A 56,369-nucleotide genomic window follows, 5' to 3' on the forward strand; every position below is an offset into this window, starting at 1 on the left:
CACCACGTAGGCGAGGTGCTTGAAAAACTGGGTCCACCGCGAATGTGCCGACAGGATCCCGCGGTGGAGCATGTCGGGGTTCGTGAACACCCAGTTCGCGTGCGCGCGCACCCAGTCGCGCTCCGTCATCGGCGTGTCACCGTCGAACGACGCCGCTCGCACCCCCGGCAAGTCCAAAGAGGACACCGAACGCAGCTGGTCGGCGCCCAGCGCCTTCGTCGGCGACAGGTACAGCGCGGTGGCGCTCGAACCCGTGGCCAGTTCGGACAGCACGGGCAGCTGGTAGGCCAGCGACTTCCCCGATGCCGTGCCCGTCGACACCACCACGTGCATGCCCCCGTGCGCGTGCGAGGCCGCCGTGACCTGGTGCTGCCACGGCTTCTCCACCCCCGACGCCGCGAACGCCGACACCACCGCCGGCGCCGCCCACTCCGGCCACGGCGCGAACCCCGCCGGACGCGCGGGCAATTGTGCCACGTGCGTCACCGGGTTCTCGTTCACCGGCACCCCCGCCGTGACCCGGCTGAGCAGCCTCCGTCCTCGCTCGACCACGTGCCGAAGCTTCGCACAGAGCACCGACAGAACCGACCCGAGATCGATCAAGTGAGCAATCACACAAGGTCACGGAACGTGCTGTCACCGGGACGCGTTGCAGGGCCGCTGAGCACTACCAATACACTCCCGCAATCCACACCCTCTGTGGCGAGCGTCATGTGAGACGTGCATTGCCCGCACGGCTAGCGTGTCGATCGGTACAGATCCCATGCCAGCGCAGGCACGGCGGGTACGACGAGTCCGCGCTGGCCAACGGCGTTCCCAGGAGGACGAATGTCCCGGCAGTTCCTCGCGGAGGGCGGTCTCACGCTCTCCGGGGGTGGCTACACCATCGTCGGTGTGGTCGCCGTGGTCGCCCTTGCCGCACTCGCCATCGGTTACGTGCTGCTCAGGGAGGTGCTGGCCGCGGGCCAAGGCACCGCCAAGATGCAGGACATCGCCAAGGCGGTGCAGGAAGGTGCGGCCGCATACCTGAAGCGGCAGCGCAACACCCTCGCCATCTTCGGCGTTATCGTGTTCCTGCTGCTCTTCGCACTCCCCGCCGACGACTGGAACGAGCGCATCGGCCGCTCGATCTTCTTCCTCGTCGGCGCGGTGTTCTCGTTCACCATCGGCTACCTCGGCATGTGGCTCGCGACGCAGGCGAACCTGCGCGTGGCGGCCGCCGCGCGCGAGGAAGGCGGGCGTGAGATCGCGATGCGCGTGGCGTTCCGCACCGGTGGCGTGGTCGGCATGATCACCGTCGGCCTCGGCCTGTTCGGTGCCGCGATCGTCGTGCTCGTGTACACGGGCCAGGCCCCGAAGGTGTTGGAGGGCTTCGGGTTCGGCGCCGCGCTGATCGCCATGTTCATGCGTGTCGGCGGCGGCATCTTCACGAAGGCGGCCGATGTCGGCGCGGACCTCGTCGGCAAGGTGGAGCAGGGCATCCCGGAGGACGACCCGCGCAACGCCGCGACGATCGCCGACAACGTCGGTGACAACGTGGGTGACTGCGCCGGCATGGCGGCCGACCTCTTCGAGTCCTACGCGGTCATGCTCGTCGCCGCGCTGATCCTGGGCAGCTCCGCGTTCGGTTCCAGCGGCCTGATCTTCCCGCTCATCGTGCCCGCCATCGGTGTCATCACCGCCGTCATCGGCGTGTACATCACGAAGGCGCGCGCGGGCGAGGGCGGTCTCGTCACGATCAACCGCTCGTTCTACATCTCCGCGGTGATCTCCGCCGTCCTCTCGGCCGTCGCGGCGTTCGTGTACTTGCCGAGCAGCTTCTCCGACTTCGGCGCGCAGTTCGCGGGCACCAGCGGCAACCCGGCGGTCATCGCGACCGTCGCCGTGATCATCGGCATCGTGCTCGCCGCGATCATCCTGAAGCTAACGGGTTACTACACCGGTACCGAGTACAAGCCGGTCCAGGACGTCGGCAGGACGTCGGAGACCGGTGCGGCGACCGTCATCCTGTCCGGCATCTCGGTGGGCTTCGAGTCCGCTGTGTACACCGCGCTCGTGATCGGTGCCGCCGTGTTCGGCGCGTACCTGCTGGGCGGCGCCGTCGCGCTGTTCGCGGTCGCGCTCGCGGGCACCGGTCTGCTGACCACCGTCGGCGTCATCGTCGCCATGGACACCTTCGGCCCGGTTTCCGACAACGCGCAGGGCATCGCCGAGATGTCGGGCGACGTCGACGAGAAGGCCGCGCAGATCCTCACCGAGCTCGACGCGGTCGGCAACACCACCAAGGCCATCACCAAGGGCATCGCCATCGCCACGGCGGTCCTCGCGGCCACGGCGCTGTTCGGGTCCTATTCGGACGCGATCACGAAGGCCGTCGGCGGAGCGGGCACGTTCCTCGCGAACATCGTCAGCCCGCCCACGCTGGTCGGTGTGATCGTCGGTGCGGCGGTCGTGTTCCTGTTCTCCGGCCTCGCGGTCAACGCGGTGTCGCGCGCCGCGGGCGCCGTGGTGTACGAGGTGCGCCGCCAGTTCCGCGAGATCGCCGGGATCATGGAAGGCACCACCCGTCCCGAGTACGGCAAGGTCGTGGACATCGTCACGCGCGACTCGCTGCGTGAGCTCGCCACGCCGGGTCTGCTGGCGGTGTTCGCCCCGATCGCCGTCGGCTTCGGCCTCGGCACGGGTGCGCTGGCCGGTTACCTGGCGGGTGCGATCGCGACCGGCACCCTGATGGCGATCTTCCTCGCCAACTCCGGTGGTGCCTGGGACAACGCGAAGAAGCTCGTCGAAGACGGCAACCACGGTGGCAAGGGCTCCGAGGCCCACGAGGCGACCGTCATCGGTGACACCGTCGGCGACCCGTTCAAGGACACCGCCGGCCCGGCCATCAACCCGCTGATCAAGGTCATGAACCTGGTCTCGGTGCTGATCGCGCCCGCGGTCGTGACGCTCTCGGCCGGCGGCGGCGTGGACACCACCTGGCGCATCGTGATCGCGATCGTCGCGGTCGCGGTCGTCGTCGCGGCGATCGTCGTGTCCAAGCGGCGCGGCACGGTCATCGCGGACACCCCGGCGGAGGCGAAAGCCTGATCCGCCGAAGCGCGAACACCGTCGGGGCCCGGCACGCCGCGTGCGCGCCGGGCCCCGACGCGTGCGGTGACTCTTCCCGCGCCCCGAAGAGTGACTTGCGAATGAATCTCGGATCGGTACGGTCGGGGGCACCTGGACGTCGACGAGCAGGAGGTGTGGGGGTGCGGCCGCGGTTGACCGTTCTAGCCGCGCTGGTGACAGGACTCGGGATCGGCCTCGCCGGCTGCGGGCAGCAGCCACCGGTGTCGCACATCCAGCCGGGTGGACAGGCGGACGCCGCGAGCCAGGCCGATCCGGCCGCGAGATGGGCGGACGGCTACTGCGCGGCCGTGACGCACCTCGTGCGCACGCTCTCGGCCCTGCCCACGATCGACCCCAGCTCTCCTGCGCAGGCGTCCAGGACGTCGAGCCGGCTCCTGTCCTCGGTGGTCGACGGCATCGACCAGACCGTCGCCGGGCTCGACGATGTGGGACCGCCGCCGGTGCCGGGCGCCGACAAGGCGCGCACGGACCTGCTCAACCGGTTCTCAGCCGTGCGTCAGCGTGCCGATTCGACCCGTGAACGCCTCGACACGGCCACCGACGCGGCTGCCACGAAGGCCGCGCTGGGCGACGCGAAGGCGAGCCTCGACGACGTCGCGAAGCTCGACGTCCTCGAGGTCCTCAACGCGACGCCGGAGCTCTCGGCGGCGGGCAAGCGCGCGCCGGGCTGCCAGCAGCTCGTGGTGCCGCCGGCGCCGCGTTAGAGCTCTTCGGCCAGCCGCACGAGGTAGCCGGCGAAGCGCCGGCGATCGGCCGCCGCCCAGGTGGCGGTGAGCTCGTCGAACGTCCGCCGCTGCCACTGGTGCGACGCGGCGAGCAGCTCGCGCCCGCTGTCCGTCAGCTGCAGCGACGCCCGGCGCCGGTCTTGCCCCGACGTACCGCGGGTGAGGTAGCCGGCGGCGGTCGCGTCGCGGACCAGGCGGCTGGCACCCGAGTGGTCGAGGCCCAGGTGGTGCGCGACGGTCGCGACCGTCACCTCACCGGGGTGTGCGCCGACTGTGTCGACGGCTTCCACCGCCAGGATGTGCTGAACGTGGCGCTGTTCGCCCATCAGCTCGGCCGCCGTGCGGGTGGTCCACCGCCGTGACCAGTGCCTGACCAGGCGGAAGAGTGCGGGCCCGGCTTCTTCGAGAGGAGCTGTCACGGTACTCAGAGTACCTCGACTGTATGCGTTTCGCATACATAACGTGTGCGATATGCAGATAAATCTGCGAGGTCGGGGCACTGCGTTCGCCGCGCTCGCGCTGGGGATGCTGATGGCATCGCTGGACACCAACGTGGTCGTCGCGGCGCTGCCCGTGATCGCCGCGGATCTCGGGGGCGCCACGCGGTGGGCGGGGTGACGGCGGCCTACCTGCTGGCCGTGGCCGTGTCGACGCCCGTGCACGGCAGCCTCGGTGACCGCTGGGGCCGCCGACGGACGTTCGCCGGCTCGGCGCTCGTGTTCGCCGCCGGGTCGCTCGCGTGCGCGTTGGCGCCGGACGTGCCCGCGCTGGTCGCTTTTCGCGCCGTGCAGGGGCTCGGCGGCAGTGGGCTGATCGTGGCCGCGGTGGCGGGCCTGGCGGAGCTGTTCGACTGCGCGGAGCTGGTGCGCCGTCAGGGCTGGCTCACGGCGGTGTTCGCCGTGTCGGCGATCGGGGGCGCTCCGCTGGGCGGCGTGCTGGCCGCCACGGCGGGTTGGCGCTCGTCTTCCTGCTGAATCTCCCGCTCTGCGCCGTGGCGCTGCTGGGTGCGCGAGCGGTCCCCGGCGCCCGCCGGGTGAGCCGAACCGCGTTCGACTGGGCGGGCGCGCTGCTGGTCGCCGTGGCCGGCGGCGGGATCGTCGTGCTCGGCAGTGCCGGTGCGATTGACCGCGATCCGCTGCGGGCGACCGTGGTGGTTCTCCTCGCTCTCGTCGCGACCCTCGCGTTCGTCCGCGTCGAACGGCGCGCCGCCGCACCACTGCTCCCACCGCGCCTCTTCGCCGACTCCGGGCTCGCCCGAGCCATCGGCGTCACCTTTCTCAGCGGAGTCGCGCTCTTCGGCAGCTTCACCTACGTCCCGCTCGTCCTCGGCGGCTCGCCGGCCACGACGGGTCTGCTGCTCCTGCCGATGACCGCCGGGCAACTGTTGGTGACCAGCGGATTCGCCGCGTTCACGCGCCGGTTTCCCCGGCTCACGGCCTGGGGTCGGCTGGGCCCTGGCCCTCGGCGTGGCGGGACTCCTCGCGACGGCCGCGATCCCGATAGTGCCGCCGGGTGGCGCCCGGTTCGGGGTGAGCATCGCCGGACTGGCGTGCAACGGGGCCGCTCTCGGCCTGTCCATGCAGGTCTACGCGCTGCTCGCGCAGTACTGGGCGCCTGCGGACGTCCTCGGCTCGGCGATGGCCACGCTCACCTTCGCGCGGCAGATCGGCGGCTCGCTCGGCATCGCCCTCTTCGGCCTCCGGTCCGGGCCTGCGGTGTTCGTCGCGGCCGCCGCGGTTCTGCTGGTTGCGTGGATTTTCGCGCCGCGGGCCGCGCACGACCGGCTCGTGCGGTGATCGCTCGATCGGCGAAAATCCGGGCGCAAGTCTCGCGGGCGATCGAACTTGTGTTCTATCATGCTCCGCGTGGATCGGACGATCTCGCTGTTCTCGGCGGAGGCGAGCGGCCCCGGGCTCCCGGACCTGGCCGGCCTGCTGTGCTGCCAGGGACAGATCACCGGCTTCGGGCGCACGGCGGCGCGGCTGTCCGTGATCGTCGACGAGCAGTGGCGCGCGGGGGTGCTGGCGCGCGAGTGCCGCCGGCGTGGGGCCGACGCGCAGGTGACCGTGGCCGACTGTGGCCGCCCGCAGGTGCGCACGTCGTTCCGTGTCGATCTGCTGCCGCTGGCGGCGCGGTGGCTGCGCACAGGGTGCTCCGGTCCGACCGAAGACGATTCGGGCAAGGCGGTGCCCGACGGGTTCCGCCTGAGCGGCGCGATGTTGCGCATGTGGGCGCTCGCGGCGGGGCGTCCGGGCCCGTCGGGTTACCTGCTCGGCATGGACCCGCTCGCGCCCGGGATGCACGAGGAACTGCTGGCCGCGCTGGAGCCGCTCGGCGTGCAGGCGCGGCTGCTGGGGCCGAAGGCGGAGGAGCCGGGCGTACGGGTGTCCGGCCGGCGCCGGCTCGACGGGTTGCTCGAGCTCATCGGCGAACCACCCGCGGGCGCGGAAGCCGCGTGGCCCGAGCTGCCGGAGCCGAAGGACGCGGCGGCCTGGCCCGGTCGGGCCCGGCCCGCCCCCGAACGCACCGAAGGGGACCCTCGCCGAGGCGAGAGTCCCCTTCAGTACTTGCTGGAGGCCGTTGGTTAGAAAACTCGTCCGGTCGCGGGTTTCGGCAGCGCGCAGCCGGGGCGGGCGAGGTCGATCTCGCTGGCCGGCGTGAGGCAGGCGGGAATACTGAACGTCTCCTCGCCGTACTTGCTACCCGGGTGCACGGTGACGGTCCCGGACCCGTCGACCTCACAGGGGTTGTCGAGGGTGCAGCGCTCGCCGTTCTCGTTCGACGTGTTGTTGATGCCGATGACCTTGCCGGTCGTGGTGTCGACGATCGGCGAGCCGGAGGTGCCGCCGACGGTCTCGCACTCGGGCGTGTAGCGGATCGAGTCCTTCCACACCCAGCCGTTCTCGTGCAACTCGTTCACGAACCCGTCGATCGAGCAGGAGTAGATGGTCTTCCAGAAGCCCGAGACCACGTCGATTTCCGTGCCCGCCGCCGGGTGCGCCCCGGCGAGCTCGAGCGGCGAGATCCGGTACTTCTGCTTGATCTTCGCGTAGCTGGTGTCGAGCTGGTAGAGCGAGACGTCGGTGTCGGTCATGGTCGCGTACACGACTTTTTTGGCCTTCAGCGTGCCGAGGCTCTGCTTGCCGTCCGGCGACAGCAGGCTGAACGTCCGCGTGGACTTCTCCCCGACGACGACCTGGCCCGGTTTCGGGAACCCCGACTCCAGGCAGTGACCGTTGGACATCACGAGCGCGGGCGCCGTGTCGGGCGTGCCGGCCGGTTTGACCACCGAACCGGAGCAGTTGGACAGGGCCACCGCCCCGGCGAACGTGGCGGTCACCGCACCCGCCTCGGGTGCTGTGACCAGGGCAAACGCGGCCACGGCGGCGACCACGCCACCGAGCAGGCGTCGGGTCATGGTGGTTCCTTTCGGCTCGACGAGGTAGTAAGTGAAGCGGTGTCGACGCCAGGCCCACCACCGTCGAACGGAGGGTATCGACGTGATCACGAGATACCCTGCACGGCACGTGTCCGGAATCACGTGCTAGGTCTGGATAGGAAACATCGTCGAGGTCAGCGGCGATCCGACGGGCAGGGGCCGGACGGCGTGTCAGGCCACCTAGCCGCTGTCGGGCCGGTGCGAGCGTGCACACTGGCTGGTCGAAGACGCGGGCGCAGAACCCCTCGTCGAGGGGTAAAGCAGTGCCGCCGCCATCGTGGGCGATGGCGCGGAGATGAGTGGAGAGCAGGGCAGCGTGGCAGGAGCACGGACCAAGAAGAACGGCACCGGGACGGACGGCGCCGGGCGCCGGCGGCTGGTGATCGTCGAGTCGCCCACGAAGGCCCGCAAGATCGCCCCGTACCTCGGCGGCAACTACGTCGTGGAGTCCTCCGTCGGGCACATCCGCGACCTCCCGCGGGGTGCGGCCGACGTCCCCGCCCAGTACAAGGGCGAGTCGTGGGCGCGCCTCGGCGTCGACATCGACAACGACTTCAAGCCCCTCTACATCGTCACGCCGGACAAGAAGTCCAAGGTCACGGAGCTGAAGGGCCTGCTGAAGGACGTCGACGAGCTCTACCTCGCCACGGACCCCGACCGCGAGGGTGAAGCCATCGCCTGGCACCTGCTCGAGACGCTCAAGCCGAAGGTGCCCGTGCGCCGCATGGTGTTCCACGAGGTCACCGAGCAGGCGATCCGCGCGGCCGCCGACGCCACCCGCGAGCTCGACGCCGACCTGGTCGACGCGCAGGAGACCCGCCGCATCCTCGACCGGCTCTACGGCTACGAGGTCTCGCCCGTGCTGTGGAAGAAGGTCATGCCGAAGCTCTCGGCGGGCCGCGTGCAGTCCGTGGCCACGCGCATCGTGGTCGAGCGCGAGCGGGAGCGCATGCGCTTCACATCGGCGTCGTACTGGGACATCTCCGCGACGATGGACGCGGGCGAGGACGCCTCGCCGCAGACGTTCCAGGCACGCCTGGTCTCCGTCGACGGCGCGCGCCTGGCCACCGGTCGCGACTTCGATTCCAACGGCCGGCTGAAGGGCTCGGCCAACGAGATCCGCGTGCTGGGCGAAGCCGACGCGCAGGCCCTGGCGCAGGCCCTGGCCAACCGCGACTTCCGCGTCGCGAGCGTCGAGGAGAAGCCGTACACGCGCAAGCCGTACGCACCGTTCATGACCTCGACGCTGCAGCAGGAAGCGGGCCGCAAGCTGCGGTTCACGTCCGAGCGCACGATGCGAATCGCGCAGAAGCTGTACGAGAACGGCTACATCACCTACATGCGTACCGACTCGACCACGCTGTCGGAGTCGGCGATCTCGGCCGCGCGCAGCCAGGCGACGCAGCTGTACGGCAAGGAGTACGTGTCGCCGTCGCCGCGGCAATACACGCGCAAGGTCAAGAACGCGCAGGAGGCCCACGAGGCGATCCGCCCGTCCGGTGAGGTGTTCCGCACGCCGGGCCAGGTCGCGGGTGAGCTGGACTCCGACGAGTTCCGCCTGTACGAGATGATCTGGCAGCGCACGATCGCGTCGCAGATGGCCGACGCGAAGGGCACCACGATGTCGGTGCGCATCGTCGGCACCGCGACCTCGGGCGAGGAGTGCACGTTCGCCGCGTCCGGTCGCACCATCACCTTCGCGGGCTTCCTGAAGGCCTACGTCGAGGCGGTCGACACCGAGGCCGGCGGCGAGGCCGACGACAAGCAGAGCCGTCTGCCGGTGCTGGTCAAGGACCAGGGCCTGACCGCGAACGACCTGTCCGCCGACGGCCACACCACGTCGCCGCCCGCGCGGTACTCGGAGCCGAGCCTGGTGAGCAAGCTCGAGGAGCTGGGCATCGGCCGGCCGTCGACCTACGCGTCGATCATCAAGACCATCCAGGACCGCGGGTACGTGTGGAAGAAGGGTTCCGCGCTGGTGCCCTCCTGGGTCGCGTTCGCCGTGATCGGCCTGATGGAGCGGCACTTCGAGCGGCTGGTGGACTACGACTTCACCGCCGGGCTCGAGGACGAGCTCGACCGCATCGCCAACGGCGACGAGCACCGCGCGCAGTGGCTCTCGAAGTTCTACTTCGGCGGCGATTTCGGCGTGGAGGGCTCGGTCGGCCGGCTCGGCGGGCTGAAGAAGCTGGTCGACGGCAGCGTCGAGGGCATCGACGCCCGCGAGATCAACTCGATCCCGCTGTTCAACGACGCCGACGGGCACAAGGTCGTCGTGCGCGTGGGCCGCTACGGGCCGTACCTCGAGCGCGAGGTCGACGGCCAGTCGCAGCGCGCCAACCTGCCCGAGGACCTGCCGCCCGACGAGCTGACGTCGGAGATCGCGGAGAAGCTCTTCGCGACGCCGCAGGAGGGTCGCCGGCTGGGGACCGACCCGGTGAGCGGGCACGAGATCGTGGCGAAGGAAGGCCGCTTCGGCCCGTACGTCACCGAGGTGCTGCCCGAGCCGGAGCCGCTGCCAGAGGGCGCGACGGCCGCGCAGAAGAAGGCCGCCAAGGCGAAGCAGCCGAAGCCGCGCACGGGTTCACTGTTCAAGTCCATGGCGATCGACACGATGACGCTCGACGACGCGCTGAAGCTGCTGTCGCTGCCGCGCGTGGTGGGCAAGGATCCGGAGTCCGGTGACGAGATCACCGCGCAGAACGGGCGCTACGGGCCGTACCTGAAGAAGGGCACGGACTCGCGTTCGCTGCAGACCGAGGAGCAGCTGTTCTCGATCACGCTGGAAGAGGCGTTGAAGATCTACTCGGAGCCGAAGCAGCGCGGCCGGTCGGCCACCGCGAAGCCGCCGCTCAAGGAGCTCGGCGACGACCCGGTTTCGGGCAAGCCGATGGTGGTCAAGGACGGCCGCTTCGGCCCGTACGTGACCGACGGTGAGTACAACGCGACGCTGCGGAAGACCGACAGCATCGAGGACCTCACGGCCGAGCGGGCGGCGGAGCTGCTGGCGGACAAGCGGGCGAAGGGCCCGGCGCCGAAGAAGCGCACGACGACCCGGAAGACCACGACGGCGTCGAAGTCGACCGCGACCAAGACCGCGGCGGCCAAGAAGGCGCCCGCGAAGAAGACGAGCACCGCGAAGGCCAAGTAGGCGGCGGAAGTTCCGTCGGGGGCCACCCGAACGCTTCGGGTGGCCCCCTTCGTCACGCCTGGGGGACAGTGGGTGGAGCAGGCTCGGCGTGCGCGCGCCGCGGTTTCGGTGGTGTTCGCGGTGTGCGGGGCGGCGTTCGCCACGTGGGCGGCGCGGATCCCGGCGGCGCAGGCCCACGCCGGGCTGAGCGCGGGCCGGCTGGCGGTCGGCTTGTTCGGGCTCGCGGCGGGGTCGGTGGCCGCGCTCGTGGCAGCGGGGCCGGTGCTCACGAAGATCGGCAGCCGCCGCGGAGTGCTCGCCGGTGCGACCGTGTTGTGCGCGGGACTGCCGCTGGCCGCGTTCGCGCCGGATCTCGTGACGTTCGTGGGCGCGCTGGTCGTGCTCGGCGTGGGCAACAGCCTGCTCGACGTGTCGATGAACGCCCACGCCCTGCGCGTCGAGGAGGAGTACGGGCGGCCGATCTTCGCCGGATTCCACGCGTTCTGGAACATCGGCGGGCTGCTGGGGTCCGGTGCCGGCGCGCTGATGGAGACGTGGCGGGTGCCGCTCCAGGTCCACTTCACGGCGACGGGGGCCGTGCTTCTGCTCGTTGCGCTGGGTGCGGCGACGCGGTTCCTGCCGGGTGCCGACCGCGGCCAGGGCGACGCGGCGTTCGCGCTGCCGTCGAAGGCGCTGATCCCACTGGGGGTGATCGCGTTCTGCGGGTTCGTCGCCGAGGGCACGGTGAACGACTGGAGCGCCGTGTACCTGCGGGAAGTCACGTCGGCGACAGCGGCTCTGGCGTCCTTGGGCTACTTCGGGTTCTCGATCACGATGATCGCGGTGCGGGTCGTGGCGGACCGGCTCGTGGAGCGCCACGGCGTCGTGCCGTTCATGCGCACGGCGGCGGCGGTGACGATGCTCGGGTTCCTGCTGGTCGTGGCCGTGCCGCTGCCGTGGTTCGCGGTGGCCGGGTTCGCCGTGGTCGGCCTCGGGGTGTCGGGGATGGTGCCGCTGGCGTGGAGCGCGGCGAGCCGCAAGCAGGCCGACGCGCCGAGCCGGGCGATCGCGGCGGTGGCCGCGTGCGGGTACTTCGGGTTCCTCGTGGGGCCGGTGCTGATCGGCGCGCTGGCCGGCGGGATCGGGCTGCACTGGACGCTGGCGGTAGTCGGGACCATCGTCGTGTCCGTGTACTTCCTGGCGCCGACGATGCGCGTCGCGCAAGCCTCTTCGAGCCGCTGACGGACCGTTCGGCGCACAATCGTGTGGATTCGAACAAAAGTTCGAAAAATTGTCGGTACCAGGGTGTTCAATGGTGGGGTGAGCAGTTCAGCAGCCGTCGTCTTCGACGTCATCGACGAGGTCATCGCGCCGCTCCGGGCGGAGGTTCCGGAGCGGCCGTCCGTGATGGAGTTCTACGACCCGCAGTTCAGCGTGCCCCCGGTGCTGGTCGAGTCCACCGGTGATGAGCCGGATGCCGAGCCGCTGAGTCTCGCCGACGAGGTGCAGCAGTCGTTCGGGCCCTCGCTGGGGCCCGGACTCGTCGAAGAGGTGGAGCAGTACGCGCGGTTCGTGGCCGGGATGTCGGCGCTCGGCCTGGCGCCTGAGGGAGAGGTGACCCCCGAGGCGGTCGGGCTGTACCGCGTGCTGCGCGGTGGCTTCATCCGCGGGGTCGTCACGGGCGTTTTCCCGACCCGTGAGGAGCCCTGGGAGGTCCGCTTCTTCGGCGACGACGACTACACCACGGTGATGAGCAAGCGGGGCCGCCGCGCGCGCCTGCGGTCCGGCCTGCTCAGCGCCCTGCCCGGCTGGGTCTTCGACGGTCTGCCCGACCGTCCGCCCGGACCGGGTCCCGCCGTCCGCATCGAAACCGACCACAGCGGGCTCGTCCCGCCTGTCGCGTGGGGCTCGCTCGACGTCATCCGCTCGGCGGTCGCCCGTCCACGGCTCGGCACCGTTCTCGTCGACCTCGCGGTGCGCGACGCCGTGCTCGCCGAGTACCCGCACGGCGCCTTCGGCCTGGTCGACAACGACCAGGGGCGCTACCAGTTCCGGGCGGCGCCGCGCCCGGACGGTGGCTGGGTAATGACGTGGACACCGGCGACGCGAGGGACGGCCGAGGCGTGGATCGTCGAGGCGGTGAAGCGTCACGCGTGAGGTCGGTGGAGCCGGGGGTCCCGGGGTGGGGTCCGGGGAGTGTGGCGCGATGGGCTGGTGAGAGGCGAGTGACGTTGGCGGAGTGGGTGTTTGTGCGGTGGTAGTGGGAGTTGAGTGCGGGGCGTTGTGGTTCTCGCGTCTGACGAACCGTGGGCGGGCGAACCGTGGGCTGGTGGCCGGCGGGCGAGGCTCGGTGACGGGCGGGTTTCGCGATGGGCGCGGCTTGGCGAGGGGCCACGGTGGGGCCTCAGCCACTGCGGCGATCGGCCGATGCTTGGCGACGGGTGGGGCTTCGCGATGCGCAGGTCTTGGTGACGGGCGCGGCTTGGAGACGGGCCGCGGCGCGCCGTCGGTGAGTGGCCATCGGCATGGCTCGGTGTAGGCGCGGATTCGTGACGGTCGCGGCTTGACGGCGGCGAGGTGCGGGTGCGGTGACCTTCGAACCGGCGGCGACGCGTGAGGCGCGGCTTCGGGGTCGGAGACTCTTGATCCGGCGGCGATGGGTAGGGCGCAGCGACAGGCGGATGCGTCGGACGGCCAGCGGCGGCCGGCCGGGCGCGGCGCTGGCGTCTCGCAGCGGCGCTTGCGGCGTGAGGTGGTGGTTCGCGAAGTGGGTCGCGGCCGGTCGGCGGAACGGGCGCGTGGGACGCGCAGGTGAGGCCCGGCGGGCCGGGTAAAACACCCCAGGTCGGTTACGAAGAGTGCCCGATCTCGTGATCGGGATCACCCGCGGACGACACCAGCGGCGGTCGACCGCGAGGGCCTGTACCTGCAAACTGCTGCGGGGATCGGCTGGTGCGCCGCGGAGTTGTGCGGCCATTGGGCGGATGCGGGAGCCGGTAGTGTCGCCGACACTGGCCGGCGAGGACATTCCGTAGTGAGGTGGTCACCATGAGCACGACCGGTGGGGCTCCTTTCTTCACTGCCCCCGAACCGGAGCGCGACGGGACGCTCCAGGGCAGCGTCACCGGGGAGCGGTTCGCCGATCCGCTGTCCGGGTTGGTCACCGCGGCCGACGCGGCGCCCGCGACGACTCCGGACGAGGCGTTGCCCACGGCGCGGCCCGTGCAACACGACCCGGAGGCCGTGAAGCGGATGGTGGAGGCCGCCCTCAAGGAGGAAGCGGCGCAGACGCCGAAGGAGATCCCGCCGTTGAGCGGCGACCGGCCGGACAACGTGCCGCTGGGGCTGCTGCCCCGGCAGCGCACGTGGCCGACGCGGGCGCCGCAGCTGCTCAAGAAGGTCCCGCGGCCCCGGCCGAAGGCGAAGACGGAGATCGCCGACGACGACATCGAGGCGGAGCTCGCCGAACGGCAGGCGAGGGGGCGCCGACTGCCCACCATCGGCATGCCGAACCTCGGCCGTCCGTCCACGAGCACGGCGGGCGTGTTGCTCGCCGTCGTGCTGCTCATCGTGTTCGCGGTCGTCGCTTTGCTGATGCTGTCGAGCCTGGTCAGCAGCGTGAGCGGGCTGTTCGGCTGACCTCGCGACACCCCCGCCACACCCGGGCCGGTGCCGGGCCCGGGTCGGTGATCGGGCTACCCTGACGACACGGTCGGGGGACCTGGAACAGGGTTTCCCGACGCCGCCGTGACGAGTGGGGTGGGCGTATCAGCGAGGGCGTACGGTCGGTACCCGGCGTCGATCCGGGTGGGTCGGCGGGTGCTGAGGCCTCCACGATCCACCGGGTCAGGCGCGTTCTGGCCATCAAACCGTTCCGTCGGCTGTGGGGCGTCACCTACCTCTGCAGCGTCGCCGATTGGCTCAACCTGCTGGCGCTGACCAGCCTGAGCACGAAGCTGCTGGACAACTACACCGCGCAGAACTTCGCGTTCGTCGGCGTCGTGCTCACGAACCTGCTGCCCGGGCTGCTGTTCGCGCCGGTCGGCGGCCTCCTCGCCGACCGCTTCGACCGCCGCAAGGTGATGGTCGTCTGCGACTTCCTGCGCTGCGGCTTCCTGCTCTCGATCGCGATCGTCGGCGCGCCGTGGTGGCTGTTCGTCGCGAACTTCCTCGTCGGCTGCTGTTCGATCATGTGGATCCCGTCGAAGGACGCGGCGGTCCCCAACCTGCTGCGCCGCCCCGACCAGGTCGAGACCGCAAACCAGCTCGGCATGGTGATGACCTACGGCCTCGCCGTGATCACGGCTGCGGGCGCCAACGCCCTCATCCTGGGCGCGAACACCACGTTCCACTTGTTCCAGGGCGCGACGGCCGACCTCTACATCGCGAAGATCGTCGTCGTCATCAACGGCTTGCTGTACCTGACCAGCGGCATCCTCATCGCGACGCGGATCCCCGAGCTTTCCCTGCGCGATGTCCACAGGCTGCCGGACCAGAAGGTCAAGAAGGCCCACGAAGAGAAGTTCGGCCTTGGCGACATGGTCCGCGACGGCATCCGGTTCGTGAAGAGCACGCCGCTGGTCCGCGGCCTGCTGATCGGCGCGTTCGGCGCGTTCGCGGCGGGCGGCGCCGTCGTGGCGTCGGCCAAGCCGTACTCGTCGTCGCTGCTGGCGGGCGACGCGGCGTTCAACCTGCTGGTCTTGGCCGTGTTCCTCGGCCTCGCCACGGGCATGGCCATCTCGCCCAAGCTCGCGCGCCGCCTGCCGCACGACCGGCTGTTCGGTCTCTCGATCGTCGTCGCCGGGCTCTCGCTGGTGATCATCGCGTTGTCCCCGCACCTGGCGATCTCGGTGGTGGCCGTGGCGCTCACGGGCGTCTGCGCCGGCACGGCGTTCCTCACCGGTGTCACGATCATCGGCTCGCGGGTCGAAGACGCGATCCGCGGCCGGGTCAACGCGCTCTACCAGTCGATGCTGAAGATCGTGCTGTTCGGCTCCACGATCATCACCCCGGCGCTCATCGGCCTCGTCCGGCCGCACCAGATCAACGTGTGGGGCAGCCCCGTCACGATCGACGGCACGCGCCCGGTGATGATCGGCGGCGGCGTGCTCGCCGTGCTGCTCGGTGTGATCGCCTACCGGCAGATGGACGACCGCCGCAGCGAGAAGATCCTCACCGACCTGCGCAACGCCCTGCGCCGTGCGCCGCGGCGCGTCAACGGCTTCCTCATCGCGCTCGAGGGCACCACCGCCATCAACACGGCCAGCCAGGCCGCGCGCCTGTCGCGCTGGCTCGGCACCGGCACCCGGCCCGTCGTGCTGGCGGCGGACCCGGCGCTCGACGAGCGGCGTTTCCGCTCCCTGATCTCCGACGCGTCGCTCATCGGCGCGCGGGCGCAGGCGCTCGTCGCCGCGGCGGTCCGGGCCGAGCTGGTGGAACGCGAGATCCAGCCCGCGCTCGACGCCGGGCACGTCGTCGTCATGGAACGCTTCGTCGACTCGCCGCTCGCGCAGCTGTGCACCGTCGCGGGTCTCGACACCGGCGAGGTCGAGGGCCTGGCCGACTGGGCGACCGGCCGGTTGCGGCCCGACCTCACCGTGCTGCTCGACGCCGATCCGGGCACGCGCGAGGAGAACTCCTCGGTGTCGATGAACGACCAGTGGCGCATGCAGCACCTGCTCGCCGAGATGGCCGCCGCCGACCCCGACCGCTACGTGGTCGTCGACGCCGACGGCACCGACGACGAGGTGGCGGCCCGCGTGCGCACGGCCGTGCGAGCGGTGTTCGTCGGCCGCCTTTCCGGGCTGGCGCCGACGGAACCCGCCGAGCGCGTCGACGCCGGCAGTGACGAGCTGTTCGTGGCGACCGCCGACGTCGTCGAAGGCGAAGCCGCGGAAGCCGAGCTCGCGCCCGCGCGCGAGCCGGAAGTGTCCGAAGTGGAGGCCAAGTGACCGGGCCGATCGGCGTCTGGGCCGAGCTCGTGGGTCAGGAACCGGCGGTGGAGACGCTGTCGTCGGCGGCATCTGCGGCGGCGAAGATCGTGGCGGGGGAACCCGTCGCGCCGGCCGCGATGACACACGCGTGGCTGATCACGGGTCCGCCCGGCTCCGGCCGTTCGGTCGCGGCGCGCACGTTCGCCGCCGCGCTGCAGTGCAGCACCGGCACGGGCTGCGGCGCGTGCCCCGGGTGCCGCACGACGATGGCGGGCACCCACGCCGACGTCCGGCTCGTGGTGCCCGAAGGCCTGTCGATCTCGGTAGCGGAGATGCGCGCCCTGGTCCAGGCCGCCGCGCGGCGCCCGACCACGGGCGAGTGGCAGGTCGTGATCATCGAGGACGCCGACCGGCTCACGGAAGGCGCGTCGAACGCGCTGCTCAAGGCCGTCGAGGAGCCGCCGGAACGCACGGTGTTCCTGCTGTGCGCGCCGTCGGACCACCCGGACGACGTGTCGGTGACCATCCGCTCGCGCTGCCGGCTGGTGACGCTGCGGACGCCGCCGCCCGAGGCCATCGCTCAGGTCCTCGTGGCGCGCGACGGCGTCGATCCCGAACGCGCGCAGTGGGCGGCTGCGGTGTGCAACGGCCATGTCGGCCGCGCGCGCCGGCTGGCCACCGACGAGTCCGCGCGCCAGCGCCGTGCCACCGTGCTGCGGATCCCGACGGGCCTGCGCCGCCCCGCCGATGTCTTCACGTGCGCTGACCAGCTGATCAGCGCCGCGGAGGCTGACGCAGGCGAGGAGAGCAAGGCCCGCGACGAGCTCGAACGCTCCGAACTGCGCACCGCCATGGGCGGCGACGGTGTCGGCAAGGGCGTCGCCGGCGCCAAGCGCGCGGCCGAGGCCGCCGTGAAGCAGCTGGAAAAGCGCCAGAAGTCCCGCGCGACCCGCACCCAGCGCGACACGCTGGACCTCGCGCTCGTCGACCTCGCGGGCTTCTACCGCGACGTCCTCGTCACCACCACCCGCTCCGGCGCGACCCTGACCCACCCGGACCACGCCGACGAGATCCGCTCGGCCGCCGCGGCCTGGACACCGGAATCCACTCTGCGCCGCCTGGAAGCCGTCCTGGGCTGCCGCGAGGCGATCGAGCTGAACGTCAAACCGCGCATCGCCGTGGAGGCGATGGTGACCGCCCTGCGCCAGGGCTGAGCGCGAACCGGCCCGGTCACCGTTCGACGGTGACCGGGCCGCGTCAGCGAACTTCCGGCTTGCTCAGTCGCGCGGGTGCGGCGACGGCTTGAACGGCTTCGGGTCCTGCTTCTGCACCACGGCGGCAACGGTGCGGCGGCGGTTCGGGAACGCCGCGACGAGCACGACGCCGAGCAGCAGCATCGCAGTGCCGGCCCAGAACAGCGGGATCGTGTCGTAGGCCGTGCCCGTGTAGGCGAGGTTCTTGACCGGGCCCTTGGGCGCCTGGCCGCCGGCGGGCGGCGAGGTGGTGGCTGTGCCGCAGACGACGCCGCCGGTCGGGGCGTAGGCGCGGGCGACCTGCTCACCGAGGGACAGCTGCGCGAGCGACGAGGGCAGGTTGTCACCAGCCCCGCCGGGCAGCAGCGACTTCAGGTTCTTCGTCGGCAGCACCTGCAGGTCGAACAGCCGCGCCGACGCGCCCAGCTGGTAGCCCTTGAACGGCGTGGTCGCCGCGGTCGCCTTCTTGTCGAGGCCCGCGATCGACAGCCGCAGGACGCCGAGGTCCAGCACGGTGCCGGCGGTGTCGCCGACCTGCTGGACGCCCTTCGTCACCGTCGACACGAGGCCGCCGACGACGGGGATGGAGTTGAGCCGGCCGAACTGGTCGGACAGGCCGGCGAGCGGCAGGCCGATCGGGATGTCCTTGGTCGGGTGCGCCGCGTCGAGCGTGTACAGCGTCTTGCCGCCGGCCTGGATCGACAGGACGGGCGCGGTGTAGTCGACCTTGGAGGTCTTCTCGTCGCCGGTCGAGGTGACCGTGAGCGTCGGCTGGCTGGTCACCTTGATCGACAGCTCCAGGGGCGTCCCCTTGAGGATGTCGATGTCGGCGGCCTGCAGCGTCGACGTCGACTGCACCGCCTTGTTCTTCGACCCCGGGATGTCCACGAGCTTCACCTGCGACCGCGACGACAGGGTGCTCGGCAGGCTCAGCAGCGAACCGGTGCCGTCGGGCGCGGTCTGGCCACCGCCCGAAAGCAGGCCGCCGAGGCTCTGCAGGCCCTTCGCGGGGTCGAAGCCCTGCGCGAGCTGCGCGCCCTGCGGCAGCTGCAGCGCACCCTGCCCCAGCATCGGGATCTGCGGCAGCGTCGGGATCACGTTCAACAGCGAAAGGCTCGCGACCGACGTGCTCGAGTCGGCGATCGTGTCGACGCACGGGCCCAGCGACTCGCTCCAGCGCGCGTGCGCCGTGCCGTTGAGCACGCCGATGTCGAGCAAGGGGTTCTTCGGCGCGTTCAGCCCGCCCGACAGCTGCTGCGGGTTGTCCGGCAACGCGGTCTGCACCACGCTGCCCGGCGTCTGTGGCGCCTGCCCGCCCACGGCCAGCCCGAACGGCGACGCCTGCGCGATCGACTTCTCGTAGCTCAGGTACGCCTCGGAGTTCGCCGACGCGCTGGACAGGCCCATGCCCGCTTCCAGCGCCGACTGCTTCGGCAGCGTCTGCCCGAAGCCCGGCAGGATCGTGTCCGTCGGCACGGAATTGGGTAGCAGGCGCAGCACGCCGAGCGCCGTGCCCGCGTCACCCACCGCGTGCCCCAACGGCTGCGACCCGCTCGGCGCGGACGCCGGGGGCTGCGTGGGGTTCACCGGCTGCGGGATCGGCGTCGTCGGGATCTCCTGCGCGCCCGCCGGACCCGCGGTGAGCAGCAGCAGCGCCGCTGCCGCGGGCAGGGCAACCGCGCGGGGCAGTCTTCGCCGCATGGGCCGGGTCCTCCAGGTCGTCGGGCGGTCGGGGAGTGAGACCGAGGTCATAGGACCCTAACGACGCGGCCCCCGCAAGGTGACGCGTCGGGGCTCCGCTACACTGATCTCGTCGGACGGCACCAGCCACCCGACGCGCCGCCTTAGCTCAGTCGGCCAGAGCGATTCACTCGTAATGAATAGGTCGGGGGTTCGATTCCCCCAGGCGGCTCCCCAGGTCAGGGCCCATCCGAGACACCTCGGATGGGCCCTGATTCGTGTGGTGTGTGGCTAAGCGGATGACTAGGCAGGCCGGCGCTGCTCGTCAGACTCGGGACTTGCCGAGATCACCCGTCGAAGGGAACACCTGGTCCATCACGGCGGCGGCGGGCTGGACCACCGGGCGGATCTTCCGGCGAAAGTTAAATCTCTGCGCCGGCACCGATGAGTTCGCCGACCCGCGCCGGTAGGTACCGGTGTCGAGCCACCCGGCCGGCGCGGGTTACCGAACGAAGGAGTCCGTCATGGGCGACCTGATCGTGATCGAGTTCGTGACGTTGGACGGCGTGGTCGAAGACCCGGACGGCTCCGGCAGCACCGCGGCCGGCGGCTGGGCGTTCCGGTACGGCCCGGAGGCGGTGGCCGGTGACAAGTTCGAGCTCGGACCGCTGCTCGACACCGGCGTGATGCTCTTCGGGCGGACGACGTGGGAGCTGTTCGGCAAGATCTGGCCGGACCGGACCGACGCGTTCTCGGCGAAGATGAACGCCATCCCGAAGCTCGTCGCGTCGCGGTCGCCGGCCAATACCGATGCGTGGCAGAACTCGTCGCTGGTCGAGGGTGATCTCGCCGAGGCCGTGCGGCAGCGCAAGGCCGCGCAGGACGTGATCGTCACCGGGAGCATTCAGCCTGGTGCACGCCCTCGGCGAAATCGTCGACGAGTACCGCCTGATGGTGTTCCCGACGCTCGCCGGCCGGGGCCGGCGCCTGTTCACCGAACGGACGCCGCAGACAGACCTGCGGCTCACGTCGGTCGAGCAGAAAGGCGCCGCCGTGCTCATGCGCTACCGCAAAACCGGCTGAGCCGGCTCGTTCCACCTGACCGGGTGGCGCTGATCGCCTGGGTGAGCTGCACCGTCCACAGTGGAAACCGACCCCTGCCGCCGGCTCGGCCATCCGGCTACCCGGCTCCGGCCGGAAGTTCGATGCCGCCGTGGGAGGGCGCGGATTGACTCGGTGGCATGAACGAAATCGGGAAGACGGCGATCTGGTTCGCCGCCGCCGCGGCGGCTTTGGCGACCGTCGCCGCGTGCGGGCCGGACGGGCCAGACCACGCGAAGAACGTCTCATACGTCACGGGTGCCCAGGGCAAAGCCGATGCCGACGCCCGCCTACCGGGCTGGGTGCCGGACGACGCGACCGCCGTCACGGAGGCCATCCGCACCACCGGGTCCGAACGGATCCTGCGCTACACGCCGGGTGCGTCCGGACTGCCGGCCACGTGCGCGCCGGGCCCCGCGCCGGCCAAACCGGCGACGCTCTCGGCCGGCTGGTGGCCCGCCCGGCAGGAGAAGCGCACGGACCGCGTCTGCGACGGCGACTGGCACGTCGTCGAGGACCACGGCGACATGTACGCGTACAAGCCGGAGACGGTGTCGCACCGCTGAACGTGAGCGGGACTCGCAAAAAGGGGATCGGGCTGCCAGGATCGTGAAGTCCGGCAGCCCGATCCGCGGGTCCGAAGTGGTCAGTCCTTCGGCGGGGTCAGCTCGAGCACCGTCGCGGTCGTCTCGCCGCGCGGGGTGCGGTAGGTGATCTCGTCGCCGGCCTTCGCGCCGACGAGCGCGAGGCCCAGCGGGCTGTCGGAGGTCACGGAGTCGAGATCGTCGCCCGGGAGCGTGACGACGTTGAGCACCTCTTCGTCGCCGTCGGCGAACCGCAGCGACACGCGCGTGCCGTCCGGGAGCAGGGAACTGTTGTACGCGCCGTGTTCCAGCTTCGCGGACACTTCGGAAATCTGGCGGTCCAGCCGCGCGGCGGCCTCGGCGCGGTCGATCACGTCGGCCTGGTCGGCCGCGTCCCCGGTGCGTTCCTGCTCGCCAGGCTGCGGCGCGAGCGCCGCCCGTTGCGCGCGCAAGTCCGCGATTTCCTTCTGCAGCTGGCGGCGTGCCGCCTCGCTGAGCCCCTTGTCCCCTGAGATCACCATGCCGGGCATTGTCCGCTGCGCGGAGCGGGGTGGCCAATCCGGTTTTTCACCCGGAGGGGCCTGGTGGGACGTCTGCCCTAGGATTCGGGCCTGTCGTCCTGAATAACGTAACGAGGATCACCGTGACCGCCGTACCCGGCCGCAGCGAGCAGCTGTCGCCCAACCAGCTGCAGAAGCAGCAGCAGATCGTCGAGGCCGCACGCGTCGTGCTCGCCAGAGACGGGCTGGCCGGGTGCACCGTGCGCGCGATCGCCGACGCGGGCCCGCTCACCAAGAGCGCGATCCACTACTACTTCGCCGACATCGACGTGCTCATCGACCGCGCGATGGCCGCGCACATCACGAAGTTCGCCGCGGATCTGCGTGCGGTGGGCGAGAAGTGCGAGGACCCGCGCGAGCGGCTGTTCGAGGTCACGCGCGCCTACCTCGCGGAGTTCGCCGACCGGCCCAACGGCGCGTTCGTCTGGTTCGAGTACTGGATCGCGGCCGGCCGCGCGCAGCACCCGCAGGCGATCGATGCGATGTTGACTTCGATCACCGAGCTGTTCGCGGAACTGCTGGCGCCGCTGGACGTCGACGACCCGCGCGCCCGTGCCCGGGCGCTGCTGAGCTACCTGCTCGGCGCCGTCGTGCAGCAGCGTGTGCGGCCGCGGCCGTTCGACAGCCTGCGCGGGGACGTCGAGGCGCTCTGCTTCGCCGGTTATTAGGGTGCTGGCATGCCTCTGTTCTCGTTCGAGGGCGCCAGCCCGCAGGTCCACCCGGACGCCTGGATCGCCCCCACCGCCACCCTGATCGGCGACGTGACCGTCGAGAAGGACGCCTCCGTCTGGTACGGCGCCGTGATCCGCGCCGACTTCGGGCCGATCGTGATCCGCGAAGGCGCCAACGTGCAGGACAACTCGGTGATCCACTGCGGCGGCACGGTGACGGAGATCGGGAAGAACGTGACCGTCGGGCACCAGTGCCTGGTCCACGACTGCACGATCGGCGAGCAGGCGCTCATCGGCAACGGGTCGACGGTGCTGGACAAATCGGTGATCGGCGCGCGGTCGCTCGTGGCCGCGGGCTCGACCGTCACGCCCGGCACGGAGGTGCCCGCAGAGGTCATCGCGATGGGCAGCCCGGCCAAGAAGTTCGTGCCGCTCACCGACTCGGCGCGGATCTGGGTCGAGCACAACGCCGCGATCTACCAGGACCTCGCCCGCCGGCACCGGGAGGGCTCGAAGCCGGTGTGACGGCTTCCGGCGTGCACTAAACTCCGGCTCGCAGCTGCGACTGGCGCCATCAGAGGTGGAGCACCACCGGGAAGCGACGACGAGGCCGGCACCGCGCGCCTGGGTGCCGGCCACAGCAGAGCCGGAGTACGCCATGACACACCAGCCCGCCCTTTCCGCGCTCGCCGCGACGGACCCGCAGATCGCCGGGCTCGTCGAGGACGAAGCCCAGCGCCAGCACGACAAGATCCGGCTCATCGCGTCGGAGAACTACGTCTCGCGCGCGGTGCTCGAGGCCACGGGCACGGTGCTCACCAACAAGTACTCCGAGGGCTACGCCGGCAAGCGCTACTACGAGGGCCAGCAGTTCATCGACCCGATCGAGCGCCTCGCGATCGAGCGCGCGAAAGCGGTGTTCGGCGTCGACCACGCGAACGTGCAGCCGTACTCCGGCTCGCCGGCGAACCTGGCCGTGTACCTGGCGTTCGCGCAGCCCGGTGACACCGTGCTCGGCATGGCCCTGCCCGACGGCGGTCACCTCACGCACGGCTGGTCCGTGTCTGCGACGGGCAAGTGGTTCAACGCGGTCCGCTACGGCGTGCGCAAGGAAACCGGCCGCGTCGACTTCGACCAGGTGCGCGACCTCGCGCTGGAGCACCGCCCGAAGCTGATCTTCGCGGGTGGCACGGCGATCCCGCGCACCATCGACTTCCCGAAGTTCGCGGAGATCGCCCGCGAGGTCGACGCCGTCCTCGTGGCCGACATCGCCCACATCGCCGGCCTCATCGCAGGCGGTGCGCACCCGTCACCCGTCGGCCACGCCCAGGTCATCACCACCACGACCCACAAGACCCTGCGCGGCCCGCGCGGCGCCATGATCATGTCCGACGCGGAGCACGCGAAGGCCCTCGACAAGGCCGTGTTCCCCGGCCTGCAGGGTGGCCCCCACAACCACACGACGGCCGCCATCGCGGTCGCGCTGCACGAGGCGCAGCAGCCGTCGTTCTCCGACTACGCCCACGCCATCGTCGCCAACGCGCGGGCCCTCGCCGACGCCTTGCTCGCCCGCGGCTACGACCTCGTCTCCGGCGGCACCGACAACCACCTGCTCCTGATCGACCTCACGAACAAGAACGTGCCCGGCAAGCCCGCCGCCCAGGCCCTCGACCGCGCCGGAATCGAGCTGAACTACAACACCGTGCCCTTCGACCCGCGCAAACCCTTCGACCCGTCGGGCATCCGCTTGGGCACCTCCGCCATCACCACGCGCGGCCTCAAGCCCGAGCACCAGCCCCAGGTCGCCGAGTGGATCGACCGCACCATCACGGCGGTGGCCACCCAGGACGAGGCCGTGCAGGACACCATCGCCGCGGAGATCCGCGAATTCCTGGCCCCGTTCCCGATCCCCGGCTACTCCGCCTGACCACACCTCAACCGCCGGCGAGGCTCGGCCGGACTGCGAAACCGCCGGCCGACTACGGATCGCGGGGAACCGCCCAGCCTCCTCCCGGCCGCGCCGATCCGCAGCCAGCACACGTTTTGGGGCCGTTCGTCAAGGTAGCTTTCCCGCCTTGAGGAACGGCCCCAAACGTAGCCAAACTCGGCTGTCGGGGTGCCGTTCCACGCCCACCCGAAACCACGCGGCCGGCACTCGACCCGCGGCCAACGGAGATGGCCGAATGCCCACCACCACCCTCCCCACCACTCTCGTGGTCCGCTACCGCGCCGTAGACCGGGAACGGATCGGCTCTGCCCTCGTCGACACGCCCAGTCACCTCGACGCCCTCACCGCCGACATCGCCGAACACGGCATCCGCACCCCGCTCCGCCTCGGCTTCAACGAGCACATCGCGACCCTCGACGGCGCAACCACCGCATCGCCGTCGCACTCCGGCTCGGCCTCACCGAAGTCCCCGTCGCCCTCGCCCGCGAGCCCCCACTCCTCGCCCGGGTCACCCCCAGCCGATGCGCGCCGAAGACTTCGCCTTGCTCAGCCGTCACTTGTGACCCTCTGCGATCACGGCGCGGCGGAGACGGCGGTGTCCCTCTCGAGTCGGTTCGGCACGGTCGGTGACCGGATCGCCGCGGCCGTCCGCTTCGGCGATGAGCACCCCGGCGGCCCTGGTCGGGTTCCTCGAGGAGGAGCCGTCGCCGGGCGAGTCGGCGATGGAGCAGAGGTCGGGGGAAGCCGCGCTCGACCTAGCTTGGGATGCCCGCCTCAGACAGGGAAAGGGCCGTTCACCCCGGACGGGATGAACGGCCCTTTCGCGCGTTCGAGGGCGCTCTCAGTGAGCCGAGCCCTCGACCTCTTCCTTGGCCAGCCGGTCCTGCTCCCGCTCGTACGACCGCGAGATCTCGGCCTCGGCTTCCGCGCGGCCCACCCACGTCGAGCCCTCGACGCTCTTGCCCGGCTCGAGGTCCTTGTAGACCTCGAAGAAGTGCTGGATCTCGAGCTTGTGGAACTCGTTGAGGTGGTGGATGTCGCGCAGGTGCTCCAGTCGCGGATCGTTGGTCGGGATGGCCAGCACCTTGTCGTCCGGGCCCTTTTCGTCGGTCATGCGGAACATGCCGATGGCGCGGCAGCGGATCAGGCAACCCGGGAACGTCGGCTCCTGCACCAGCACCAGCACGTCGAGCGGGTCGCCGTCCTGGCCGAGGGTGTCGTCGATGAAGCCGTAGTCAGCCGGGTACTGCGTCGCCGTGAACAGGGTCCGGTCGAGCTTGATGCGTCCTGTCTTGTGGTCGACCTCGTACTTGTTGCGCTCCCCCTTGGGGATTTCGATCGTGACGTCGAACTCCACGGCCGTCCTCGCTGCTTCTCGAATCTCGGTGTCCCACGCGTCGTGGGCGGCAACCGTAATCACCTCGTTGACGTCACTAGTGTGGACTACGCTCCGCCGACGGGTCCCACGGATGTCGGCTAGGCGGCATGTGACCTTGGCCCCTTCCGGGCAGGTGAGAAGGAGTGGTGGGTGCCGGACAACGATCAGCCGATGTGGCCCGAGGGTGACGCGGACACGTCGTCGCGCAGTGCCGGCGCGACCGCGCGCTTCCCGATCCCGAAGCCCGGCCAGACCGTCACGGACCAGCTCGCCGTGCCGAAGGTCACACCAGCCACACCTGCCGCACCTGCCCCGTCCGGCGACCGCCACCCGGGCACCTGGTTCAAACCGAACGTCCCCCCGACGCTGGTCCCCGGCCTCAACACCCCGGTCGAACCACGCCCCACCGGGGCGCCGTCGTGGCCGCCGCCCGCCGGTCAGAGCGGACAGGGCGGGCAGGGCCGGCAGCCGGGACCGGCAGGAGCGCAACCCGGCCAAGGCCAGCGGGCTCCGTCTTCGCAACAGTCACAGCAGCCGCAACAGGGCACAGGCTCGTCGACCGGGCAGGAACAGCCCAAGCAGGACCTCGCCGACCGGCTGAGCGGATCACGGCCCGGTGAGCCGCGCCCCGAGCAGGGCCGGCAGCAGAGCCGGCAACCGGCGCGGCCGCAGTGGGCGCCGCAGCCGCAGAGCAGGCAGGCGCGGCCACAGAGTCTGTTCCAGGGGCAGCAGCAGAGTCGCCTGCCGGCGCAGGGCGAGCAGGCCCAAGGCCGGCCCGGGGAACAGCAGGGTCGGGGCCGCCAGGACCAGGACGAGAGCGGCCAGGACCAGGGCGGCCGCCCCGGTGCGCAAGAGCAAGGCCGGGATCGGGGACAGCCCGGGGGCCAGGAGCAAGGCGCTGCCCGCGAGCAGCAGAGCCGGCCGCAGGAGCGATCCGACCAGTCGACCCAGCAGTTCCCGGTGCGCCTGCCGCAGACGCCGATCGTGCCGGTGGTGCGTCCGGGTCAGCCCGCGGACAGTGGCCGAGACACCGAGCAAGGCCAAGCCACCGAGCAAGGCCAAGCCACCGAGCAAGGCCAAGCCACCGAGCAAGGCCACAGCGCCGATCAGAGCCACAGTGCCGAGCAGAGCGACAGTGCCGAGCAGAGCGACAGTGCCGAGCAGGACAACAGCGGCGAAGAGGCCACCCAGCAAAACCGCAGCGACCAAGCCGGCGGCGACCGAGCGCGGGATGCCCAGGCCGGCGATCGCCCAGCGCAGGCGACCGGCGACCAGAGCCGTGCCGGCCAAGGGGCGCAGCGCCGGTCGGAGCCAACCCGTTTTGACCAGCCGCACGGCGACCAGAGTCCGGGTGCGCGGGGCTGGGGTGACGAGGACCGCGGCGAGCGGGCCGAAGAGCAGCGTCGCCCGGCATCGTTGTTCGAGCCCGTGCGCAGTCCGGAGCCGGACGAGCAGCCCGAGCAGGACTCGCACCAGGAGAACAACGAGTCCACCCAGTACATCGACCCGACCAAGTGGGACGTCTTCCGCCCCGAGCCGGCGCGTCCCGAGGCCGCGCGGCCGGAACCGCAGCGCGAAGTACCCCACCGCGAAGAAGGCGTCGAGACGACCCAGCGCTGGAGCGTCTTCCACACCGCCCAGAACCCGGACCCGCAGGACCGGCCCCACGGCGCCCCGCAGTGGGACAGCCTTTCGAATGAGCCGGGCGGGGTGCCGTCGGCGTCGGCGGCGCAGGCGCGGCCGGTGCGGATCGAGCCGGCGTCGGAGGCGACGGTCGGGATCGAGCGGCCCGAGGGGTTCGGGGAGCCGGCCGGGGCGCCGGAGAAGCAGCCCGAGCCGCCCGAGCAGAAGACCAAGCGGAGCAAGAAGAAGCTCCTCGTGCTCGGGATCGTCGTGGTCCTGGTGCTGGCGGCCGCGGGCGTCGCCGCGGCGATGCCGAAGGTGTCCAACCGGCTGGGCCTGCCGTGGGCGCCCAACGCGCCGAAGGGTGAAATGCCCGATCCCGCGTCGGTGAGCCTCGCGCTGCACGGACCCGACACCACCGGCCAGGGCCCGACGGCGAGCGGCGTCGCGTCCGCGCTCTCCGGGCCTGCGGGTGCCACGGCGCTCTCGCAGCTCACCGGCAGCGTGATCGATCCCGTCACGGGTGACGTCCTGTGGGACCACGGCTCCGCCCAGCCGATCACGCCGGCGTCGACCACCAAGATCCTCACCGTGTCGGCGGCGCTGCTGTCGATGGACCCGACGAAGCGGATCACGACGAAGGTCGTCGAGGGCTCGGACCCCGGAACGGTGATCCTCGTCGGCGCCGGTGACCCCACGCTCACGGCGCTGCCCATCGGCACCGACTCGCCGATCTACCCCGGCGCCGCCCACGTCGACGACCTCGTCGCCCAGATCAAGAAGGCCGACCCGGACGTCAAGCGGGTGCAGGTCGACGTCAGCGCCTACACCGGCCCCACCACCGCCCCCGGCTGGGAAGCGAGCGACGCGCCCTCCACGTTCGGCGCCCCGATCGTGCCCGCGATGGCCGACGGCGGCCGCGGCAACCCGTCGGTCGACGAGACGATGCGGTCGGGCAACCCGGCGACCACGCTCATCCAGCTCATCGCCGACAAGCTGGGCGCGCAGCCGGCCGGCACGGCGAAGGCGCCCGTCGACGGGAAGGTCGTCGCGCAGGTGCAGTCGGCGCCGCTGCCGGACCTCGCGTACGCGCTGCTCCAGATCTCCGACAACGTCCTCGCCGACGAGCTTGGCCGGCAGGTCGCCATGTCCGCCGGGGCGGACCCGTCGTTCGCCGGCGCGGCCGTATCGGTGAAGAAGGTGCTGGCCGACCACGGCTTCGACGTCACGGGCCTGCAGCTGTCGGACACGAGCGGACTGTCCAACCAGAACAAGGTGCCGGCCCGGTTGCTCGCGCAGGTGCTTGCCGCGGCCGCGGCACCGGACGGCAAGAACCCCGACACCCCCAAGCTGCGTCCACTGCTGGCGGGCCTGCCGGTGGCGGGCAGCCCGGCCGGCACGCTCGGTCCCCGCTACGGCACGCCGAACACCGTCGCGGGCAAGGGCTGGGTGCGCGCCAAGACCGGCACGCTCACGGCCGTCAACACCCTCGCCGGCTACGTGCTCGACAGCGACAACCGCGTGCTCGCCTTCGCGTTCATGTCCAACGGTTCGCAGAAGGACCCGGGTCAGGCGGCGCTCGACGTGCTCGCCACGACACTGCGCAAGTGCGGCTGCCACTGAGCAGAACCCCGGACAGAACCTCGGGCACTAGGCCGATCGGCGCCGACTTGACCGCCGCCGGTCGGGAAAAACGCCCGGATGCAGGTAGCGTCGGACGCGTGAGCCAGGAAACCGAGACCCAACGGCGGCCGATGGTCGACTGGGACCTCGCGGCGTCGACCGGTGCGCGGCTGGTGCGCGGCGGCCCGCAGGTGCCCAAGGAGGAGGCTGCCCGCGCGGTCACCGACCTGCGTGACCTCACGGCCGAGGCCGAGAGCCACGTGCGCGAGGTGACCGGGCTCGGCGAGGACCTGCCGCTGCTGCCGGGCACGGTCGTGGACCGGCCCGGCTGGGTGCGCTCTGCCGCGTCGGGGCTCGGCGCGTTGACCGGCCGCGCGCTGCCCGAAGCGCAGGGCGGTCCGCTCGGCCCGATCCTGGCGTCCGGCGCCGGTGTGCAGACGGGGCTGGTGCTCGCGTTCCTCGCGTCGCGGGTGCTCGGCCAGTACGACCCGTTCGGCGGGCCCGAACGCGAGGGCCAGCTGTTGCTCGTGGCGCCCAACGTCGTCGCCGCGGAGCGCGCGATGAAGGTGCACGCGCCCGACTTCCGGCTGTGGGTGTGCCTGCACGAGTGCACGCACCGCCTGCAGTTCACGGCCGTGCGGTGGCTGCGCGACTACTTCGCCGACGAGGTCGAACGCCTCGTCACCGGCATCGCGGGCCACTCGGCCGACGGCCTGTCCGACCTCGTCGGCCGACTGCCCGACGCGCTCAAGCAGCGCGGCAAGGGCGTCGGGCTCGCGGAACTGCTGCAGTCGCCGAAGGAACGCGCGATCTTCGACCGCTTGCTCGCCCTGTCGACGCTGCTGGAAGGCCACGCGGACTACGTGATGGACGCCGTCGGTCCGCGGGTCGTGCCCACCGTCGAGACGATCCGCTCGCGGTTCAGCGCGCGGCGCCAGAGCGGGGGCGTCTTCGACCGGCTGCTGCGCGCGCTGCTCGGGCTCGACGCGAAGATCCGCCAGTACGAAGAGGGCGCGAAGTTCACCAAGCACGTGGTGGACGCCGTCGGCATGGCGGGCTTCAACGCGGTCTGGCGGTCCCCGAACACACTGCCGACCCGGGCCGAGATCAGCGATCCCGCGGCCTGGGTACGGCGCCTGCACGGGTGAACGCGCTCGCGGCGGTCCGCCGGGCCGTGCGGGAATTCCTGGCGACGGCCGGCGTGCCGGACGAGGTGTGCGTCGCCGTGTCCGGTGGCGCGGATTCGCTGGCGCTCGCCGAGGCCACCGCGTACGTCGCCCGCCACCGGAAGCTGCGCACGCGCGCGCTCGTCGTCGACCACGGCTTGCAGGATGGTTCCGCCGAAGTCGCCGCTCGCGCCGCCACGGTGGCGAAGGAGTTCGGCCTCGACACGGCCGAGGTGCTCACCGTGTCCGTCACGGGCAAAGGCGGCCCCGAAGCCGCCGCGCGCACCGCGAGGTACCGCGCGCTGCGCGAAGCCCTGCCTGGCGGCGAAGGGCTCGTGCTGCTCGGCCACACCCTCGACGACCAGGCTGAAACAGTCCTCCTGGGACTCGGCCGCGGGTCCGGACCCCGCTCGCTGGCGGGTATGCGCCCGCACGACCCGCCGTGGGGCCGTCCCCTGCTCGCGATCACGCGCGCGCAGACCCGGGAGGCCTGTGCCGAGCTGGGCGTCGAACCGTGGCAGGACCCGCACAACGCCGATCCGCGCTTCACGCGCGTCCGGTTGCGCGCGGAAGTGCTGCCGCTGCTGGAGGACGTGCTCGCCGGCGGCGTCGCCGGCGCACTGGCCCGCACGGCCGCGCAACTGCGCGAAGACGCAGAGGCGTTGGACACAGTGGCGGACAGGATTCTCACCCGCGCGAGCGGCGCCGAAGGGCTCGACGTGGCGGTGCTCGCGGCCGAGCCCGCGGCGGTGCGCCGGCGGGTTCTGCGCAGGTGGCTGCTGGCCTCCGGCGTGCGCGAGCTGACCGACGCGCACCTGCGTTCGGTCGACGCGCTCGTCGCGCGCTGGCGCGGCCAGGGCGGCGTTTGGTTGCCGGGCAACTTGGAGGCTCGGCGGTGCCGTGGCAGGCTCACGCTTGCCGGACCCGAACCCACCACCCGAGGGGAATGACCCGTGTACGAGGGCGAGATCGCCTCCGTGCTCATCACCGAGCAGCAGATCAAGGACAAGATCGCGGAGCTGGCGGCCAAGATCGCCGCCGATTACCCCGAGAACGGCCAGGGTGAACTGCTCCTGGTGGGCGTGCTCAAGGGCGCCGTGATGTTCATGACCGACTTCGCACGCGCTCTGCCGCTGCCGACGCAGCTGGAGTTCATGGCCGTGTCGTCGTACGGCTCGTCGACCTCGTCCTCGGGCGTGGTGCGCATCCTCAAGGACCTCGACCGCGACATCGCGGGCCGCGACGTGCTGATCGTCGAGGACATCGTCGACTCGGGGCTCACGTTGTCGTGGCTGCTCAAGAACCTCGCGAGCCGGAACCCGGCGTCGCTCGAGGTCGTCTCGTTGCTGCGCAAGCCCGAAGCGGTGAAGGTCGACGTGCCGGTGAAGTACATCGGCTTCGACATCCCGAACGAGTTCGTGGTCGGCTACGGCCTCGACTACGCCGAGCGCTACCGGGACCTGCCCTACATCGGCACGCTCGACCCGCGCGTCTACACGTCCTGAAACCGCGGTGAACCCCGCGGCGCTTCCGCCCGTGTGAACTGCGGAAGACGCCGCGAACAGGTGTTGCGGCGATCACACCAGGTGCGGAACCCTGGGTTCGCCGATCGCGTCATAGGTGCGGACCAGGTGCGTTAACCTAAGCGAAGACCATGCCGATGCGGGCGGGGAGCTCCCGCGGGGGAACGGAGAGAGGGCAATGGGCAACAGCAGCTTGGCCGATGCCAACGCGTTCAAGAACGCCGCCGTCAACGGCCAGCTCGGGGTCGACCCGGACGCGGCGCAGGCGGTGCTGAAGAAGATCCGCACCGGCAAGGACGCGGTCGAAGCCCTGCTCAACAGCGCGGGCTCGCTCGCCCAGCCGCCGAAGCTCGGCGCGAACCCGGTCGGCGAGGCCATCGCGACCAAGTTCGTCCAGCGCGCCGACGGTGGCGGTGACTCCTACACCTCGGCGCTGCAGAACCTCCTGAGCCAGTACCAGGCGGCCGAGGAGGGCATCGTCGCGGCGATGTCGCGCTACCACGAGATGGACCAGTCCGCGGCGCGCTCGCTCAACCAGGGCTGACGAGGGGGATCAGGAAGTCATGGCTCCGAACTACGACAGCAGCGGCTACGGCCAGCAGCCGCCGGCGCAGACCCCGGCGGCGAGCGGTTCCGCCGTGCCGCTCGGGGACAACTCCGCTGCGCAGAGCATTGTCGCTTCGGCCCGCAGCCGGGCCGGCGGCTTCGAGATGGGCGGCGACCGCGCGATCGCGAACCCGCCCAACTGGAACGCGCAGGAGAGCCACCAGCTCTACAACGGCGCCGTCTCGAACAACGACCCGGGCACGGCCGAGGCCACCGGGCAGCAGTGGGCCAAACACGGCACCGCGCTGAAGACCGCGTCGGACGACCTCTACACCGCGATCGGCGAGCTCGGCAACGCGTGGGTCGGTGAAGGTGCCGCGGGTGCGCAGGGCGTGCTCGTCGCCATCGCCAACTCGGGCACGCAGGCCTCGGACGCCGCGCACACGATGTCCGACCGCCTCGCGAAGCAGGCCGCGGCCGCCGCCGAGGTCAAAAAGATGCCGGCGCCGGTCGACTACGACCCGAAGCAGGCCATGTCCGCCGCGCTCGCCGGCGGTCCGGCCGCGCTGGCCGCCGACCAGAAGGCGCAGGCCGACGCCGCGAACGACGTGAAGGCGCAGCAGGTCGCGTTCTTCAACGCGTACACGCAGTCGATGAAGGAGATCGACGGCTCGACCCCGAGCTTCGGTCCCGATTCGCTCGGCATGAAGCCCACGCCCACCCACTTCAACGGCAACGACTTCGCCGGCGGCGGTTCGCACGGCGTTTCGGTCAGCGGCCCCGGCGCGCTCGGTGGCGGCGGGAGCTACACCTTCGGCGCCGGCGGCTATGGCGGCCACGGCGGTGCGGCCTCCGGTGGCGCCGGTGCGTCGGGTGCGGGCGGCCACCAGGTCACGGCTGACTCCGGCACTTACGGCACTTCCGGTTACGACGGCGGGATGGCCGCCACGGCGAGCAGCGGTGCGGCCGCCGCGCCGGCGCCGGCCGCGCCGGCTCCGGCCACGGGCGGCGGCGCTTCGGGCGTCGGCCAGGCGCTGGGCGCCACCGCGCTCGGCGGTGGCCTCGGCCTCGCGGGCGGCAAGCTCGGCCAAGGTGCGCGCAGCGGCTCGCGCAACGACGAGAAGACGTCGGCGGCCGCCGAGCACCAGGGTGGTCAGGCCACGCCCGCGCCGCAGCAGGGTGTCGTTTCCGCCGGCGGCACGATCGGCGGGCAGCCGGCACCGGGGATGAACCCGATGGGCGGCGGCATGGGCGGCATGGGTGCCCACGGCGCCGGCCAGGGCCAGGAGGACGAGGTGCACACGCACGCGTCGTTCCTCATCGAGCCCGACCCCGACGACGCGTTCGGCGCCAACGAAGCCACTCCGCCGCCAGTGATCGGCGCGTGGTCGGACGACGACGACAACTGATGTGCTTCCCCCGGGCGCGCGGCCACCTCGGCTGCGCGCCCGGGCTGTCTCGAACACTGTCCGTCCTGAACGACGCTAGGCGTTGGGGGGTTTGGTCGATGCCGAACGCGGAGCTGCTCACTCCGGCCGAGGTGGACTTCCTGTGGGAGTCGGCCGCGCTGGGTGAGCTGCCCTACCCGCTGCGGATCAGGTCGCACGGTGCCACCGTCGACGAGCGCGCCGCCCTGCGCGCCCGCACGTTCGCCGGCCTCGTCGAGCGCGGTGTCGCCGACGGCCGCGGCCGGCCTGCGCCGCACATTGAGGAGTACTTCGGCATCCTCGCCTCACCCGACGTCAGCCTGGACACCGTGCAACTGCTCGACCCCAGCGCCGAGCCGCTGCTCGCCGTCGCCGGAGCGATCGGTGGCCAGGGCTTGCTGGCCGTGCAGGATCAGCGCGGCCTGCACCTGCAGCCGTGCCCGGCCGACGGACTCGCCACCGCTGTCGTGTCGCTGCTGCCCGGCTCCCCGCGCGGTACCGAGAAGTCGATCACCGTGCCGCTCGAGCAGCTCGTGGGCAGTTCCGGCGTCGACTTCATGCAGCGCCGCGGCAACACGGTCGACGCGTCGGGCCGCGCGAGCGTGGACGAGGACCGCAAGGCCCTCGCGCGCCTGCACGCCCAGCCGCGCCTGCGCGGCGGTCAGATCGGTGCCAACGCGCGCAACCGCCTCGGCGGGCGCACGCGCACGCCGGTGCTCAGCTGGTTCGACACCGAAACCGGCCGCTACTTCACGCAGGCCACCCGAGGCCGCGACGGTCGCGACTGGATCACCATCGCGCCGGCGGACGCCGCGACGCTGCGGTACCGGCTCGGTGAGATGCTGTCGGGCGCGGCGGAGCAGGCGGGCGCGGCGGCGTTCTGACGGCTGCGGCACTTCCGGGCCGTCTCGGCCCGCGGCCCGCTCGCGCTACGCTGAGCGAGAGTTCGATCCTGGAGGGTGAGCACCACCGCATGCACCAAGAGTTCTTCTCGTTGCTGGCGTTCGATTTCCTCTGGGAGGCCGCCGAGCTCGGCGAACTGCCGTACCCCCTGCGGGTGCGCTCGCACGGCGCCACCGAGGACGAGCGCGTCTCGTTGCGGCACCGGGTCGACGTCGAGCTCAAGGCGCGCGGCATCCGCGATTCGCGCGGCCGCCTGGAGCCGCCCGTGGAGGAGTGGCTGGACCTGCTCGCCCGTGCGCCGCTCACGATCGACGCGCTGCACATCCCCGAGTTCCAGGCCCACCCGGTCGCGCTGCTCGGCGCCGCCGACGAGCGCACCGGCGTGGTGGCCGTCCAGGACGCCGACGGCGTCTGGCTGCGCGAAGCCCCGGCCGACGGACTGGTCTCCGCGATCGTCGACCTGCTGCCCGGCGGCCGCCGCGGCAGCGAGGCGTCCGTCACACTCCCGCTCGACGAGGCATTGCACACCCGGCCGATCCGCGTGCCCGTCGCGGCCGGCGGCCTCGGCGGCGCGCCGGAGGCGAAGGGGCGGCGGGCGAAGCGCCAGTCGCTGAGCGACCGCGTGAACGTGGATCCCCGCGAGACGTACGGGGTGATCTCCGGCCAGCCGCGCCTGCGCGGGGGTCAGCTCGCCGCGAACAGCCGTACCCAGCTCGGAGCCCGGCAGCGGTCCCGCGTGCTGGGCTGGTTCGACACCGCCACGGGCCGTTACCTGAGCCTGTCTCGGCCGGGCTCGGACGGGCGCGAATGGGTGACCGTGGCGCCCGCGGATCCCGCGACCTTGCGCACGCGACTCGGCGAGATGGTCGACTCAGTGGCTGCCGACACACGCTAGGGTGACTCGGACCGGCGCGGTCCGGGAACCCTCCGGCGGTATCGCCCGTTGACCTGCGAGAGGCTCACAAGGGTCGATCGTCCGAACGGACGGTACCCTGGTGGGACGGGTGCCCGGGGCACCTACGGGTTGTCAAGATCGTGATGGCGGGTATCACAGGAGCCGCCCAACCAGGGAGGGTCGAGGCCACAAGGGCCGAGTCGTATGAACCGGAAGAGCGTGCTCAGGAACCCACTGCTGTGGATCGTCGCGGGGTTGCTGGCGTTGTTCGCCTACAACACGATCTTCGACAGCGACCGGGGCTACACCCAGGCGCCGATCTCCGTGGCGAACCAGCAGATCAAGGCGAACCACGTCAAGGAAGCCAGCCTTGAGGACAAAGAGCAGCAGCTCAAACTCTCGCTGACGCAGAAGATCGACGTCGACGGCACCCAGACCGACCAGATCGTCGCGCAATACCCGGCTGACGCCACGAACTCGATCTACACCGAGTTGACCAACGCGCAGCTCAACGGACAGCCGATCAAGTTCACCACCAAGGTGACGCAGCAGGGCATCCTGACGCAGATCCTCATCTTCGCCATCCCGCTTGCCCTCGTCCTGGGCTTGCTGATGTGGATGATGAACAACGCGCAGGGCGGCGGCAACCGCGTCCTCAACTTCGGCAAGTCCAAGGCCAAGCAGCTGAACAAGGACATGCCGAAGACCACCTTCGGTGACGTGGCGGGCGCCGACGAAGCCGTCGAAGAGCTGTACGAGATCAAGGACTTCCTGCAGAACCCGGCGCGATATCAGGCGCTCGGCGCGAAGATCCCGAAGGGTGTGCTGCTCTACGGGCCGCCCGGTACCGGTAAGACGCTGCTCGCGCGAGCCGTCGCCGGCGAGGCGGGCGTGCCGTTCTACACGATCTCCGGCTCCGACTTCGTCGAGATGTTCGTCGGTGTGGGTGCGTCCCGCGTCCGCGACCTGTTCGAGCAGGCCAAGCAGAACGCGCCGTGCATCATCTTCGTCGACGAGATCGACGCGGTCGGCCGCCAGCGCGGTGCCGGCCTCGGCGGTGGCCACGACGAGCGCGAGCAGACCCTGAACCAGCTGCTCGTCGAGATGGACGGCTTCGACGCCCGCGGCGGCATCATCCTGATCGCGGCCACGAACCGCCCCGACATCCTCGACCCGGCGCTGCTGCGCCCGGGCCGGTTCGACCGCCAGATCCCCGTGTCGGCGCCGGATCTGCTCGGCCGCAAGGCGATCCTCGAGGTGCACGCGAAGGGCAAGCCGATCGCGCAGGGCGTGGACCTGACGGGCCTGGCCAAGCGCACCGTCGGCATGTCGGGTGCGGACCTGGCCAACGTCCTGAACGAGGCCGCGCTGCTCACCGCCCGCCAGAACGGGCACGTGATCACCGACGTCGCGCTCGAAGAGTCGGTGGACCGCGTGGTCGGCGGACCGGCGCGCAAGAGCCGGATCATCTCCGAGAAGGAGAAGAAGATCACGGCCTACCACGAGGGCGGGCACGCGCTCGCCGCGTGGGCGATGCCGGACATCGAGCCCGTCTACAAGCTCACGATCCTTCCGCGCGGCCGCACGGGCGGGCACGCCCTGCTCGTGCCGGAGGACGACAAGCAGCTCATGACTCGGTCGGAGATGATCGGCCGCCTCGTGTTCGCGATGGGTGGCCGCACGGCGGAGGAGCTCGTGTTCCACGAGCCCACCACCGGTGCGTCGTCCGACATCGAGCAGGCCACGAAGATCGCCCGCTCCATGGTCACCGAGTACGGCATGAGCGCGCGGCTCGGTGCCGTGAAGTACGGCCAGGAGCAGGGCGACCCGTTCCTCGGCCGCTCCGCGGGGCGGCAGGCCGACTACTCGCTCGAGGTGGCGCACGAGATCGACGAGGAGGTGCGCAAGCTCATCGAGACGGCGCACACCGAGGCGTGGCACGTGCTCAACACCTACCGCGACGTGCTGGACAACCTCGTGCTGGAGCTGCTCGAGAAGGAGACGCTGCAGCGCAAGGACCTCGAGCGGATCTTCGAGACCGTCGAGAAGCGTCCGCACATCACCGTGTTCAACGAGTTCGGTGAGCGCACCCCGTCGGACAAGCCGCCGATCAAGACCCCGGGCGAGCTGGCGATGGAGCGTGGCGAGCCGTGGCCGCCGCCGGAGAAGGAGAAGAAGCCGGTCCTGCAGCCGGAGCCGACGCCCGTCGGCACCGCCGCGGGTGGCGGCGATCTCCCCGGTGGTCCGCCGTACCCGGCGCCGACACCGGATCCGAACGCCAACCCGTACGCCCCGCCGCAGCCGAACGGCGGCCGTCCGAATGGTGGGCCGAACGGCACCGGGCGCTGGCCGCAGTCGTATGGTGGTCAGCAGCCGGGCGGTCCGGCGGGCGGCTACTACCCGGGTGGCCCGGGTGGTACGCAGAGCGGTCCGCCCAACTACGGGGCGCCTCCGGGCTGGACCCCGGCGACGTCCCCGGGCAGCCAGCCGTGGCACCCCGCCGAAGACCGTCCGCGTGAGCAGGGCTGGTTCGCCGACGGCGCGAACGGCCAGCAGCCGGACGAGGGGCAGCAGCGGCGTGACGTGGACGGATCCGACAACAAGCAGTGACGACGGTCTCCGCCCGGTCCCGGTCTTCGACCAGGGCCGGGCGGAGCGTGCTATCCGGGAACTCCTGCTGGCCTGCGGCGAAGACCCCGACCGCGACGGCCTCCTCGAAACACCGGCCCGGGTGGCCCGCGCCTACCAGGAGATGTTCGCCGGCCTCTACACCGACCCGGACGACGTACTGGCGAAGACCTTCGACGAGTCCCACGAAGAGCTGGTGCTCGTCACCGACATCCCGCTGTACTCGTTCTGCGAACACCACCTGCTGCCCTTCCACGGTTTCGCCCACGTCGGGTACATCCCGAACGCCGACGGGAAGGTCACCGGTCTTTCGAAGCTGTCGCGCCTCGTCGACCTGTACGCCAAGCGGCCGCAGGTCCAGGAGCGCCTGACCTCTCAGGTCGCCGACGCGCTGGATCGGAAGCTGGAGCCGCGTGGCGTGATCGTGGTGATCGAGGCCGAGCACCTGTGCATGTCGATGCGCGGGATCCGCAAGCCGGGCGCGCGGACCGTGACGTCGGCGGTGCGCGGGTTGCTGCGGACGTCCGCGACGTCGCGCGCCGAGGCGATCGAGCTGATCAAGGGGCGTCCGTGATCCCGGGGCTGCCCCAGCCCGGCCGCTGCGCGGTGGTGGGCGTGCTGAACGTGACGCCCGATTCGTTCTCCGACGGGGGCCGCTACCTGGACCTCGACCAGGCGCTGGAACACGCGCGGGAGATGTGGGCGCTCGGCGCGGACCTGATCGACGTCGGCGGTGAGTCGACTCGGCCCGGCGCGCTGCGGGTGGACGCGGAAACGGAAGCGAAGCGGGTGCTGCCCGTGATCCGGCAGCTCGCGTCGGAAGGTGTCGTGCTGTCCGTCGACACCACGCGCGCGGCGGTGGCGGAAGCCGCGGTCGAGGCCGGCGCTCGGGTGATCAACGATGTTTCCGGTGGGCTCGCGGATCCCGGCATGGGGCGCGTCGCCGCGGACTGCCGCGTGCCGTGGGTGCTGATGCACTGGCGCGGGCACAGCAAGGACATGAACGCGCTGGCCACCTACACCGACGTCGTCGCCGAAGTACGGGCCGAGCTGGCGTCCAGAGTGGACGATGCGCTGGCGGCCGGCGTCGAGGAGAGCGCGATCGTGCTCGATCCCGGGCTCGGGTTCGCGAAGCACGCGGAGCACGACTGGGCGTTGCTGCACGCTCTGGATTCCGTGCTGTCACTGGGTTTTCCCGTGCTGGTGGGTGCTTCGCGCAAACGGTTCCTGGGCCGGCTGCTGGCCGACAAGGACGGTGAGCCGCGGCCGCCGGACGGGCGCGAGCACGCCACCGCGGCGATTTCCGCCCTGGCCGCCGCGGCGGGGGCGTGGGGCGTGCGGGTGCACGAGGTGGGCGCGTCGCTCGACGCGGTCGCCGTCGCGGCCGCGTGGCGGAAGGGGCGGGCCGATGGCTGACCGCATCACGTTGACGGGCCTGCGCGTGTTCGGCCGCCACGGCGTGTTCGAGCACGAGAAGCGCGACGGGCAGGAGTTCGTCGTCGACGTCACGGTGTGGCTGGACCTCGGGCCGGCCGCCGCGTCCGACGACCTCACCAAGACGCTGCACTACGGCGAGCTCGCCCAGCTGGCGGCCGGGATCGTCGCGGGCGAGCCGTACGACCTGATCGAGAGCGTCGCGGGCAAGATCGCCGACGAGGTGATGCGCGACGAGCGGCTGAGCGCCGTCGAGGTCACCGTGCACAAGCCGGCGGCTCCGATCCCGCTGACGTTCGACGACGTCGCGGTGACCGTCCGGCGCGACCGGTGAGCCGCGCCGTCCTTTCGCTCGGCTCCAACCTCGGCGACCGGCTGGCCTACCTGCGCATCGCGGTGAACGCCATCGGACCGGCGCTGGTGGCCGTGTCGAGCGTGTACGAGACCCAGCCGTGGGGCGTCGAGGACCAGCCCGACTTCCTCAATGCGGTGTGCGTGGTCGACGACCCCGGCCGTGACCACTGGGGCTGGCTCGCCACGGCCCAGGCCGCCGAGCAGGCGGCCGGCCGCGTGCGCGAGCTGCGCTGGGGGCCGCGCACGCTGGACGTGGACGTCGTCACGGTCGCGGGTGTCACCTCCGAGGACCCCCGGCTGCTCCTGCCGCACCCCGGCACCCCGGATCGCGCCAGCGTGCTCATTCCCTGGCTGGAGATCGAGCCCGACGCCGTCCTGCCCGGTCGTGGTCCCGTCGCGGATCTCCTGCGGCGCCTGCCGGAGGACGACAAAGCGGGTGTCGTCCCCCGGCCCGACTTGCGGCTCGCCTAGCCCGCGACCTGCGGTTGCGGTGACTCGGCGCCGTTCACCCACCGTTCACCGATTCGGCGGTAACGGGGTCAACCGGGTCACTGCCGCAGCGCCGCCAGCATGAAGGCGACCTCCGGCTGGGCGGTCGGGATGGGCGGCCAGCCGTTGATCGTCGCCAGGAGCTGCCAGTAGCGCTCGGCCCGCGGATCGCCGCCCTGGGCGAACTTGTCGGCCAGGGCGCGGCGGAACGCAGGGTCCGCCGGATCGTCGCCCGGGGCCGCGGACGCCGTGGCGATGGCGTCCGCGAGCTCCCGGCCCTGGGCTGAGTCCGGGCCGGCGCCCGCGTCGAGCGCGGCGCGGGCATCGGCGCTCCAGGAGAACCAGTGGTCCCGCTGGGCCTCGGCGACCTGTGTGGATTCACCGGCCGCGCGGTCGGCCGCGTGGCGCTCGCTCATGCCGCGGATGAGGCGGCGGAAGTCCTGGTCCTGCACGAGTTCGGCGAACTCGATCCAGGCCTCGAGCTGCTCGGGCGACGGGTCGTCCGGCAGTTCGGGCTTGGCGGAGCCCATGCGCTCGTAGAAGGCGGGGTCCACGTCGAGCCCCTCGGTCATCTCGGCCCAGAACTCGTCGACGAGGCGCTTGCGCTCGTCGTCGGACATCTGCGCGAGGCGGTTCATCAGGTTCACTTCCTCCAGTTCGGTTCCTCTCTTCGCCACCGCCCGCAGCACGGCCCGGCGCAGCCGGAGCCGGCGGATCTGCTCGTCGAGGGCCTCGACGTGGCGCACGGCCAGGTCTCGCACCGACGTCTCGCGCTCCAGTGCTCGCGCGACGTCGGCGAGCCCGACGCCCAGCTCACGCAGCGTCCGCACCAGCTCGAGCCTGGCGAGCGCGTGCGCGTCGTACAGGCGGTAACCGGCATCGGTGCGCTCAGTGGGCGGGAGCAGGCCCTCGTCGGAGTAGTAGCGGATGGTCTTGACCGGCAGCCCCGTCCTCCGGGACAGCTCGCCGATCGTGAAGACCGCGGTGGCACCCACACGTCGCATGGTGGAGTCTCCAGTCGCTGGAGGGTCAAGTGTCGCACTTCGCGCTCGGTACGGTGGGTCCATGCACTTCACCCGGCCCCGAGACCTGGTGGTGGCCGCGGTTCTCGGCCTTGGCCTCGGGTACGCCCTGTTCCAGTTCGCCTACGGTGACCTGCCCCGACTCCCGACGCTGGCCGGAATCACGTTCGCACTACTCGCAGTGGTCGAGGCGATCATGGGCTACACGATCAGGTCGAGAATCAAGGCCGGACGGGTGACCGCATCGATCGGTATCGCACGCTCCGTAGCCCTCGCCAAGGCGTCCTCGCTCGCCGGCGCCTTCATGACAGGGGGTTGGCTGGCTGCGTTCGCGTATGTTTTTCCCCGACGTGACGAACTCGTCGCCACCGTGTCCGACACCCGAGCCGCGGTGGTCGGTGCGGTGTGCTCAGCACTGCTCGTAGCTGCGGCTTTGTGGCTCGAACACTGCTGCCGGACCCCCCGGGACGACGAACGGCCGACGACACGTGGGACGACCGGTTAGCGACCAGATCCTGCCGCTCGAAGTACCGACTAGGTCTCGTTCGGATCACTAGAAGGTACGGTGTCAGACATGACCGGCGTGGGTGACGACTCGCGCGGCCGCCTAGTGGGCAGGCCGTGGCTCGTCGTCGGATTCCTCCTCGCCATCGGAGCCACTCTCGCACTGGTGCTCAGCGACGACCTCCGGTTCCTCCGGCTCGGCATCGTCGCGGCACTCTGGGCCGCCTTGATCGGCGCCTTCCTCTCCGTGAGGTATCGCAAGCACGCGGCGCACAGCGAGGACGAGGTCGCCGAGGCGCAGGCGGTATACGAATTGGAACTGGAACGCGAGATCGCGGCTCGGCGGGAGTACGAGCTCGAGATCGAAGCCGAGACACGGGAGGCCGCGGAGGCCAAGTCGCGTGAGGAGCTCGACGCGTTGCGCGCCGAAGTCGCTTCGCTGCGCGAGAGCTTGCAGTCGCTGTTCGGCGGCGAGGTGCTGCTGGAGCGGGTCGCGCTCACCGCGCAGGCCACCCGCATGCGCGCGCTCAACGACGAGCAGCGGCTCGTGCCGGCTGGGTCGGAGTCGAAGAACGGCAACGGCAAGAAGCCGGCTCAGCTGCTCGCGCCGAAGAAGCCGGTGGTCGAGGTCAACGAACGGCCGACCGAGCTGATCGACCGCGTCGTCGACGACCCGGGCACCGAGCGTCGTCGCAAGCAGGCCGGCGGCGCGGCTCCGCACGGTCCGGGTACGCAGCACGGGCCCGGCCAGGGGCAGGGGCCGAACGGCAAGCCGCAGACTCTGCGCACCCAGCAGCTCGCGCGGCAGAAGCCGGCCGGCCGGCCGCAGCCGTCGGCTCAGGCGCAGGCCGAGTCCGAATCGGCTGCCGCGCGTGCGGTGAAGGCGGCCGAGCTGCGGGCAGAGGCCGCACGGCGCCAGGCCGCCGAGTCCGCGCAGCCGACCCGCACCGTCCCGGCCGTCCCGAAGCCCGACGCGCTCGAGGCGACGCGCCAGGTACCGCGCGCTGAACTGCAGCGAGAAGCTTCGCGGCCGGCGATGCGCCCCGCTTCGCGGGCCGAGGCTTCGCGTCCGGGCCTGCGCCGAGTTGAGTCTGCGGCGGAGGCTTCGCGGCCGGCGATGCGCCGGGTCGAGTCGCCGTCGGAGGTGTCGCGAGGGGACCTGCCGCGCGTGGGCCTGCCGACGGCCGAGCCGGCCGGCGAGTCGACCGCCGCGCGGAAGCCGGCGTGGGATGCCTCTGCCGACTTCGCCGAGCGCCGCTCGACGGGCGGCGCCCCGCCGAAGCCGCGCGAGGCGGCGGCGTCGCGGACGGATCTGCAGCCCGTCACCGAGAAGCCGCAGCCGGCTGCCGAAGAGCCCGCGCCGCGGAAGCCGTCGCGGCTGGAGCAGTTCTCGCGGGCGGACTTGTCGCCGTTGGCGGAGTCGGCTCCCTCGACGCGGCACGGCGCGCACTCGACGGAAGACGCGCAGCCGGAGGAGCCGGCCGTGAATCCGACGTTGCCGGAGGCCGTGCGCAGCAGTGTGGCGAAAGGGAAGTCCGGCGGGCGCCGGCGGCGTTCGGCGGAGGACGACGCGGCTGACACCGCGGCCGGCGGGCGTCGGCGGCGTCCGGACGGAGAGCCGCCGGCTTGGGAAGGCATGGTGTCGGAGCGGGCGTCGCAGAGCCGTCGGTCGATGCCGGCGGTCGACGCCGACGACGAGGCGCCCGGACGTCGTGGGGCTGCCGATACGGGATCGCATGCGGCTGGGCGGTCGGTGACGGAGTTGCTGGCTGCCAACGGGGCGAAGAAGGAAGGTTCACCCCGGCGGCGGAGGCGTGCTGAGGATTGAGGAGTGGGTGAGAGCCCCGGTCATCTGTGTGGTGGCCGGGGTTTTGCTGTGTGTGGGGTTTTTGGGGGGTCGGGGCTGCGGCGGGCGGCTCGTTGCGCTGGGGCGCAACGTTGCGCCCGGGGTGGTGCGCAGGGCCACCCCGACTCTAATTGTGACGACCGCGTGGAAGGCGGAATCGGGGTGCAGGGAGGGGGCTGGGTGCGGGGTTTCGTGGGGGGATCGGTGGCCGTTCGCGGGGTGATCAAAGGCTGGGCCCGAGGTGGAGGGCGGGGGCTGGGCGCGGAGGGCGTGGGTCGAGGTGTCGGACTGACGCTGGGTGCACGGTTTTGTAGATCGGTGACCTTGTCGGGTGGCTGAGGGGGGCCGAGGTGCGGGGCTGACGCTGGGTGCGCGGTTTCGCCGGATAGGGCGACGGCCGTCGGCACGGTGATCAACGGCGGACCCAAGGTGCGGGGCGGGCTCGGTGCGCGGGGCGGACGGATCGGTGGCTGCTGGTGGGTGGTCAAAGGCAGGGATCGAGGTCGCGGGTGGGCGTGGGTGCGGGGTTTCCGTGGGTGGGTCGGTGACGGTCGGCGGTGCGGTTGAAGGCGGGGATCGCGGTGCGTGCAGGGGCGTCGTGTGGTTCGGTGACTGTTGCCACGTGATCAGAGCGCAGCTGTGAGTGGGGCTCGGGTTTGGTTGCGGCGGACCGGTTCGGGGTGTTGCCGCTGCACGGTCGGGGTGTTCGCGCGCGTGGCGGTTTCCGTGGGCGCTCGGGGTCTACTGTCCGTTGGTGTGGGGGCGTTGCCCGTCTGGCGCGGCACGACGAACCACAGCCAGCACCACACACCTCACCCCCGTATGGTGACCGCTCGTGAACGGAACCCTTCCCACCGCGCAGGGTGCGCCGCCGAGGAGGCGGGCGCGGTTGCCGCGGCGAGTGACGGTGTTGTTGCCCGTCGGTGGGCTCATCGTGGTGGCCCTGTGCGGGCTGTTCCTGTTCGGGCTGGCTACCACGCGCGTCGGAGTGGCGGCCGTCGCCATGGGGGTCGTGGCGGCGCTGGTGCCGGTTGTCGTGGTGGTGGCGGGGTTCCTGTGGGTGGACCGGTGGGAGCCGGAGCCCGCGAAGCTGCTCCTGCTCGCCTTCGCGTGGGGAGCGTGCATCGCGACGATCACGGCGCTCGCGATCAACAGCGGGGCCGAGGCGGTCGGTGACCTCCTGCTCGGCAGCGGCCACGGAAGCAAGATCAGCGCGCTCGTCTCCGCCCCGCTCGTCGAAGAAGCGGCCAAGGACGCGTTCGTGCTGCTGATCTTCTGGCGGCGCAGCGCGGAGTTCGACGGGATCGTCGACGGCATCGTCTACGCGGGATTCTCCGCTGCCGGCTTCGCGTTCACCGAGAACATCTACTACTTCGGCCGCGCGTTCGCCGAGTACGGGTTCGGCAACGGGGCCAACTCCGGTGTCCTCGCGGCGTTTTTCCTGCGTGGCGTGCTTTCTCCGTTCACGCATCCGTTGTTCGCGGTCATGGCGGGCATCGGATTCGGGGTGGCGGCCCGGACACAGCAGAGGTGGCTGCGCGTCGTGGCGCCGCTGACCGGGTACGTCGCGGGCGTCCTGCTGCACGCGCTGTGGAACAGCTCCGCCACGCTCGGTGGGTCGAAAGCGTTCCTCACCGTGTACTTCCTGATCATGGTGCCGCTGTTCGTCGGCGTCGTGTACGTGATCGTGCTGCAACGCCGGCGCGAACAGCGGATCGTGGCCGCTGCGCTGCCGAAGATGGTGGAACGGCGGTGGATCGCGCCGTCGGAAGTGGACCTGCTGTCGAGCCTCTCCGGCAGACGGGCCTGGCGGCGGCAGGCGAGACGGGAGTCGGGGCGGGACGCGGCGCGCGCGGTCGGTCTGTACCAGGCCAGCGTGACCGAGCTGGCGTTCCTGCGCCGCAACCGCATCCGCACCGACGAAGACCGCCACCGCCAGGACGAGCTCCTGCACACGTTGAAAACGGCCCGCGCCGACGCCGTCCGGCTCGCCGCCGGAGGCGCGGGGTGATCGTCCTCCCCCTCCGGGGGTAGCTCGACCGAGCCAAAACCCGAGGTCAACACGGGTGCGGCGGACCTGTCCCGAGCCCGCGAGAGCGGCGCGATTAAAGTACCTCCGCGATTGAACGACCGGGTGAAGCTCATCACCAGAGCTCTACGATCCGGACGCAGCGGGGCTACTCTCGCGCCGTCGTCTGGTACCCGCGCCGGAAGAGCGGGACTGGAACGAGCCATAGGAGTTTCGAGCCATGAGCGTCCACAGGCGCACGCCATGAACCGGCCGGCCCGCCTGGCGGTGGGCGTGGTTTCGGCCGGCCGGGTCGGCAGCGTCCTCGGTGCCGCACTCGCCAGGGCGGGACACGCGGTGGTCGCTGCCTCGGGCCTGTCGGCCGAGTCGCTCGCCCGCGCCGAACGCCTGCTGCCCGGCGTCCCCCTGCTGCCACCCGACGAAGTCGTGCGCCGCGCCGACCTGGTGCTGCTCGCGCTGCCCGACGACGCGCTCGAGGGCATGGTGCACGGCCTCGTCGCCACGGAGTCGCTGCGGCCCGGCCAGATCGTCGTCCACACCTCCGGCGCCCACGGCGTCGGCGTGCTCGCGCCCGCCGCCGCAACCGGCGCGCTGGCGCTCGCGCTGCACCCCGTGCTCACGTTCACCGGCCGCGCGGAAGACCTCGAACGCCTCAGCACCGCCAGCATCGGCGTCACCGCGGCGACGGGCGACGAAGCGGCGTGGAACGTCGGCGAGGCGCTCGCCGTCGAGATGGGCGCCGAGCCGGTGCGCATCCCCGAATCCGCCCGCGCGCTGTACCACGCGGCGCTGGCCCACGGGGCGAACCACCTGATGACGCTGGTGGCCGATTGCACCGAGCTCCTCCGGGAAGCCGGAATCGGGCAATCGGAACGACTCGTCGCACCACTGCTGTCCGCCGCACTGGATAATGTGCTGCGCCACGGCGATCGCGCCCTCACCGGCCCGGTGGCCCGTGGCGACCTCGGCACCGTCCGCAAGCACCTCACCGTGCTCTCGGACTCCGAACCGGCGATCGCGCCGGCCTACCGGGCGCTGGCCCGGCGCACGGCCGAGCGGTCCCGGGCCGCCGGGCTGATCGACGCGGCAACCGCCGCCGAGCTGACCGACCTCCTCGACGATCCCGCCGAAGGGCAGACCCCGTGACCACACCGAAGTTCCAGCGCGGCACGCTCAACGCGTACCAGCCGCCCGAACACGTCAGCCAGGTGAGCCGCGCGCTGCGCAGCGTCGGCCGCAAGGTTGCGCTCGTCCCCACGATGGGTGCGCTGCACGCCGGGCACCGCGAGCTCATGCGCCGCGCGAAGCGCCTGCCGAACACGATCGTGGCCGCGTCGATCTTCGTGAACCCGTTGCAGTTCGGCGCGGGCGAGGACTTCGAGGCCTACCCGCGCCGGCTCGAGGACGACCTCGCGGTGCTGGGTGAAGCCGGCGTCGAACTCGCGTTCACGCCGAAAGCCAGTGACCTCTACACGGAGAACGCGATGGTCACCGTGCACCCCGGCCCGCTCGGCGACGAGCTGGAAGGCGCGGCGCGGCCCGGGCACTTCACCGGGGTGCTGACGGTCGTCGCGAAGCTGTTCAACCTGCTGCGCCCGGACTACGCCTTCTTCGGGGAGAAGGACTACCAGCAGCTGGTGCTCATCAAGAAGATGGTGGCGGACCTGAACATCGACACCCGCGTGATCGGGGTGCCGACGGTCCGCGAGCGCGACGGGCTCGCCCTGTCGTCGCGCAACGCGTACCTCACGCCGCAGCAGCGCGAGGACGCGGTGGTGCTCTCGGCGGCGCTGACCGCCGGAGCCCACGTCGGCCGCGACGGGGCCGAAGCGGTGCTCGACCTCGCTCGCCGGACGCTCGCCGAGCGTCCGCAGGTGGAAGTGGACTACCTGGAGTTACGGGGAACCGACCTCGGGCCGGCGCCCGTCGACGGTGAGGCACGGCTGCTGGTCGCCGCCCGGGTGGGGAGCACCCGGCTGATCGACAACGTGGGAGTGCTGCTCGGAAAGGCTGTGGAGCATCCGAGCGTTGAACCGGACGCAGGGGAATAGGGAGGGTCCACGATGTACCGCACGATGCTGAAGTCGAAGATCCACCGGGCCACGGTGACGCAGGCGGACCTGCACTACGTCGGGTCGGTCACGGTCGACGAGGAACTGATGGAGGCCGCCGACCTCCTGCCCGGCGAACAGGTGTCCATTGTGGACGTCACGAACGGGGCGCGGCTCGAGACCTACGTCATCAAGGGCGAGCGCGGCAGCGGCGTGCTCGGCATCAACGGCGCGGCGGCGCACCTGGTGCACCCCGGCGACCTCGTCATCCTGATCTCCTACGGCCAGATGGACAGCGCGGAGGCGCTCACCTACGAGCCGCGGGTGATCTTCGTCGACGAGCGCAACCACATCGTCGAGCGCGGGGCCGACCCCGCGCACGCGCCCGAGGGATCGGGGCTGCTCTCCGGCACCGTCACCCTGCCCGAGGAGGACACGATCGCCTTCCCGGTCGCCGAAACGGCCGACGCGCGCCGCCTCGACGCGTTGCTGCACGCAGACAGCTAACCCACCAGGCAGCGGTGAAACCGGGCCGCAGTAAAGGAAGTCCGCGTTGCTGCTCACGGTCGACGTCGGCAACACCAACATCGTGCTCGGCCTGTACGAGGGGCAGGAGCTCGTCGGCGACTGGCGCATGCGCACCGACGCGCGCATGACGGCCGACGAGCTCGCGCTCACCATGCGCGGCCTCCTCGGTCCGCACGCCGACGCGATCACGGGCATCAGCGCACTGTCCACAGTGCCCGCCGTGCTGCGCGAACTGCGGGTGATGCTCAGCCGCTACTACGCGCGGCTGCCGAAGATCGTGGTCGAACCAGGTGTGCGCACGGGCGTGCCGCTGCTCGTGGACAACCCGAAGGAAGTCGGCGCCGACCGGCTCGTGAACACACTCGCGGCCCACCACCTGCACGCCACCGCGTGCGTCGTGGTCGACTTCGGCACGTCGACGAACGTCGACGCCATCTCCGCCAAGGGCGAGTTCCTGGGCGGCGCGTTCGCCCCGGGCATCGACATCTCCGTCGACGCGCTCGCCTCCCGCGCCGCCGCGCTGCGCAAGGTGGAACTCGTGCCACCGCGGTCGGTCATCGGCAAGAACACCGTGGAATGCCTGCAGTCCGGCATCCTCTACGGCTTCGCGGGCCAAGTCGACGGCCTCGTCCGCCGCATCGTCCGCGAACTGCGCCACGACGAAGCCGAACCGGTCGCGGTCCTCGCGACCGGCGGCCTCGCGCCGCTGGTGATCGGCGAATCGGAGACGATCAAGGAACACGTGCCGGACCTGACGCTGCTCGGCTTGCGCCTGGTCTACGAACGCAACGTGCGGTAATGCTGTGTTGTCTGCCCCGGCTTCGCCGGGGCGGCGAGATCTCGCGGTGTGGTTCAGTTCCCCGTGTCCGTAGCGGTGGTGGCGGCCAGGTAGGACTCCCAGGTGCGGGTGCCGGTCTGGGCGTCGAGGTTGAGGTTGGCGCCCGCGCGGTAGGCGCGGCCGGCCTTGCCGGGTAGGCGGATCGGCAGCTTGGGACGGCGCTTTCCGTTGGCGCGCAAGTAGTCGTCGACGAGTTCGCGCATCTCGTACACCCGTGGTCCGGCCAGGTCGGGCACACGGCCGGCCGGGGCGCCGAGGGTCAAGTCCGCGAGGCGGGCCGCGACGTCGCGCGCGTCGACCGGCTGGAACCGCATGCCCGGCACCGGGACGAGCGGCAGCTTGGCGACCGCGCGCACGGCGTCGAGGCAGAAGCCGTGGAACTGGGCGGCGCGCAGGACTGTCCACGGCAGACCCGACGCGATCACCGCCTCCTCGGCCGCGTGCTTGCGCCTGAAGTAGCCGAGCGGCACGCGGTCGGCGGCGATCACCGAGATGAACGCGAAGTGGCCCACCCCGGCTCGACGGGCGGCGCGAACGAGGTTCTCCGTCGCCACGTCGTCACCCTTGGGGCCGCCGGCCAGGTGCAGCACCACGTCGACCCCGTCGACCGCGGGCTCCAGGCCCTCGCCGCGCGTCAGGTCACAGGCGAAGTACTCGATGCCGTCGGCGGGCTCGTGTCCGGTACGGCTCAGCACGCGCAGCTTCGCGTCCCGCAGCAGCGGGGTGACGAGGGAGCCGAGCGTGCCGGTGCCGCCGGTGACGAGGATCGTGCTCATGGGTTCCTCCGTTCCGGTCACGTGACCGGGCTCGATGGGGTCTACTTCGGTGAACCCGCGCGACGGAGGAATGTGACACGTGGACGAAAGAGCCTGGCTGGCGCAGCAGTTCGAGGGGAACCGGCCGCGGCTGCGCGGCGTCGCCTACCGGATGCTGGGCTCGCTGAGCGAGGCCGACGACGCCGTCCAGGAAGCCTGGCTGCGGCTCGATCGCACGGACGCCGCGGAGATCGAGAGCCTGCCCGCGTGGCTCACCACCGTCGTCTCGCGCGTGTGCCTCAACCAGCTGCGGACGCGGCAGCGCCGGCGAGAGGAGTCATTCGACGCGAATCCCGTCGAGCGCGGTGACCCGAGCGTCGACGTGGAGGAAGAGGCGCAGCTGGCCGACTCCGTCGGGCTCGCGTTGCTCGTGGTGCTCGACTCGCTCGGCCCGGCGGAGCGGATCGCGTTCGTGCTGCACGACATGTTCGCCGTGCCGTTCGAAGAGATCGCGCCCTTGCTCGACCGCACGCCCGCGGCCGTGCGCCAGCTGGCCAGCCGGGCCCGCCGGCGGGTCAAGGGCGGCGACCGGCCGGCCGACGTTTCCCGCGGCCGGCGGGTCGTCGAGGCTTACCTGGCGGCCGCGCGCAGTGGCGATTTCGAGGCCCTGCTCCACCTGCTCGACCCCGATGTCGTGCTCCACGCCGACGCGGCCGTGTCCGGCACGCCGGCGCCCGTGGTGCTGCGTGGCGTCCGCAGCGTGGGCAAAGGCGCGCTGCTGGCCGCCGACCGTGCCCGCGCGACGACACTCGCGCTGGTCAACGGCTCGCCGGCCCTCGTCATGGCGCCGCGTGGGCACTTGCAGGTCGTGCTCAGCTTCACCTGCAACGGCGACGCCATCACCGGGATCGACGTCATCGCCGACCCCGACCGGCTGCGCACCCTGGAGATCTCCCTGCTCGGTGAATGAGGTGCAGCGCGCCGGACCCCCGCGACGATGAGCACGAGGCACGCCAGACGGCCGATCGTCGCGGGACCGTGCAGCGCGAAGATGCCCACACCGCGTAACCGGTACCGACGGGGATGCTGCGCAACGCATACGCATGGGTCGGTGATCTTCGTCGCCAGGCTTCACACCTTCCGCGCGCGGAGCGCGGTCGTGATCAGCGGGTAGTCGAACTCGCCGCTGCTGGTCGTGGGCACGCTGTGCAGGTAGTCGCGGGCCGCGGCCAGGGCGGCGTCGCGGTCGGCGGGGTCGGCGACGAGCAGGTTCGAGTGCGTGGCGACGGTTGCGAGCAGCGAGTCGATCGTGCGCCGGTGCGAATGGGGGAACTGGTGTTCCTCGAACGGGGCGAAACCCGCAGCGTCCAGCGTCCGGTTCTCGGCCAAGGCCACGCGCGTCACGCCGCCGCGCACGAGTTTCGAGAATTCGACGACCCACTCGACCTCGACGTCGTCGTGGTTCCACAGCGCCACGACGACCCCGCCCGGGCGCAGCACGCGGCGGATCTCCGCGAACGCCGGTTCCCAGTCGAACCAGTGCAGGGCCTGGCCGATGAACACCGCGTCGACGGACTCGCCGGCCAGCGGGATGTCTTCGGCCTTGCCGGAGAGCGCCGTGGTGTCCGGCAGCAGCTTGGCGAGTTGCGCGAGCATGCCCGCGTCGGGCTCGACCGCGGTCACGGTGAGGCCGAGGTCGACCAGGCCCTGGGTGAGCTTCCCGGTGCCGGCGGCGAGGTCGAGCACGTCCTGCGCCGGGTGCGCGGCGCCGGCGAGGCCCCAGTCCAGCGCGGCCAGCGGGTAGTCGGGCCGGTGCTCGGCGTAGGCGGCGGCGTGAGGGCCGAAAGACGACGCGCGGCGGGCGTGAAGTTCCTGGTCATATGTGGGATCCGTCACGGGAACCGAGACTAATACGGGAAAAGGCAGCACCGCCCGGCGCGAAGGGTAATCCGGTTGGCGTTGCCGACCAGCGGGTTCGTACGCTATGGCCCATGACCGAATTCCCCGCGCCCGATGCGCTGCCCGAAGACGACCTGCCCGAACAGATGCGGGTGCGCCGGGAGAAGCGCGACCGGATAATCGCGGAGGGTGTCGATCCTTACCCCGTGGAGGTTCCCCGCACCCACTCGCTCGGCGAAGTTCGGGCGGCTCATTCCGATCTCCCGCCCGACACCGCCACTGGTCAGAAGGTCGGGATCACCGGCCGGGTGATGTTTCTCCGCAATACGGGCAAACTGTGTTTCGCCACTCTTCGTGAGGGTGACGGCACGCAACTTCAGGCGATGCTCAGCCTCGCGAAGGTCGGTGAGGACTCGCTCGCCGCGTGGAAGAGCGATGTCGATCTCGGTGATCACGTATTCGTCTCGGGCGAGGTGATCACTTCCAAGCGCGGTGAACTTTCCGTGATGGCCGACTCGTGGCAGCTCACCTCCAAGGCGCTGCGCCCGCTGCCCAACACGCACAAGGACCTCGCCGAGGAAACGCGAATCCGGCAGCGTTATGTCGACTTGATTCTGCGCGACCGGGCCCGCGATGTGGTGCGTACGCGCGCGGGCGTGGTGCGTTCGCTGCGCGACTCGTTCCACCGCCGCGGATTCACCGAGGTCGAGACGCCGATGCTGCAGACCCTGCACGGCGGCGCCGCGGCCAGGCCATTCACCACTCATTCGAATGCGTTCGACATCGACCTGTACCTGCGCATCGCGCCGGAGCTGTTCCTGAAGCGCTGCGTGGTCGGGGGCATCGAGAAGGTTTTCGAGATCAACCGCAACTTCCGCAACGAGGGCAGTGACTCCTCGCACTCGCCGGAGTTCGCGATGCTCGAGTACTACGAGGCCTACGCCACGTACGACACGAATGCCGTGATGACCCGCGAACTCATCCAGGAGGCCGCGGACAACGTGCTGGGTACGCAGGTCATCACCCTCACGGACGGAACGGAGTACGACCTTTCCGGCGAATGGACGACGCTCGGCATGTATGAGTCGTTGTCGGAGGCATTGGGCGAAGAAGTGTCACCCGAGACGCCTGCCGAACGGCTGCACAAGATCGCCGAGGCACGCCAGATCGAGGTCGACCCGAAGCTCGGCCACGGCAAACTGGTCGAAGAACTGTGGGAACACCTCGTCGGCGACGATCTCACCGCGCCCACATTTGTGCGTGATTTTCCGCTCGAGACCTCGCCCCTGACCAGGCAGCACCGCAGCCGGCCGGGGGTCGCTGAGAAGTGGGACCTCTACGTGCGCGGTTTCGAACTCGCCACGGGTTACTCCGAGCTGGTCGACCCGGTCGTGGAGCGCCAGCGCCTCACCGAACAGGCCCAGCTGGCGGCGCAGGGTGATAGCGAAGCCATGCGACTCGACGAGGATTTCCTGCGGGCCCTGGAGTACGGAATGCCGCCGAGCGGTGGTGTGGGAATGGGGATCGACCGGCTGCTCATGGCGCTGACCGGTCTCGGTATCCGGGAGACGATCCTCTTCCCCCTCGTTCGGCCTGAATAACCCACCCGTCGGTAGGAACCACCGGGGTTTATCTCAAACGAGATTTGCACCAGCCCGGGTGAGCGGGTATTAATGTGAGTGACAAAGACTTCTGTCCCGGGGCTCGCCCCGTAACCAGATCATTCGCGTAAGCCCCGCAGGAGGAATCAGATGGCACAGAAGGTGCTCGTCTCCCTGGTCGACGACCTCGACGGCACAGAGGCTGAAGAGACCGTCGAGTTCGGTTTGGACGGTGTGACCTACCAGATCGACCTGTCCTCGGAAAACGCCGAGGAGTTGCGCGACGCACTCGCCCAGTACGTGGAGCACGCGCGCCGCGCCGGTGGCCGCAAGCGCGCGGTGCTGCGCCCGGTGGCCGGCGCGAAGGCGGCGGCCCGGCCGGCGACGGTCGACCGCGAGCAGAACCAGGCCATTCGCGCCTGGGCTCGCAAGAACGGTTTCGCGGTTTCCGACCGGGGACGCATCCCGTCGGAGGTCGTGGAGGCCTACCACAAGAAGAACTGAGTGGCAGTGCTTCGCCGACGGCCGCCGGGTTATTTCCGGCGGCCGTTTTGCTTGTCCGGTTTCTGTCCGGTCGGCGCCGGGGCGCGGGCCGCTCGGGCGAACTCGGTCGGCGAGCGTCCCGTCACGGCGCGGAAATCGCGGGTGAAGTGAGGTTGATCGCCATAGCCGAGCCGGGTCGCGAGGTCCGCCTAATCGGGGGACTCCTCGTCGGCGAGCCGGTGGGCCGCGTCGTTCAGCCGGTATATCCGGATCGCCCACTTGGGCGTGCAGCCGACGTGTTCCGCGAACAGCCGCTGAAGTGCTCGTGCGGACAAGCCGACGCTCGCGGCGAGGTGATCGACGCGCGTGATTCGCGGATCGCCCGCGATTGTTTCCACCGCCGCCGCGGCCGTCCGCGCGGCCGGTGGAAGTGTCACCCGCTTTGCGATCAGCAACTTGTCGACTGCAGCGATCATTTCGGCGTCGGAACTCGCATTTCGCACCGATTCGGCGGCTTCGGTGCCACAGTGCCCGAAGACGTCCTCCAGCGCTGCGGATCGGTCGGCGACGGTTCGCACGGGCGCGCCGAGGAACGGCCGGAAACAGCCGGGCCGGAACCGCACGCCGAGGCCGTGCGCGCGGCCCTCGAGCCGGTGGGTGAACAGCGTGTGGTCCGGGCCGTAGACGCCGCGCGCGCCGGGGAAGAAGGTCACGTGCACCGCGACGTTCGGCAGCACGTGCTGGTCGTGGCAGCCGTCGAGGTCCCCGTGCAGCACCCAGTGGTAGTCGACGACCTCGGCCAATTCGGGCGCGGGCGCGTGGCGGGCGAGCGTGAACTTGGTGCGCGCCACCTGCTCGTCGACGATGCCGCGCGGAATCCGGCGCATGTGCCTCACGCTGGTGCGTCGCGTTCTTTCAAGACGCGCGTCGCGTGCCGTGCTTGGCTTCGCGCATGACCGACCACTCCGCCCTGCTGAGCCCGGCCGCGGCCGAGTTCTTGCGCGCCGCTGCGCTGCCCACGGCGGCGGCTCGCACTCCGTGCGCGGACTACGACGCTCGCGGCCTGCTCGACCACCTGCTCTACTGGGGCCCGTGGCTCGCCGCCGCAGGCCGTCGCGAGTCCTACACCGCGGACGGCTCCGAGGCGGATGCCGCGCTGGTCACCGGCGACTGGCCCGCGAAGCTCGAGAAGCAGACGCAAGACCTCGTCGACGCCTTCACCGCGCCCGGCGCGTGGCACGGCACGGTCGCGCTCGGCTCGGCCACCCTGCCGGCCGCCGTGGTCGGCGACCTGGTCCTGGGTGAGTTCGTGCTGCACGGCTGGGACCTCGCCCGCGCCGCGGGAGCCACGCTGAGCTGCCCCGACGAGACCGCGGAGGCCGTCCGGGCGTCCGCGGTCGCGATGGGCGGGCAGGCGCGCTCGATGGGCGTCTACGGCCCCGAGGTGGCAGTGCCGGCCGACGCACCGCCGCTGGACCGCGCGCTGGGCGCGAGCGGCCGCGACCCGCGCTGGCGGCCGTGAGCTAGCGGGAACAGATGCGCGGGCATTCCCCGCACTCGGACTCACCCGGCAGCAGGTAGGAGAAACAGCAGCTCTCTCGCCGTCGCTCCCAGCCGCGGTGCCCGCTTTCGTCGACCGCGACGCGCAGGGTGGAAGCCGAGGTCAACGGCCGGTAGCGCGCGTCGAGCACGAGTGCGGCGTCGGCCACCCCGGCGCCCTCGGCGTCCGGCGTGCCGCCCTGACGGCCCGCCCACCACAGGCAGTTGTCGAGCGCGTCCGTCGCCGCGGCCCACAGCGTGCGCCGGCCCAGGCGGCTGCCGGGCGCGTACGCGCGGACGAAGCGCGCGGCGTGGGCCACGTACTGGGCGCGCAGCACGGCGGCCAGCGCGTGCTCGTCGGCCACGACCGTCGCTTCCGGCCGCGCCGAACCCGGGTCAGTGGGCAGGCAGTGGAAGCCCTCACCCAGCACGGCCATGCCCGCGGGGTGCGGACGGTCATCGCCGAGGCCGAACGCGAGCTGCTCCGGTGTGAGCGACGGCACGCGCCGCTCGTGGTGCAGCAGCAGTGCGCCGACGTACGCCGGCACGTGCAGGTACCAGGACATGACGTAGCTGGCGGCCGTGCGCTCTGGGGCCGCGCCGTGGTTGCGGACGAGCCAGGTGGCCAGCCGGTCGCGCCAGTCGCCGAACCGCTCGGGTTCGTCGAGCAGGTCGGAGCAGCGGAGCCAGCCGGCCGGGACGTCGGTGCACAGCTCGCCGCGCTCCTGGAGCCCCCCGACCCGCAGGAGCGACGACGCGAGGTCGTCCCCGACGTCGCGCGAGTTCCGGTGATCGCGGAAGGACCGCTGCTGGTTCACCGCGGCCCTCCTTGACTCGCCGGACTCATTAGGCGTGCCTAACCTTACAGAGAAAGGGCTGTTGCGCCAATCGAGTGCCCACTTCGCGGAAACCTCCAGCTAGCACCCCTTGTTCGCGCTGAGCGGACAGGGGACCCTGAACGGAATCCGTGCCCGCGCCCGTACGTTCCACTAGAGGTAAAAGTGCAGGGCAACCGGATGTCGGAGGTTGACCGGTCGGGTCACCTGCCGGGTGTCAACGGGCCACGGGAAGCCGTAGTGGTACGCAAGCGCGACCGCTTGGCTACTAGAGTGGTCTCACGGTGCTGTCT

The 56,369-nt window shown here is 71.2% G+C and carries 55 protein-coding genes, 1 tRNA gene and 1 pseudogene (1 of these 57 only partly in view); 42 read left to right on the plus strand and 15 right to left on the minus strand.

Annotation, left to right across the window (positions count from 1 at the left end; translation table 11 throughout):
- Positions 1-552: the 5' end (the start) of a DEAD/DEAH box helicase gene (locus tag I6J71_RS47355; protein ID WP_239154324.1), read on the minus strand. Its footprint begins 2,955 nt before the window's first position; only the first 552 of its 3,507 coding nucleotides appear in the window; the start codon lies at positions 550-552; its stop codon lies beyond the left edge, outside the window.
- A gap of 276 nt (positions 553-828) precedes the next feature.
- Between I6J71_RS47355 and I6J71_RS00290 the strand changes: the two genes are divergently transcribed.
- The gene (locus tag I6J71_RS00290; protein WP_204092872.1) at positions 829-3,090 is read left to right on the plus strand and encodes a sodium-translocating pyrophosphatase; all 2,262 of its coding nucleotides are present in this window, start codon (positions 829-831) and stop codon (positions 3,088-3,090) included.
- A 173-nt stretch (positions 3,091-3,263) separates the two neighbouring features.
- On the plus strand, positions 3,264-3,836 hold the full coding sequence (locus I6J71_RS00295) for a hypothetical protein (protein WP_239154325.1): 573 nt from the start codon (positions 3,264-3,266) through the stop codon (positions 3,834-3,836).
- On the opposite strand, the gene I6J71_RS00300 is transcribed toward I6J71_RS00295, so the two are convergent.
- The gene (locus tag I6J71_RS00300) at positions 3,833-4,276 is read right to left on the minus strand and encodes a MarR family winged helix-turn-helix transcriptional regulator (protein ID WP_239154326.1); all 444 of its coding nucleotides are present in this window, start codon (positions 4,274-4,276) and stop codon (positions 3,833-3,835) included. The genes I6J71_RS00295 and I6J71_RS00300 overlap by 4 nt on opposite strands.
- A gap of 52 nt (positions 4,277-4,328) precedes the next feature.
- Here I6J71_RS00300 and I6J71_RS47360 point away from each other — a divergent pair, with 52 nt between their 5' ends.
- The 4 genes from I6J71_RS47360 (at position 4,329) to I6J71_RS00310 (ending at position 6,445) form a co-directional block, all read left to right on the plus strand.
- Positions 4,329-4,475, plus strand: coding sequence for a hypothetical protein (locus tag I6J71_RS47360; protein ID WP_239154327.1), 147 nt, complete (start codon positions 4,329-4,331; stop codon positions 4,473-4,475).
- Entirely contained in the window at positions 4,472-4,831 is a 360-nt protein-coding gene (locus I6J71_RS47365; protein WP_239154328.1) for an MFS transporter, read from the plus strand. The genes I6J71_RS47360 and I6J71_RS47365 overlap by 4 nt, the downstream gene beginning before the upstream one ends.
- A gap of 492 nt (positions 4,832-5,323) precedes the next feature.
- The gene (locus I6J71_RS47370) at positions 5,324-5,653 is read left to right on the plus strand and encodes a hypothetical protein (RefSeq protein WP_239154329.1); all 330 of its coding nucleotides are present in this window, start codon (positions 5,324-5,326) and stop codon (positions 5,651-5,653) included.
- A 69-nt stretch (positions 5,654-5,722) separates the two neighbouring features.
- Entirely contained in the window at positions 5,723-6,445 is a 723-nt protein-coding gene (locus I6J71_RS00310; RefSeq protein ID WP_204092875.1) for a hypothetical protein, read from the plus strand.
- On the opposite strand, the gene I6J71_RS00315 is transcribed toward I6J71_RS00310, so the two are convergent.
- A complete protein-coding gene (locus tag I6J71_RS00315) occupies positions 6,442-7,275 on the minus strand; it encodes a serine protease (protein ID WP_204092876.1) in 834 nt (277 codons plus the stop codon). The genes I6J71_RS00310 and I6J71_RS00315 overlap by 4 nt on opposite strands.
- A gap of 316 nt (positions 7,276-7,591) precedes the next feature.
- Here I6J71_RS00315 and topA point away from each other — a divergent pair, with 316 nt between their 5' ends.
- The 6 genes from topA to I6J71_RS00345 all read left to right on the plus strand — a co-directional run bounded on the left by topA (position 7,592) and on the right by I6J71_RS00345 (position 17,573).
- On the plus strand, positions 7,592-10,447 hold the full coding sequence (gene topA, locus I6J71_RS00320; protein ID WP_204092877.1) for a type I DNA topoisomerase: 2,856 nt from the start codon (positions 7,592-7,594) through the stop codon (positions 10,445-10,447).
- A gap of 72 nt (positions 10,448-10,519) precedes the next feature.
- A complete protein-coding gene (locus I6J71_RS00325) occupies positions 10,520-11,668 on the plus strand; it encodes an MFS transporter (protein ID WP_204092878.1) in 1,149 nt (382 codons plus the stop codon).
- A 63-nt stretch (positions 11,669-11,731) separates the two neighbouring features.
- The gene (locus I6J71_RS00330) at positions 11,732-12,583 is read left to right on the plus strand and encodes an ESX secretion-associated protein EspG (RefSeq protein ID WP_204092879.1); all 852 of its coding nucleotides are present in this window, start codon (positions 11,732-11,734) and stop codon (positions 12,581-12,583) included.
- Positions 12,584-13,474: 891 nt separating this feature from the next.
- Positions 13,475-14,065: a hypothetical protein gene (locus I6J71_RS00335; RefSeq protein ID WP_239154330.1), complete on the plus strand. Its 591-nt coding sequence runs from the start codon at positions 13,475-13,477 to the stop codon at positions 14,063-14,065.
- 128 nt (positions 14,066-14,193) lie between these two features.
- Entirely contained in the window at positions 14,194-16,377 is a 2,184-nt protein-coding gene (locus I6J71_RS00340; RefSeq protein ID WP_239155613.1) for a dTMP kinase, read from the plus strand.
- Positions 16,374-17,573, plus strand: a complete 1,200-nt coding sequence (locus tag I6J71_RS00345; protein ID WP_204092881.1) for a DNA polymerase III subunit delta' — start codon at positions 16,374-16,376, stop codon at positions 17,571-17,573. The genes I6J71_RS00340 and I6J71_RS00345 overlap by 4 nt, the downstream gene beginning before the upstream one ends.
- Positions 17,574-17,636: 63 nt before the next feature.
- Here the strand turns inward: I6J71_RS00345 and I6J71_RS00350 are convergent, their stop codons facing one another.
- Positions 17,637-19,313, minus strand: coding sequence for a hypothetical protein (locus I6J71_RS00350; protein ID WP_204092882.1), 1,677 nt, complete (start codon positions 19,311-19,313; stop codon positions 17,637-17,639).
- A 137-nt stretch (positions 19,314-19,450) separates the two neighbouring features.
- Between I6J71_RS00350 and I6J71_RS00355 the strand changes: the two genes are divergently transcribed.
- Positions 19,451-19,524 (plus strand) — tRNA-Thr (locus I6J71_RS00355).
- Positions 19,525-19,794: 270 nt separating this feature from the next.
- On the opposite strand, the gene I6J71_RS47375 is transcribed toward I6J71_RS00355, so the two are convergent.
- The gene (locus I6J71_RS47375) at positions 19,795-20,187 is read right to left on the minus strand and encodes a hypothetical protein (protein WP_239154331.1); all 393 of its coding nucleotides are present in this window, start codon (positions 20,185-20,187) and stop codon (positions 19,795-19,797) included.
- Between the two features lie 17 nt (positions 20,188-20,204).
- On the opposite strand from I6J71_RS47375, the gene I6J71_RS47380 reads away from it, so the two are divergent.
- Positions 20,205-20,375 carry a dihydrofolate reductase family protein gene (locus tag I6J71_RS47380; RefSeq protein WP_239154332.1) on the plus strand — a complete coding sequence of 57 codons (171 nt, stop codon included), beginning with the start codon at positions 20,205-20,207 and terminating at the stop codon, positions 20,373-20,375.
- A gap of 158 nt (positions 20,376-20,533) precedes the next feature.
- Positions 20,534-20,959, plus strand: coding sequence for a hypothetical protein (locus tag I6J71_RS00365; RefSeq protein WP_204092883.1), 426 nt, complete (start codon positions 20,534-20,536; stop codon positions 20,957-20,959).
- A gap of 80 nt (positions 20,960-21,039) precedes the next feature.
- Here the strand turns inward: I6J71_RS00365 and I6J71_RS00370 are convergent, their stop codons facing one another.
- Complete coding sequence (locus I6J71_RS00370; RefSeq protein WP_204092884.1) at positions 21,040-21,498, minus strand: GreA/GreB family elongation factor; 459 nt, start codon at positions 21,496-21,498, stop codon at positions 21,040-21,042.
- A gap of 122 nt (positions 21,499-21,620) precedes the next feature.
- On the opposite strand from I6J71_RS00370, the gene I6J71_RS00375 reads away from it, so the two are divergent.
- The 3 genes from I6J71_RS00375 (at position 21,621) to glyA (ending at position 24,135) form a co-directional block, all read left to right on the plus strand.
- Positions 21,621-22,205, plus strand: a complete 585-nt coding sequence (locus tag I6J71_RS00375) for a TetR/AcrR family transcriptional regulator (protein ID WP_204092885.1) — start codon at positions 21,621-21,623, stop codon at positions 22,203-22,205.
- 9 nt (positions 22,206-22,214) lie between these two features.
- Entirely contained in the window at positions 22,215-22,733 is a 519-nt protein-coding gene (locus tag I6J71_RS00380; RefSeq protein ID WP_204092886.1) for a gamma carbonic anhydrase family protein, read from the plus strand.
- Positions 22,734-22,866: 133 nt separating this feature from the next.
- Positions 22,867-24,135, plus strand: a complete 1,269-nt coding sequence (gene glyA, locus I6J71_RS00385) for a serine hydroxymethyltransferase (RefSeq protein ID WP_204092887.1) — start codon at positions 22,867-22,869, stop codon at positions 24,133-24,135.
- Positions 24,136-24,997: 862 nt separating this feature from the next.
- Here the strand turns inward: glyA and I6J71_RS00390 are convergent.
- The 3 genes from I6J71_RS00390 to I6J71_RS47385 form a co-directional block, all read right to left on the minus strand.
- On the minus strand, positions 24,998-25,513 hold the full coding sequence (locus tag I6J71_RS00390; protein WP_204092888.1) for an inorganic diphosphatase: 516 nt from the start codon (positions 25,511-25,513) through the stop codon (positions 24,998-25,000).
- 185 nt (positions 25,514-25,698) lie between these two features.
- Positions 25,699-25,830 (minus strand): hypothetical protein, encoded by a 132-nt coding sequence (locus I6J71_RS49620; protein ID WP_255570711.1) that lies wholly within the window; start codon positions 25,828-25,830, stop codon positions 25,699-25,701.
- 310 nt (positions 25,831-26,140) lie between these two features.
- Positions 26,141-27,007 carry a hypothetical protein gene (locus I6J71_RS47385; RefSeq protein ID WP_239154333.1) on the minus strand — a complete coding sequence of 289 codons (867 nt, stop codon included), beginning with the start codon at positions 27,005-27,007 and terminating at the stop codon, positions 26,141-26,143.
- Between I6J71_RS47385 and dacB the strand changes: the two genes are divergently transcribed.
- From dacB to folK, 13 genes are all read left to right on the plus strand, one after another.
- Positions 26,963-28,780, plus strand: coding sequence for a D-alanyl-D-alanine carboxypeptidase/D-alanyl-D-alanine-endopeptidase (gene dacB, locus I6J71_RS47390; protein WP_239154334.1), 1,818 nt, complete (start codon positions 26,963-26,965; stop codon positions 28,778-28,780). The genes I6J71_RS47385 and dacB overlap by 45 nt on opposite strands.
- A gap of 131 nt (positions 28,781-28,911) precedes the next feature.
- The gene (locus I6J71_RS00400) at positions 28,912-29,928 is read left to right on the plus strand and encodes a zinc-dependent metalloprotease (RefSeq protein WP_204096785.1); all 1,017 of its coding nucleotides are present in this window, start codon (positions 28,912-28,914) and stop codon (positions 29,926-29,928) included.
- A complete protein-coding gene (tilS, locus tag I6J71_RS00405; RefSeq protein ID WP_204092889.1) occupies positions 29,925-30,896 on the plus strand; it encodes a tRNA lysidine(34) synthetase TilS in 972 nt (323 codons plus the stop codon). The genes I6J71_RS00400 and tilS overlap by 4 nt, the downstream gene beginning before the upstream one ends.
- Before the next feature lie 3 nt (positions 30,897-30,899).
- Complete coding sequence (gene hpt / locus I6J71_RS00410) at positions 30,900-31,451, plus strand: hypoxanthine phosphoribosyltransferase (protein ID WP_204092890.1); 552 nt, start codon at positions 30,900-30,902, stop codon at positions 31,449-31,451.
- A gap of 196 nt (positions 31,452-31,647) precedes the next feature.
- A complete protein-coding gene (locus I6J71_RS00415; protein ID WP_204092891.1) occupies positions 31,648-32,013 on the plus strand; it encodes a hypothetical protein in 366 nt (121 codons plus the stop codon).
- Positions 32,014-32,032: 19 nt separating this feature from the next.
- Positions 32,033-33,424: a hypothetical protein gene (locus I6J71_RS00420; protein WP_239154335.1), complete on the plus strand. Its 1,392-nt coding sequence runs from the start codon at positions 32,033-32,035 to the stop codon at positions 33,422-33,424.
- 98 nt (positions 33,425-33,522) lie between these two features.
- Positions 33,523-34,326 (plus strand): ESX secretion-associated protein EspG, encoded by an 804-nt coding sequence (locus I6J71_RS00425; protein WP_204092892.1) that lies wholly within the window; start codon positions 33,523-33,525, stop codon positions 34,324-34,326.
- An 89-nt stretch (positions 34,327-34,415) separates the two neighbouring features.
- Positions 34,416-35,240 carry an ESX secretion-associated protein EspG gene (locus tag I6J71_RS00430; RefSeq protein ID WP_204092893.1) on the plus strand — a complete coding sequence of 275 codons (825 nt, stop codon included), beginning with the start codon at positions 34,416-34,418 and terminating at the stop codon, positions 35,238-35,240.
- Positions 35,241-35,444: 204 nt separating this feature from the next.
- Positions 35,445-37,850 (plus strand): ATP-dependent zinc metalloprotease FtsH, encoded by a 2,406-nt coding sequence (gene ftsH, locus I6J71_RS00435; protein WP_204092894.1) that lies wholly within the window; start codon positions 35,445-35,447, stop codon positions 37,848-37,850.
- Entirely contained in the window at positions 37,819-38,442 is a 624-nt protein-coding gene (gene folE, locus I6J71_RS00440; protein ID WP_204092895.1) for a GTP cyclohydrolase I FolE, read from the plus strand. The genes ftsH and folE overlap by 32 nt, the downstream gene beginning before the upstream one ends.
- Positions 38,442-39,284, plus strand: coding sequence for a dihydropteroate synthase (gene folP, locus I6J71_RS00445; RefSeq protein WP_239155616.1), 843 nt, complete (start codon positions 38,442-38,444; stop codon positions 39,282-39,284). Before folE ends, folP begins: the two co-directional genes overlap by 1 nt.
- Positions 39,277-39,636 carry a dihydroneopterin aldolase gene (folB, locus tag I6J71_RS00450; protein ID WP_204092896.1) on the plus strand — a complete coding sequence of 120 codons (360 nt, stop codon included), beginning with the start codon at positions 39,277-39,279 and terminating at the stop codon, positions 39,634-39,636. The genes folP and folB overlap by 8 nt, the downstream gene beginning before the upstream one ends.
- Positions 39,633-40,127 carry a 2-amino-4-hydroxy-6-hydroxymethyldihydropteridine diphosphokinase gene (gene folK, locus I6J71_RS00455; RefSeq protein WP_204092897.1) on the plus strand — a complete coding sequence of 165 codons (495 nt, stop codon included), beginning with the start codon at positions 39,633-39,635 and terminating at the stop codon, positions 40,125-40,127. Before folB ends, folK begins: the two co-directional genes overlap by 4 nt.
- A gap of 77 nt (positions 40,128-40,204) precedes the next feature.
- Here folK and I6J71_RS00460 read toward each other — a convergent pair whose 3' ends face one another.
- Positions 40,205-41,140: a MerR family transcriptional regulator gene (locus tag I6J71_RS00460; protein WP_204096788.1), complete on the minus strand. Its 936-nt coding sequence runs from the start codon at positions 41,138-41,140 to the stop codon at positions 40,205-40,207.
- A gap of 70 nt (positions 41,141-41,210) precedes the next feature.
- On the opposite strand from I6J71_RS00460, the gene I6J71_RS00465 reads away from it, so the two are divergent.
- The 7 genes from I6J71_RS00465 (at position 41,211) to I6J71_RS00495 (ending at position 48,924) form a co-directional block, all read left to right on the plus strand.
- Entirely contained in the window at positions 41,211-41,672 is a 462-nt protein-coding gene (locus I6J71_RS00465) for a DUF3180 domain-containing protein (protein WP_204092898.1), read from the plus strand.
- A gap of 69 nt (positions 41,673-41,741) precedes the next feature.
- Positions 41,742-43,499, plus strand: a complete 1,758-nt coding sequence (locus tag I6J71_RS00470; protein ID WP_204092899.1) for a DUF6779 domain-containing protein — start codon at positions 41,742-41,744, stop codon at positions 43,497-43,499.
- A gap of 925 nt (positions 43,500-44,424) precedes the next feature.
- Positions 44,425-45,528, plus strand: a complete 1,104-nt coding sequence (locus I6J71_RS00475) for a PrsW family intramembrane metalloprotease (RefSeq protein WP_204096789.1) — start codon at positions 44,425-44,427, stop codon at positions 45,526-45,528.
- Between the two features lie 261 nt (positions 45,529-45,789).
- On the plus strand, positions 45,790-46,692 hold the full coding sequence (locus tag I6J71_RS00480) for a Rossmann-like and DUF2520 domain-containing protein (protein ID WP_204092900.1): 903 nt from the start codon (positions 45,790-45,792) through the stop codon (positions 46,690-46,692).
- Positions 46,689-47,597 (plus strand): pantoate--beta-alanine ligase, encoded by a 909-nt coding sequence (gene panC, locus I6J71_RS00485; RefSeq protein WP_204092901.1) that lies wholly within the window; start codon positions 46,689-46,691, stop codon positions 47,595-47,597. The genes I6J71_RS00480 and panC overlap by 4 nt, the downstream gene beginning before the upstream one ends.
- Before the next feature lie 12 nt (positions 47,598-47,609).
- Positions 47,610-48,104 (plus strand): aspartate 1-decarboxylase, encoded by a 495-nt coding sequence (gene panD, locus I6J71_RS00490; protein WP_204092902.1) that lies wholly within the window; start codon positions 47,610-47,612, stop codon positions 48,102-48,104.
- Between the two features lie 46 nt (positions 48,105-48,150).
- Complete coding sequence (locus I6J71_RS00495; RefSeq protein WP_204092903.1) at positions 48,151-48,924, plus strand: type III pantothenate kinase; 774 nt, start codon at positions 48,151-48,153, stop codon at positions 48,922-48,924.
- A gap of 53 nt (positions 48,925-48,977) precedes the next feature.
- Here the strand turns inward: I6J71_RS00495 and I6J71_RS00500 are convergent, their stop codons facing one another.
- The gene (locus I6J71_RS00500) at positions 48,978-49,739 is read right to left on the minus strand and encodes an SDR family oxidoreductase (RefSeq protein WP_204092904.1); all 762 of its coding nucleotides are present in this window, start codon (positions 49,737-49,739) and stop codon (positions 48,978-48,980) included.
- A gap of 79 nt (positions 49,740-49,818) precedes the next feature.
- Between I6J71_RS00500 and I6J71_RS00505 the strand changes: the two genes are divergently transcribed.
- Entirely contained in the window at positions 49,819-50,688 is an 870-nt protein-coding gene (locus I6J71_RS00505; protein WP_204092905.1) for a sigma-70 family RNA polymerase sigma factor, read from the plus strand.
- Positions 50,689-50,849: 161 nt separating this feature from the next.
- Here the strand turns inward: I6J71_RS00505 and I6J71_RS00510 are convergent, their stop codons facing one another.
- On the minus strand, positions 50,850-51,614 hold the full coding sequence (locus I6J71_RS00510; RefSeq protein WP_204092906.1) for a class I SAM-dependent methyltransferase: 765 nt from the start codon (positions 51,612-51,614) through the stop codon (positions 50,850-50,852).
- A gap of 95 nt (positions 51,615-51,709) precedes the next feature.
- Between I6J71_RS00510 and lysS the strand changes: the two genes are divergently transcribed.
- Positions 51,710-53,218, plus strand: coding sequence for a lysine--tRNA ligase (gene lysS, locus I6J71_RS00515; protein WP_204092907.1), 1,509 nt, complete (start codon positions 51,710-51,712; stop codon positions 53,216-53,218).
- Positions 53,219-53,368: 150 nt separating this feature from the next.
- On the plus strand, positions 53,369-53,722 hold the full coding sequence (locus tag I6J71_RS00520) for an Lsr2 family protein (protein ID WP_204092908.1): 354 nt from the start codon (positions 53,369-53,371) through the stop codon (positions 53,720-53,722).
- 29 nt (positions 53,723-53,751) lie between these two features.
- On the opposite strand, the pseudogene I6J71_RS47395 reads toward I6J71_RS00520, so the two are convergent.
- Positions 53,752-53,871 (minus strand): annotated as a pseudogene (locus I6J71_RS47395) (AraC family transcriptional regulator); the annotation flags it as partial.
- Positions 53,872-53,910: 39 nt separating this feature from the next.
- On the minus strand, positions 53,911-54,588 hold the full coding sequence (locus tag I6J71_RS00525; RefSeq protein ID WP_239154336.1) for a helix-turn-helix domain-containing protein: 678 nt from the start codon (positions 54,586-54,588) through the stop codon (positions 53,911-53,913).
- A 65-nt stretch (positions 54,589-54,653) separates the two neighbouring features.
- On the opposite strand from I6J71_RS00525, the gene I6J71_RS00530 reads away from it, so the two are divergent.
- Positions 54,654-55,223, plus strand: a complete 570-nt coding sequence (locus I6J71_RS00530) for a TIGR03086 family metal-binding protein (protein WP_204092909.1) — start codon at positions 54,654-54,656, stop codon at positions 55,221-55,223.
- 1 nt (position 55,224) lies between these two features.
- Here the strand turns inward: I6J71_RS00530 and I6J71_RS00535 are convergent, their stop codons facing one another.
- Entirely contained in the window at positions 55,225-56,058 is an 834-nt protein-coding gene (locus I6J71_RS00535; RefSeq protein WP_204092910.1) for a (2Fe-2S)-binding protein, read from the minus strand.
- Positions 56,059-56,369 lie beyond the last annotated feature (311 nt).

The organism is Amycolatopsis sp. FDAARGOS 1241 (assembly GCF_016889705.1).
Classification (GTDB): Bacteria; Actinomycetota; Actinomycetes; order Mycobacteriales; family Pseudonocardiaceae; genus Amycolatopsis.

What these genes read in the sequence shown, in the direction of transcription:
- I6J71_RS00380 (WP_204092886.1), top strand. Translation starts at nt 22,215, where the DNA reads ATGCCTCTGTTCTCGTTCGAGGGCGCCAGCCCGCAGGTCCACCCGGAC.
- I6J71_RS00400 (WP_204096785.1), top strand. Translation starts at nt 28,912, where the DNA reads ATGGTCGACTGGGACCTCGCGGCGTCGACCGGTGCGCGGCTGGTGCGC.
- I6J71_RS00350 (WP_204092882.1), bottom strand. Translation starts at nt 19,313, where the DNA reads ATGCGGCGAAGACTGCCCCGCGCGGTTGCCCTGCCCGCGGCAGCGGCG.
- I6J71_RS00520 (WP_204092908.1), top strand. Translation starts at nt 53,369, where the DNA reads ATGGCACAGAAGGTGCTCGTCTCCCTGGTCGACGACCTCGACGGCACA.
- I6J71_RS00530 (WP_204092909.1), top strand. Translation starts at nt 54,654, where the DNA reads ATGACCGACCACTCCGCCCTGCTGAGCCCGGCCGCGGCCGAGTTCTTG.
- folB (WP_204092896.1), top strand. Translation starts at nt 39,277, where the DNA reads ATGGCTGACCGCATCACGTTGACGGGCCTGCGCGTGTTCGGCCGCCAC.
- I6J71_RS00370 (WP_204092884.1), bottom strand. Translation starts at nt 21,498, where the DNA reads ATGGTGATCTCAGGGGACAAGGGGCTCAGCGAGGCGGCACGCCGCCAG.
- I6J71_RS00465 (WP_204092898.1), top strand. Translation starts at nt 41,211, where the DNA reads ATGCACTTCACCCGGCCCCGAGACCTGGTGGTGGCCGCGGTTCTCGGC.
- I6J71_RS00415 (WP_204092891.1), top strand. Translation starts at nt 31,648, where the DNA reads ATGGGCAACAGCAGCTTGGCCGATGCCAACGCGTTCAAGAACGCCGCC.
- topA (WP_204092877.1), top strand. Translation starts at nt 7,592, where the DNA reads ATGAGTGGAGAGCAGGGCAGCGTGGCAGGAGCACGGACCAAGAAGAAC.
- I6J71_RS00315 (WP_204092876.1), bottom strand. Translation starts at nt 7,275, where the DNA reads ATGACCCGACGCCTGCTCGGTGGCGTGGTCGCCGCCGTGGCCGCGTTT.
- I6J71_RS00500 (WP_204092904.1), bottom strand. Translation starts at nt 49,739, where the DNA reads ATGAGCACGATCCTCGTCACCGGCGGCACCGGCACGCTCGGCTCCCTC.
- ftsH (WP_204092894.1), top strand. Translation starts at nt 35,445, where the DNA reads ATGAACCGGAAGAGCGTGCTCAGGAACCCACTGCTGTGGATCGTCGCG.
- I6J71_RS00425 (WP_204092892.1), top strand. Translation starts at nt 33,523, where the DNA reads ATGCCGAACGCGGAGCTGCTCACTCCGGCCGAGGTGGACTTCCTGTGG.
- I6J71_RS00470 (WP_204092899.1), top strand. Translation starts at nt 41,742, where the DNA reads ATGACCGGCGTGGGTGACGACTCGCGCGGCCGCCTAGTGGGCAGGCCG.
- I6J71_RS00335 (WP_239154330.1), top strand. Translation starts at nt 13,475, where the DNA reads ATGAGCACGACCGGTGGGGCTCCTTTCTTCACTGCCCCCGAACCGGAG.
- panD (WP_204092902.1), top strand. Translation starts at nt 47,610, where the DNA reads ATGTACCGCACGATGCTGAAGTCGAAGATCCACCGGGCCACGGTGACG.
- I6J71_RS00430 (WP_204092893.1), top strand. Translation starts at nt 34,416, where the DNA reads ATGCACCAAGAGTTCTTCTCGTTGCTGGCGTTCGATTTCCTCTGGGAG.
- I6J71_RS00420 (WP_239154335.1), top strand. Translation starts at nt 32,033, where the DNA reads ATGGCTCCGAACTACGACAGCAGCGGCTACGGCCAGCAGCCGCCGGCG.
- I6J71_RS47360 (WP_239154327.1), top strand. Translation starts at nt 4,329, where the DNA reads ATGCAGATAAATCTGCGAGGTCGGGGCACTGCGTTCGCCGCGCTCGCG.
- I6J71_RS00290 (WP_204092872.1), top strand. Translation starts at nt 829, where the DNA reads ATGTCCCGGCAGTTCCTCGCGGAGGGCGGTCTCACGCTCTCCGGGGGT.
- I6J71_RS00525 (WP_239154336.1), bottom strand. Translation starts at nt 54,588, where the DNA reads ATGCGCCGGATTCCGCGCGGCATCGTCGACGAGCAGGTGGCGCGCACC.
- glyA (WP_204092887.1), top strand. Translation starts at nt 22,867, where the DNA reads ATGACACACCAGCCCGCCCTTTCCGCGCTCGCCGCGACGGACCCGCAG.
- I6J71_RS00365 (WP_204092883.1), top strand. Translation starts at nt 20,534, where the DNA reads ATGAACGAAATCGGGAAGACGGCGATCTGGTTCGCCGCCGCCGCGGCG.
- I6J71_RS00480 (WP_204092900.1), top strand. Translation starts at nt 45,790, where the DNA reads ATGAACCGGCCGGCCCGCCTGGCGGTGGGCGTGGTTTCGGCCGGCCGG.
- lysS (WP_204092907.1), top strand. Translation starts at nt 51,710, where the DNA reads ATGACCGAATTCCCCGCGCCCGATGCGCTGCCCGAAGACGACCTGCCC.